The sequence below is a fragment of the Lysinibacillus sp. OL1 genome, from assembly GCF_004332175.1.
In the GTDB taxonomy this organism is placed as follows: domain Bacteria; phylum Bacillota; class Bacilli; order Bacillales_A; family Planococcaceae; genus Lysinibacillus; species Lysinibacillus capsici.
Genome location: NZ_SJDS01000004.1, coordinates 1 through 57,671 on the forward strand (window position 1 = coordinate 1; position 57,671 = coordinate 57,671).

General features: G+C 36.1%; 56 protein-coding genes, 1 other RNA gene and 1 riboswitch (1 of these 58 running past the window's edge). Of the genes, 34 read left to right on the top strand and 23 right to left on the bottom strand.

What is annotated here, in order from left to right; all coding sequences use genetic code 11:
- The 6 genes from EW028_RS25275 to EW028_RS09215 all read left to right on the top strand — a co-directional run.
- On the top strand, positions 1–1,339 hold a 1,339-nt coding region (locus tag EW028_RS25275; protein WP_193767352.1), incomplete at its 5' end, for a hypothetical protein.
- Entirely contained in the window at positions 1,339–1,560 is a 222-nt protein-coding gene (locus EW028_RS09195; protein ID WP_131520658.1) for an XkdW family protein, read from the top strand. The genes EW028_RS25275 and EW028_RS09195, both read left to right, overlap by 1 nt.
- On the top strand, positions 1,557–1,715 hold the full coding sequence (locus EW028_RS09200; protein ID WP_373565030.1) for an XkdX family protein: 159 nt from the start codon (positions 1,557–1,559) through the stop codon (positions 1,713–1,715). Before EW028_RS09195 ends, EW028_RS09200 begins: the two co-directional genes overlap by 4 nt.
- Before the next feature lie 88 nt (positions 1,716–1,803).
- A complete protein-coding gene (locus tag EW028_RS09205; protein WP_131520659.1) occupies positions 1,804–2,139 on the top strand; it encodes a hypothetical protein in 336 nt (111 codons plus the stop codon).
- A gap of 66 nt (positions 2,140–2,205) precedes the next feature.
- Entirely contained in the window at positions 2,206–2,610 is a 405-nt protein-coding gene (locus tag EW028_RS09210; RefSeq protein WP_131520660.1) for a phage holin family protein, read from the top strand.
- Positions 2,607–3,272 carry a M15 family metallopeptidase gene (locus EW028_RS09215; RefSeq protein ID WP_131520661.1) on the top strand — a complete coding sequence of 222 codons (666 nt, stop codon included), beginning with the start codon at positions 2,607–2,609 and terminating at the stop codon, positions 3,270–3,272. Before EW028_RS09210 ends, EW028_RS09215 begins: the two co-directional genes overlap by 4 nt.
- Before the next feature lie 248 nt (positions 3,273–3,520).
- Here the strand turns inward: EW028_RS09215 and EW028_RS09220 are convergent, their stop codons facing one another.
- Together EW028_RS09220 and EW028_RS09225 are read right to left on the bottom strand one after the other, a co-directional pair.
- The gene (locus tag EW028_RS09220) at positions 3,521–4,042 is read right to left on the bottom strand and encodes a PH domain-containing protein (protein ID WP_131520841.1); all 522 of its coding nucleotides are present in this window, start codon (positions 4,040–4,042) and stop codon (positions 3,521–3,523) included.
- Between the two features lie 97 nt (positions 4,043–4,139).
- Positions 4,140–4,349, bottom strand: a complete 210-nt coding sequence (locus tag EW028_RS09225) for a helix-turn-helix domain-containing protein (protein WP_099805726.1) — start codon at positions 4,347–4,349, stop codon at positions 4,140–4,142.
- Between the two features lie 174 nt (positions 4,350–4,523).
- Here EW028_RS09225 and EW028_RS09230 point away from each other — a divergent pair, with 174 nt between their 5' ends.
- Positions 4,524–5,414, top strand: a complete 891-nt coding sequence (locus EW028_RS09230) for a helix-turn-helix domain-containing protein (RefSeq protein ID WP_131520662.1) — start codon at positions 4,524–4,526, stop codon at positions 5,412–5,414.
- A 161-nt stretch (positions 5,415–5,575) separates the two neighbouring features.
- On the opposite strand, the gene ssrS is transcribed toward EW028_RS09230, so the two are convergent.
- A non-coding RNA gene (gene ssrS, locus EW028_RS09235) (6S RNA) lies at positions 5,576–5,768 on the bottom strand.
- A 247-nt stretch (positions 5,769–6,015) separates the two neighbouring features.
- On the opposite strand from ssrS, the gene EW028_RS09240 reads away from it, so the two are divergent.
- Positions 6,016–6,354: a zinc ribbon domain-containing protein YjdM gene (locus tag EW028_RS09240; RefSeq protein WP_048393229.1), complete on the top strand. Its 339-nt coding sequence runs from the start codon at positions 6,016–6,018 to the stop codon at positions 6,352–6,354.
- A gap of 53 nt (positions 6,355–6,407) precedes the next feature.
- Here EW028_RS09240 and EW028_RS09245 read toward each other — a convergent pair whose 3' ends face one another.
- Both EW028_RS09245 and EW028_RS09250 read right to left on the bottom strand, forming a co-directional pair.
- On the bottom strand, positions 6,408–6,920 hold the full coding sequence (locus EW028_RS09245; RefSeq protein WP_131520663.1) for a zf-HC2 domain-containing protein: 513 nt from the start codon (positions 6,918–6,920) through the stop codon (positions 6,408–6,410).
- Between the two features lie 103 nt (positions 6,921–7,023).
- Positions 7,024–7,662 (bottom strand): YfbR-like 5'-deoxynucleotidase, encoded by a 639-nt coding sequence (locus EW028_RS09250; protein ID WP_131520664.1) that lies wholly within the window; start codon positions 7,660–7,662, stop codon positions 7,024–7,026.
- 172 nt (positions 7,663–7,834) lie between these two features.
- Between EW028_RS09250 and EW028_RS09255 the strand changes: the two genes are divergently transcribed.
- Positions 7,835–8,275: a hypothetical protein gene (locus tag EW028_RS09255; protein ID WP_131520665.1), complete on the top strand. Its 441-nt coding sequence runs from the start codon at positions 7,835–7,837 to the stop codon at positions 8,273–8,275.
- A 363-nt stretch (positions 8,276–8,638) separates the two neighbouring features.
- Here the strand turns inward: EW028_RS09255 and EW028_RS09260 are convergent, their stop codons facing one another.
- From EW028_RS09260 to EW028_RS09280, 5 genes are all read right to left on the bottom strand, one after another.
- A complete protein-coding gene (locus EW028_RS09260) occupies positions 8,639–10,480 on the bottom strand; it encodes an FtsX-like permease family protein (protein WP_131520666.1) in 1,842 nt (613 codons plus the stop codon).
- Positions 10,470–11,231, bottom strand: a complete 762-nt coding sequence (locus EW028_RS09265; protein ID WP_131520667.1) for an ABC transporter ATP-binding protein — start codon at positions 11,229–11,231, stop codon at positions 10,470–10,472. Before EW028_RS09265 ends, EW028_RS09260 begins: the two co-directional genes overlap by 11 nt.
- 103 nt (positions 11,232–11,334) lie before the next feature.
- Positions 11,335–12,321, bottom strand: coding sequence for a sensor histidine kinase (locus EW028_RS09270; protein WP_131520668.1), 987 nt, complete (start codon positions 12,319–12,321; stop codon positions 11,335–11,337).
- The gene (locus tag EW028_RS09275; RefSeq protein ID WP_131520669.1) at positions 12,318–13,007 is read right to left on the bottom strand and encodes a response regulator transcription factor; all 690 of its coding nucleotides are present in this window, start codon (positions 13,005–13,007) and stop codon (positions 12,318–12,320) included. The genes EW028_RS09270 and EW028_RS09275 overlap by 4 nt, the downstream gene beginning before the upstream one ends.
- 120 nt (positions 13,008–13,127) lie before the next feature.
- Positions 13,128–16,019, bottom strand: a complete 2,892-nt coding sequence (locus EW028_RS09280; RefSeq protein WP_193767353.1) for a hybrid sensor histidine kinase/response regulator — start codon at positions 16,017–16,019, stop codon at positions 13,128–13,130.
- 427 nt (positions 16,020–16,446) lie between these two features.
- Here EW028_RS09280 and EW028_RS09285 point away from each other — a divergent pair, with 427 nt between their 5' ends.
- The gene (locus EW028_RS09285) at positions 16,447–17,463 is read left to right on the top strand and encodes a GGDEF domain-containing protein (RefSeq protein ID WP_131520671.1); all 1,017 of its coding nucleotides are present in this window, start codon (positions 16,447–16,449) and stop codon (positions 17,461–17,463) included.
- Positions 17,464–17,515: 52 nt separating this feature from the next.
- Here EW028_RS09285 and EW028_RS09290 read toward each other — a convergent pair whose 3' ends face one another.
- A complete protein-coding gene (locus EW028_RS09290; protein ID WP_131520672.1) occupies positions 17,516–18,676 on the bottom strand; it encodes a response regulator in 1,161 nt (386 codons plus the stop codon).
- 36 nt (positions 18,677–18,712) lie between these two features.
- Positions 18,713–18,898, bottom strand: a complete 186-nt coding sequence (locus EW028_RS09295) for a putative motility protein (protein WP_131520673.1) — start codon at positions 18,896–18,898, stop codon at positions 18,713–18,715.
- Between the two features lie 297 nt (positions 18,899–19,195).
- Between EW028_RS09295 and EW028_RS09300 the strand changes: the two genes are divergently transcribed.
- From EW028_RS09300 to nhaC, 8 genes are all read left to right on the top strand, one after another.
- On the top strand, positions 19,196–19,960 hold the full coding sequence (locus EW028_RS09300; RefSeq protein WP_048393249.1) for a 3D domain-containing protein: 765 nt from the start codon (positions 19,196–19,198) through the stop codon (positions 19,958–19,960).
- Positions 19,961–20,121: 161 nt separating this feature from the next.
- Positions 20,122–20,673 carry a superoxide dismutase family protein gene (locus EW028_RS09305; RefSeq protein ID WP_054549059.1) on the top strand — a complete coding sequence of 184 codons (552 nt, stop codon included), beginning with the start codon at positions 20,122–20,124 and terminating at the stop codon, positions 20,671–20,673.
- 291 nt (positions 20,674–20,964) lie between these two features.
- Complete coding sequence (locus tag EW028_RS09310; RefSeq protein ID WP_131520674.1) at positions 20,965–21,954, top strand: TAXI family TRAP transporter solute-binding subunit; 990 nt, start codon at positions 20,965–20,967, stop codon at positions 21,952–21,954.
- 124 nt (positions 21,955–22,078) lie between these two features.
- Positions 22,079–22,594, top strand: coding sequence for a DUF1850 domain-containing protein (locus EW028_RS09315; protein WP_131520675.1), 516 nt, complete (start codon positions 22,079–22,081; stop codon positions 22,592–22,594).
- The gene (locus EW028_RS09320) at positions 22,591–24,633 is read left to right on the top strand and encodes a TRAP transporter permease (RefSeq protein WP_115674293.1); all 2,043 of its coding nucleotides are present in this window, start codon (positions 22,591–22,593) and stop codon (positions 24,631–24,633) included. The genes EW028_RS09315 and EW028_RS09320 overlap by 4 nt, the downstream gene beginning before the upstream one ends.
- Positions 24,634–24,881: 248 nt before the next feature.
- On the top strand, positions 24,882–25,025 hold the full coding sequence (locus EW028_RS25280) for a hypothetical protein (protein ID WP_167444843.1): 144 nt from the start codon (positions 24,882–24,884) through the stop codon (positions 25,023–25,025).
- 204 nt (positions 25,026–25,229) lie between these two features.
- Positions 25,230–26,339 carry an amidohydrolase gene (locus tag EW028_RS09325; RefSeq protein ID WP_054549062.1) on the top strand — a complete coding sequence of 370 codons (1,110 nt, stop codon included), beginning with the start codon at positions 25,230–25,232 and terminating at the stop codon, positions 26,337–26,339.
- Between the two features lie 278 nt (positions 26,340–26,617).
- A complete protein-coding gene (gene nhaC / locus EW028_RS09330) occupies positions 26,618–28,066 on the top strand; it encodes a Na+/H+ antiporter NhaC (RefSeq protein WP_131520676.1) in 1,449 nt (482 codons plus the stop codon).
- A gap of 55 nt (positions 28,067–28,121) precedes the next feature.
- On the opposite strand, the gene EW028_RS09335 is transcribed toward nhaC, so the two are convergent.
- The gene (locus tag EW028_RS09335) at positions 28,122–29,363 is read right to left on the bottom strand and encodes a helix-turn-helix domain-containing protein (protein ID WP_131520677.1); all 1,242 of its coding nucleotides are present in this window, start codon (positions 29,361–29,363) and stop codon (positions 28,122–28,124) included.
- A gap of 80 nt (positions 29,364–29,443) precedes the next feature.
- Here EW028_RS09335 and EW028_RS09340 point away from each other — a divergent pair, with 80 nt between their 5' ends.
- Both EW028_RS09340 and EW028_RS09345 read left to right on the top strand, forming a co-directional pair.
- Entirely contained in the window at positions 29,444–30,556 is a 1,113-nt protein-coding gene (locus EW028_RS09340; protein ID WP_004229770.1) for a mandelate racemase/muconate lactonizing enzyme family protein, read from the top strand.
- Positions 30,557–30,567: 11 nt separating this feature from the next.
- Positions 30,568–31,251: a GNAT family N-acetyltransferase gene (locus tag EW028_RS09345; protein WP_131520678.1), complete on the top strand. Its 684-nt coding sequence runs from the start codon at positions 30,568–30,570 to the stop codon at positions 31,249–31,251.
- Positions 31,252–31,319: 68 nt separating this feature from the next.
- On the opposite strand, the gene EW028_RS09350 is transcribed toward EW028_RS09345, so the two are convergent.
- Complete coding sequence (locus EW028_RS09350; RefSeq protein ID WP_131520679.1) at positions 31,320–32,030, bottom strand: Fe-S oxidoreductase; 711 nt, start codon at positions 32,028–32,030, stop codon at positions 31,320–31,322.
- Between the two features lie 119 nt (positions 32,031–32,149).
- Between EW028_RS09350 and EW028_RS09355 the strand changes: the two genes are divergently transcribed.
- Positions 32,150–32,581 carry a DUF4395 domain-containing protein gene (locus tag EW028_RS09355; RefSeq protein WP_131520680.1) on the top strand — a complete coding sequence of 144 codons (432 nt, stop codon included), beginning with the start codon at positions 32,150–32,152 and terminating at the stop codon, positions 32,579–32,581.
- A 258-nt stretch (positions 32,582–32,839) separates the two neighbouring features.
- Here the strand turns inward: EW028_RS09355 and EW028_RS09360 are convergent, their stop codons facing one another.
- From EW028_RS09360 to EW028_RS09370, 3 genes are all read right to left on the bottom strand, one after another.
- The gene (locus tag EW028_RS09360) at positions 32,840–33,802 is read right to left on the bottom strand and encodes a DMT family transporter (RefSeq protein ID WP_131520681.1); all 963 of its coding nucleotides are present in this window, start codon (positions 33,800–33,802) and stop codon (positions 32,840–32,842) included.
- Positions 33,803–33,978: 176 nt separating this feature from the next.
- Entirely contained in the window at positions 33,979–35,208 is a 1,230-nt protein-coding gene (pepT, locus tag EW028_RS09365; RefSeq protein WP_131520682.1) for a peptidase T, read from the bottom strand.
- Between the two features lie 90 nt (positions 35,209–35,298).
- Positions 35,299–35,949: a lysoplasmalogenase gene (locus EW028_RS09370; RefSeq protein WP_131520683.1), complete on the bottom strand. Its 651-nt coding sequence runs from the start codon at positions 35,947–35,949 to the stop codon at positions 35,299–35,301.
- A 132-nt stretch (positions 35,950–36,081) separates the two neighbouring features.
- Between EW028_RS09370 and EW028_RS09375 the strand changes: the two genes are divergently transcribed.
- Positions 36,082–37,761: a tripartite tricarboxylate transporter TctB family protein gene (locus EW028_RS09375; RefSeq protein WP_112117199.1), complete on the top strand. Its 1,680-nt coding sequence runs from the start codon at positions 36,082–36,084 to the stop codon at positions 37,759–37,761.
- Between the two features lie 41 nt (positions 37,762–37,802).
- On the opposite strand, the gene EW028_RS09380 is transcribed toward EW028_RS09375, so the two are convergent.
- Both EW028_RS09380 and chrR read right to left on the bottom strand, forming a co-directional pair.
- Complete coding sequence (locus EW028_RS09380; RefSeq protein ID WP_054549068.1) at positions 37,803–38,228, bottom strand: hypothetical protein; 426 nt, start codon at positions 38,226–38,228, stop codon at positions 37,803–37,805.
- A 204-nt stretch (positions 38,229–38,432) separates the two neighbouring features.
- Entirely contained in the window at positions 38,433–39,164 is a 732-nt protein-coding gene (gene chrR / locus EW028_RS09385; RefSeq protein ID WP_048393273.1) for a class II chromate reductase ChrR, read from the bottom strand.
- Positions 39,165–39,531: 367 nt separating this feature from the next.
- Here chrR and scpC point away from each other — a divergent pair, with 367 nt between their 5' ends.
- Positions 39,532–41,055, top strand: coding sequence for a succinyl-CoA:acetate CoA-transferase ScpC (gene scpC, locus EW028_RS09390; RefSeq protein WP_131520684.1), 1,524 nt, complete (start codon positions 39,532–39,534; stop codon positions 41,053–41,055).
- A gap of 73 nt (positions 41,056–41,128) precedes the next feature.
- Here the strand turns inward: scpC and EW028_RS09395 are convergent, their stop codons facing one another.
- On the bottom strand, positions 41,129–42,610 hold the full coding sequence (locus EW028_RS09395) for a DASS family sodium-coupled anion symporter (RefSeq protein ID WP_131520685.1): 1,482 nt from the start codon (positions 42,608–42,610) through the stop codon (positions 41,129–41,131).
- Between the two features lie 195 nt (positions 42,611–42,805).
- The gene (locus EW028_RS09400; RefSeq protein ID WP_131520686.1) at positions 42,806–43,438 is read right to left on the bottom strand and encodes a glycerol-3-phosphate acyltransferase; all 633 of its coding nucleotides are present in this window, start codon (positions 43,436–43,438) and stop codon (positions 42,806–42,808) included.
- Between the two features lie 155 nt (positions 43,439–43,593).
- Positions 43,594–43,707, top strand: a riboswitch (SAM riboswitch).
- A gap of 116 nt (positions 43,708–43,823) precedes the next feature.
- Here EW028_RS09400 and EW028_RS09405 point away from each other — a divergent pair.
- The 3 genes from EW028_RS09405 to EW028_RS09415 all read left to right on the top strand — a co-directional run bounded on the left by EW028_RS09405 (position 43,824) and on the right by EW028_RS09415 (position 47,292).
- The gene (locus EW028_RS09405; RefSeq protein ID WP_131520687.1) at positions 43,824–45,125 is read left to right on the top strand and encodes an O-acetylhomoserine aminocarboxypropyltransferase/cysteine synthase family protein; all 1,302 of its coding nucleotides are present in this window, start codon (positions 43,824–43,826) and stop codon (positions 45,123–45,125) included.
- Between the two features lie 333 nt (positions 45,126–45,458).
- Positions 45,459–45,842 carry a hypothetical protein gene (locus EW028_RS09410; RefSeq protein ID WP_131520688.1) on the top strand — a complete coding sequence of 128 codons (384 nt, stop codon included), beginning with the start codon at positions 45,459–45,461 and terminating at the stop codon, positions 45,840–45,842.
- A gap of 463 nt (positions 45,843–46,305) precedes the next feature.
- Positions 46,306–47,292, top strand: a complete 987-nt coding sequence (locus EW028_RS09415; protein WP_066038433.1) for a homoserine dehydrogenase — start codon at positions 46,306–46,308, stop codon at positions 47,290–47,292.
- Between the two features lie 59 nt (positions 47,293–47,351).
- Here EW028_RS09415 and EW028_RS09420 read toward each other — a convergent pair whose 3' ends face one another.
- On the bottom strand, positions 47,352–47,582 hold the full coding sequence (locus EW028_RS09420; protein WP_131520689.1) for a MerR family transcriptional regulator: 231 nt from the start codon (positions 47,580–47,582) through the stop codon (positions 47,352–47,354).
- A gap of 155 nt (positions 47,583–47,737) precedes the next feature.
- On the opposite strand from EW028_RS09420, the gene EW028_RS09425 reads away from it, so the two are divergent.
- The 4 genes from EW028_RS09425 to EW028_RS09435 all read left to right on the top strand — a co-directional run bounded on the left by EW028_RS09425 (position 47,738) and on the right by EW028_RS09435 (position 51,730).
- Positions 47,738–48,601, top strand: coding sequence for a DMT family transporter (locus EW028_RS09425; RefSeq protein WP_131520690.1), 864 nt, complete (start codon positions 47,738–47,740; stop codon positions 48,599–48,601).
- A 76-nt stretch (positions 48,602–48,677) separates the two neighbouring features.
- A complete protein-coding gene (locus tag EW028_RS09430) occupies positions 48,678–49,370 on the top strand; it encodes a response regulator transcription factor (protein WP_004229740.1) in 693 nt (230 codons plus the stop codon).
- On the top strand, positions 49,348–49,503 hold the full coding sequence (locus EW028_RS25285) for a hypothetical protein (RefSeq protein ID WP_193767359.1): 156 nt from the start codon (positions 49,348–49,350) through the stop codon (positions 49,501–49,503). Before EW028_RS09430 ends, EW028_RS25285 begins: the two co-directional genes overlap by 23 nt.
- Positions 49,504–49,519: 16 nt before the next feature.
- Positions 49,520–51,730, top strand: a complete 2,211-nt coding sequence (locus EW028_RS09435; RefSeq protein ID WP_131520691.1) for a sensor histidine kinase — start codon at positions 49,520–49,522, stop codon at positions 51,728–51,730.
- Positions 51,731–51,766: 36 nt separating this feature from the next.
- Here the strand turns inward: EW028_RS09435 and EW028_RS09440 are convergent, their stop codons facing one another.
- A complete protein-coding gene (locus EW028_RS09440) occupies positions 51,767–52,915 on the bottom strand; it encodes an acyl-CoA dehydrogenase family protein (RefSeq protein WP_004229727.1) in 1,149 nt (382 codons plus the stop codon).
- 310 nt (positions 52,916–53,225) lie between these two features.
- On the opposite strand from EW028_RS09440, the gene EW028_RS09445 reads away from it, so the two are divergent.
- The 4 genes from EW028_RS09445 to EW028_RS09460 all read left to right on the top strand — a co-directional run.
- Entirely contained in the window at positions 53,226–54,305 is a 1,080-nt protein-coding gene (locus EW028_RS09445; protein WP_131520692.1) for a metallophosphoesterase, read from the top strand.
- A 104-nt stretch (positions 54,306–54,409) separates the two neighbouring features.
- Positions 54,410–55,246: an undecaprenyl-diphosphate phosphatase gene (locus EW028_RS09450; RefSeq protein ID WP_175400802.1), complete on the top strand. Its 837-nt coding sequence runs from the start codon at positions 54,410–54,412 to the stop codon at positions 55,244–55,246.
- Positions 55,247–55,540: 294 nt separating this feature from the next.
- On the top strand, positions 55,541–56,833 hold the full coding sequence (locus EW028_RS09455) for a globin-coupled sensor protein (RefSeq protein WP_131520693.1): 1,293 nt from the start codon (positions 55,541–55,543) through the stop codon (positions 56,831–56,833).
- Positions 56,834–57,049: 216 nt separating this feature from the next.
- On the top strand, positions 57,050–57,671 hold the 5' portion of the coding sequence (locus EW028_RS09460) for a 2-hydroxyacid dehydrogenase (protein ID WP_131520694.1). It continues 341 nt past the right edge of the window; 622 of the gene's 963 nt are visible here — the first part of the coding sequence; the start codon lies at positions 57,050–57,052; the stop codon falls past the right edge of the window.

Consider the following 57,671-nt stretch of genomic DNA (forward strand, 5'->3'; position numbering starts at 1 on the left):
AGTCACAGGGTTGGCTTATTGGCTAAATAATGGATACTTTGATTCTTTTGCCATACAGGATAAAGCTGCAATAAAAACAAAAGAATGGGGAACTGGTGGAGAAGGTAATGAAAATGGTACACTAGTGTCCGCAAAAATAGGGTTGCTATCTTTTAGCGAAAAAAATCGGTATATTGACCAGTTGAAAATATTGTCTCCCCCAACAAGTGAAATGTGGATGCGGACATACCACGGGGATGCCAGTAAAGTTTACACGGTTTTACCGACTGGAGGAGCGTATCTTGCACATGCAACTAATGATAAAAAAGCAGTGCATCCAACTCTTTATATTGATCCAGAAATTAGTATAAAAAATGGTGCGATTGTTCATAACAACGCACCAATAGCATCAATTACATCACCAAGCAACAACCAAATGCTTTATGAAAACGATACTTTAAATATCACTGGCGATTCCTACGATCCTGACAAAGATCAATCCGTAACAGTGTTTTATCAGATTAATAGTGAGCAACGAAAAGTCTTAGCGATCAATGCTAGTCTGACTCAAATTACATTATCAAAGCAGCTCACATTTAAAAACGGAAAAATTTACGATGGTGAAGTAGCTCTTACTGGTACACTGGCCGAAGGTGTAGCTCATACGTTGAAAGTTTGGGCAGTTGATAGTGAGAATGGCCAGTCTGCTACTATTGAACGTACATTTTACGTTGTACCTAACCGAGCACCATTACTTTCAGTAGATGCTATTATACCTTCAGGAGTTGTTGACGCTGATAAATTTAAGATCAGCGGTACGTCGTCTGATCCAGACGCAAACTCAAATGTTAAAGTAACAAGAAAAATCAATGGTGGAAATCCTGTTGAAATCTATAACGGACCAGGCGGTGCATGGGAGTTTGATGTATCGCTTGCTGAACTTGTAGTAGGTGAAAATACCATCGTTATTGAGGTAATAGACAACTATGGTGCTAAGACGAGCAAAACAATAAAAATAAAGAAGAATGAAGTGAAAACGCCTATTTTGCATGCTGTGGGGAGGTATAAAATTAAACCTCCTGCTGGATCTGCAAAGGGCGTTTTATTGTTCATCGAACGGGATGAAGAAATGGATCTTAAAGTTGAGTTATCCATGACATTAGCTGGTGAGCAAGAGCAGTATGAAACGCTAACAGCTGATAACACGGCTCCTATGCCTAATACGAATAGCATTGTGGAAGATACCTATTATTATGAGGCCACAGAGCCGAAAGACAATATCATTTTAAAACTGTCTACAACACGGCCAGATGCAACAGTAAATCATAAAATTCACTTAATATCGGGGGCGGTTGAGTAATGGCTTTAGAATATAAACAACGTGAATCTGATGGTTCTATGGGTCAGCCTGTAAAGGTTGGGACTGGATTGAGCATAGATGAACAAGTATCGTCACTTGGTGAGCAGTTGGCCCAGGAGAAGATTAAGGGTATCCAAAAGGATCTTCTTATAAATAGTCTCGGACAAACAGTTACGCAGTTAAAGCTAGAAGTAATGACATTGAGAGGGGGTGTTTCATGATGCAATTTTGGCAAATCGCTTTTATGTATAAATGGGTAACTGCAGCACAATTAAGATTAGCAGTTAAAACAGATGCAAATCCTTTTGGTGAAATCACACCAAAACAGTACAAAGAAATTACAGGACAAGATTTCGAGACGCAAGCAGAGGCTTAGCGTTATTTTTATTGTCATTTTTAGAAGGAGATCCTTTCCTTTCGTCGAATTAAAAGTATGTTAAAGATATAGATTTTAGGAGGATAAAATGAATACTATTGAGAATCAAGATTTGCCAGTTGCTGGTCAATTAAAACAAGTAATTACTGAAGTTGTATATCAAAATCAACTATTAGGAAGAAAGCCTATAGCTACAGATGCCCTGTATCAAAAAGTTAAGGAGTTTTTGAATCTAAGTGATGAGCAAATGGACCAACAATATCCATATGGTGGAGGTAAGGTTGCTGACAAAATACGTGCTGCGTACCATCAGTTAAAAATAGATGGAGTTATGAATGGTTCTAAGCATGGAGTACTTGAATTTACTGACTCTGCCTTTAAGAAATATGACGAGTTAAAAAAACTTGCAAACAAAAATAATTAATTAAACATAGGCCTTCCACAATCATCTGTGGAGGGCTTTTATATTGGGAAAAAGGGAAGTGTTCAGATGGAAAAATGGATTGCTGTAGTAAGTGGAACAATCGGCACAATCGTTTCATATTCAGTGGATGGTCTAGGAATGGCCGTTACCGTTCTGATAGGCTTTATGGCCATTGATTACCTAACAGGTATTATGAGTGGAGTCGTTAACCAAAACTTAAACAGTCGTATAGGCTTTAACGGCATCATACGAAAGATTTATTATTTAATGCTGGTCGGCTCAGTTTACTTATTGTCCGTTGTAATTCCTGGAATTGAGTACGCAGGGGATGGGGCAGCCATTGCATTTTGCGTCCTTGAATTCATTTCAATCACGGAAAACGGTACTAAAATGGGCTTACCAATGCCTGACTTTGTAAAAAATATTTTAGCAATCGTGAAGGATAAAACAGGAGAGGGTGAGGTTAAATGAGTACAAGTGTAACAACCACATGCCGAGATTTAAGCGAATTAACAGCAGCAGCACAAACAGCATGCCGATTACTCTTTCAAGAATGCTACAAGGCAGGCATAGACTTTGTTTTCATCACAGAGACATACCGTAGCCAAGCACGTCAAAACTACTTGTATGAGCAAGGTCGAACAAGACCTGGACAAGTAGTTACATGGACGCGTAATAGTAACCATACATCACGTAGAGCATGGGATATTGCCGTGGCACCACCAAGAAATTTATATGATATTTCTACTTTATCAAAGGTAGGGGCCATTGCTAAAAAACTAGGTATTGAATGGGGCGGTTACTGGCAGGCAGGAAATTATGATGCTCCACACTTTGAGATTCCTTCAAATTGGACTATGCCAAAAGAGTACAAGCTAGAAGGACAAGTAATCGTACCATCTAATAGCAAATTAAAAGTACAACTATTTGTTGAAGATAAACCAAAAGAAAAGGATGATGATGTTATGAAATTTACAAATCCAACAACTGAAAATGCAGTACGTGATTATATTAAACAATCAGTTGATAAAAAACTGGTCGATAAGTCATGGCTGGAGAAATTCGATAATGGCACTATGACAAGTGGTGATTTTGAAGGATTGAAGATTATCATTTCACAACGTAGTGCTTAACAGCAATGACCAGACGCTCATGTGAGTACCTGGTCATTTTTTATTTACCTACTCATTCGCAAACGCATTTGACATAAGTCATGTTCTAATTCATCCTTATAAGGCGAAGTCTCAGGATCGTAAACTTTACCACTTTTGCGTAGTCTCTCTAATCTTCGCTCTCTTGCTTCATCATACATTTCTCCGGCCTCAGGACAAAACTTCAAAAGTGCATAAAATAACATAATTATCACCTCGTTTTATAATCATTATATCCCTAACAACTGCTTTTTCTTCGCATCAAATTCATCCTGAGTGATTAATTCATCCTCTAATAGTTCCTTTAATTCGCGGATCTCGTCCGCCACATCATACATATCCTTTTCCACTTTGCCTACAGGAGCAGACGATGTTTTAGCCATTGCTTTAAGGTTCTCAATAGCAGCTTTAATTTCTAATGCAATATGCGCTGGCACATCGTCAATGATTGCCTTGTTTCCAGTGGATACGATTTCAATTGTTGAGTAAACAAGCTTATTAGAAATGTTGATACTACTAATAGATGCTAAAGGAATGCTTCTTTCATCGTTAGAAACAATGCCTTTGATTTCGTGTAAAATGATTCGGTTATCTGTTACATAAAGCTGTTTTGTACCTTTTACGGATGCACATACAGCGAGTAGAGTTTCACCTTGATCTGTGAGCCTATCATCGAACATTTGAATTTGTTTAGCCATTGCTTTCTTCTTACCAAAGCCAGCGAATTTTATTGTTTCTGCAATTGTATCCATGTCATGCACCCCTTACAGATATTTGTAATCTCATTTTATAGAAAATCCTGCCAATAGTACATATAAAAAAACAGACAACCAATTAGTTATCTGTAACTTAAAACTTGCGTCCATCCTCTAAAACGAAATGAGCCTCATATTTTGCATCTAATGCGTTTGCGATCTCCTCTAATTCATTTTCACTAAAATTATCTCTCTTTAGCTTATTAGAAATATTGGATTGGGAAGTACCTAGCTTTTCAGCCAGTTTAGCAGCTGTAACATCTCTTTCAACCATTAACAACTTAATTTTCTTTGCCATACTCATTTTTTACACCGCCTCAATAATTATTGTTACCACTATTATATCTTATAAATACACTGAAATAAAATATAAATTCACTTTTTAGTGTATTTATTATTTACATATACACTTGTATGAGATATATTATTATCAAAGAGTGTAATATTTACACTTTTAAGTGAAAGCGAGGTGAAAACGATGGCATTTGAATACTTAGCAACTTATAGAACATTTGAATCAGTAGCAGACATGGACACATCAGTTGAAGAACACATTGCGGCTCATTACTACGATTTAACTGAATCAGAACGTGCCATCGTTTTCAAACTTGCTAGTCATGCGTTGGAGCATCCAGGAGCCTGCCATTTGAAAGCTGCAACTATTGCTGCAGCATTGGAGATCAGCACAAAGACGGTTTATCGGAGCGCTAAAAAGTTAGAGGATTTAGGCATCATAGAAAAAGTACCAGGAACGAAATTAAACGGCATCAAAGGGGCTAGCATTTATCGCATTTTACCTTATGTCCCATCGAGCGTGTCCCAACGAGAAACAGCTCGGGCCATCAGTAGTGACGCGGTTTCTGAGACTTTTACAGAAAACCAATCATCTAAATCTTTTAATCATTTATCTTTTAAAACAAGCACTTTACAAGAAATATATAATAATGCTCACGCTGAAAAAGAGGCTCATAAGGAATACATGAACGAGTACCAAGTGATGCTATTTGATTTCATGAATAGCTTGCCATTAGCTGATAATTTGAAAGATGAATTGCACAAGGTTGTAATGGCTTCACAAGTAAATTCTGTGGATGAATTTATAAAAGCTAAGAATGTGCTATTTAAAATTGCTATGGACATTAAAGAGGGTATTCTGACGGTTACAAGTACATTAAGAGCCGTGTTTGTAGGGGCGTTTAATAAGGCTGTAGAGCGTTCAAGCATGAAGTTTAGTAAATCATCATCTATAGAAGAAACTCCTGATAAAGAACGTCCTGTGCCTTTCTATAATTGGCTAGAGGATAGAGATAGTCGTTCACAATCAATGGTGCATAATGAACCATCATTAGATAATTGGTTGGAATGGTAAATGAAAAGACCACCCATAATTGAGTGGTCTGCGCTATTATTTATCATTAATTATCGTGAATTTTAACACCAATTTAACACCAAGTGAGGTTTTTGCAATATTGTTAAAGGGTTATTGAACTTTCATAAGTAGCTCTAAACCCTTGGTACATCTAAGTTAGAGTAAAAGCCGCGTATGCCGTAGTTATTATAGAAAGTTTTAAACCACCACTCCTCAAAGTGGGTGTTCGCAGAAGTTTTCCTGCTTATCCTCATGCACCGTAGTGTGAGGCCCGTCATTCCAACTCCAATAATAAAACTCCCTTTTACAGCTTAAAGGTTAAAACTTAATATTATACGAACAATGCAGCCTTTATGGATATAATAAAGCATGATCGATAAACATGCAAGTAAGATGATAATGGCAAATTAGTCAATGGGCAAGTGTTCCAAATAGCGTTATAAACATCTTGCACTACCTTCAAAAAGATGCTGATGTTTCATATTTTTTTCACAAATGCGAACGAAAAATACGAACAACCTTTGCTAATTAAGGTTGACTATGTAAAGATAGGAGCATAAAGAGGATTTTCCTAGTAAAAATGTAAAAGGAGGAAGCAGAAATGGCAGCTTATCCAAATTGTCCAAAATGTCATTCAGAATATACATACGAGGATGGAGCAAACTATGTATGTCCAGAATGTGCGCATGAATGGAGCATGGACGCAACTGAACAGGAATCAGATGCACTTATTGTAAAAGATGCAAATGGTAATCTGTTAGCTGACGGCGATTCAGTTACTGTTATTAAGGATTTAAAGGTGAAGGGCAGTTCTTCCACTTTAAAAATTGGTACAAAGGTTAAAAGTATAAGACTAGTGGAAGGCGATCATAACATCGACTGTAAAATTGATGGCTTTGGTGCCATGAAATTAAAATCAGAATTTGTCAAAAAGGCCTAACAAACAAAAAAAGCACCTCAACTTTGGTAAAAAAGTTCAAGGTGCTTTTTTGTTTATTGAAAAATCCTACGTAATAGAATGGCAAAAGCTGCGCCAATTAAGGCGAAAATGGTATGTAAAAGTGCGATGTAGCCAGCTCCAATCGCAAGCGTTCCTATTTCTGTTAAAGAAAAGGTTGTAATATAGAGCTCATTATTAAGATTATTAATGATAGCCCAAACGAATACAGGCACAGAGCTTATGATAAAAACAATCCAGATGTTTTTATAGAAAAGGTAAGAAAGACAGCCGAAAAGAGCATATGAGATGACAAAGCCCTTTTGATTGCCGAGTAAGGACGAGTTAATAGCAAACATAAAGGATAATACAATAAATATGATATGAAAAAAGGATACTGTTCTTTTCATGGGTAAGTATGCGTTCTGAGTCGATGAATAGGCTACAAGCTGCTGACATTGCTGACAAGTTGTTAGATGCCGTTCGACAAATTCTATTGTTGATGGTTGAAGCAGTTGTTTTTTATAAAGAGGTATTAAATCTTCTATAATAGAGCATTCCTGTGACAATACTTTCCCTCCATTCAATCTCTCCTTATTATACGACTTTTTGTGGAAAATAAAAAAAGCCTTCCGTGAATTTTTCAATCGGAAAACTTGTACATGCACCCTATTAGTTTGATGTTAATACTTCATTTGTTAATGCTTGAATATCGATATGTGTTTTTTCCTTTACTGCATCCTTTAAAATTTCTGTGCGGAAATATTGGACGGTCGCTTCAAGCGGAATAGCCAAGAGTTTTGAAAGGGCTGATTGGTACATATAGACAAATTCTTTGTCAGTATTACCACGCTTTAATTCTGCGAAAGCCTCATAAAACTGATCGAGTTTATCCGCAAATTCAAGTAGCCGACCCTCTAAAGTATGATCCTTACCTTCTTTCATCCGTTCAAAGAAAGTAGCCTGAAATTCTTGTGGAATTTCATTGATAATAAATTTTTCCATCATCTTTTCTTCCACGTGTGCTAGCATTTGCTTTAACTCTGGGCTAGCATGTTTTACTGGTGTCTTAATGTCACCAATAAACACTTCCGCAAAGTCATGATTGATTGTCTTTTCATATAAAGACTTCCAATCAACTGTCGCACCGTGCATTTCTTCTAACGTTGCGAAAAACATGGCATATTGTGACACTTTCCAAGAATGGGCTGCCACATTGTGCTCTTCAAATTTGAAGCGACCAGGGCAACGAATAATACGCTCTAAATCATTAAGGCTTGTGAAAAATTGATGAATTCCTATAAAAATCACTCCTTTTTGTTCTATAAGTGCATGTTACTATAAACAATACCCTCTTTATACGGTTTTCAAACAATTTAACAATGATTCAAGCTATGTTTACAAAGGATTCACAATTGCTGATAAAGTCAATTCAGCTTGAATGCTATAATGAAGGGGACTGATGAAAAGGGGAGTACAGAGCATGTTTTCCATTTATACACTTCTTCTTTATATACATATTTTAAGTGCTATTCTTTCGATTGGGCCTTTGTTCGTTGTGCTAACCATTGTAAAAAAAATGCACACAGCTTCAATGGATGACATGCCACCATATATAGAAGCCTTTAAGGGGGCCATTACGCTCGTCAAACATTCAGGGCATGTACTAGTAGCTTCGGGTATTTTGTTAATGTGGCATGCGGGCTATCAATGGAATACCTCATGGATTGTATTAACTTTCCTCGTGATGTTTGCATCAATCGTATTTCTCGCAAGAGCGTTTAAACCGACGTTGCGTACTTTTAATACACCAGCATTTAATCAGCAACAATTTGTTTCACTTTTGCATCGTAAAACATGGATGTATATAGTATTATTGCTTATTATGCTATGGCTGATGGTAGCAAAGCCCGTTCTTTGGTAAAAAAGATAATGTCATCCGCAGAAAAAGGCTTTTTCACAAGGCGAGAGATTGGTTCCGCCAGTGTCCTTTCCAGAGGGCGTCCAATAAGCCGCTAAATCCCCTAGGAGTGACGCTGGCTCCTCTCAAAATCAACCATTCTGCAGAAGTGTCTTTTCCTTATCAGCAGTAACGATCAAATAATCCATTATTTGAATTGGGCGTTTATTTTCAATGTGGAGAAGTGATGGTTGATGACACTCCTCACTAAAATGAGTAGTTAACACCTTCACTTTATTTGGAAAACTTTGCTAAAAGGAAACATTTTCACCTTTCATATGTTTCAACACTATGAAAAAATCGCACCCCTTAAGGAGTGCGATTTTTTTAGCTTACTAAGCGTTTAAAATAACTTTTTCGAATTAATACATAGCTAATGAGGAAAAGCACAAAGAAACAACAAGAGCTAGCTATAGAAACTTGTAAAAATGCTGTAGAAACCATTGTTCGCATAGCTAAAAGTGTAATTAGCAAGAGTGTAATAGCTATGGTGAACGGTACAAAAATAAGAATTGCCAATTCTTTAGTGATAATGGTAGCTAATTCATTTCTAGAAAGTCCTAGCTTACGGATACCAATATACTTTTCCTTCTCTTGTTGTAAAGTTGTTTGTAAATAGAAGTACAATATACTCATGGCTGCACTTAAGAAAATGAGACTTAGCATGGAGCCGATAAAGAACATCACGCTCTTAACAAACATCTCTGTGTTATATAAATCAATTTTGGATGTTACATAACGTTCTCCAGGTAAAGAGGGTAAGTTACTTGTAATAGCTTTTGCCAAATCTGTATGGGCTGTCCAATCTTCCAGTTCATAAATATATGTTTTATAAACAGGGTAGTCAATAGTTTTGTAAATGTCATCAGGTACAATGAAATAACTTTGCTGGAAGCCAGTAGATAGCAGATTTTGCTCATGGGTGCTGGCTAGTTTGAAAGACTTTATATACAAATCGCTGGCATTATTTGTTGTAGGTGCTACATCACGACTGCCAGCGACGGCAATAAATTCATCTTTACTTAGCTTGTTGTCCTGATGCTGGATCAGGTTATAATCCGATAAAGACATATAGCCAATGCGTTGATCTTCATTTGATTTAAATTCAATAAAATACTTGTGAGCTTGAACCGTTGATAAAGTATTTTCAAGATAATCAAGATCAGTCTTTACCATATTGTCATCAGCTTTTGGATCAGCAATATATTGAAAGCTATATGGATAATTTTCTTCACTAGCCTTTTTTACATTGTAATAAGAGCTAAATAAAATACTTGTACATAGAAAGACACCGCTTAATAGGATAGTAATTAGAAACAGCATATTTGCATGTGATTTCATTTTTGCATTTAAATTGGATGCCAAAAGCATATTGGTTTTTTGAAGATAGGCAGGAGACTTTTCATATATTTTCAAAAACAAACGAAATCCTTGTGTAATAACTAAATAAATCGTACTAAGAATGCTAATAAAAAATAACAGATAATAAAGAACACTTAAAGTGTCTACAATGGAATGCTCGATTTTTAGTAAGTAAGATAAAGTGGCTGATATCAAAATACTTAGTATTAATAAGACATAATGAGGCTTAATAGATTTCTCGATAACTGTATCACTTTTTAAGAGTTGGATAGACGCTTCTTTATTAATGAACCTCGTAACGACTGTAGATATCACAACAAATAAAATCAGAAATAATCCTATGGTTATGCTGATTGCTTGAAGAGGTAGGTACATGCCAAATGTTTCTGCCTCTAAAATAACTCTTGCACCCATTAAGAAAAGAGGTGTAATAACAAGTCCGAGAACGATAGCTGCCAGAATAGCTAAAACGCCAATCAACAGATTTTCTCGGAAGACCAGCTTACGAATTTGCTTCATGGAAGCCCCAGTAATCATAAATATTCCTAAGGTCTTGGTCTTTTTACGTAAAAATGCTGTGATTGAATAGGTAATGTAGATAAAAGAGAATAAATAAACGAGCATACTAGCTAACATTAAAGAAATTCCAAGTGTAGAGTCTGGATCTAGGCTTTTCAGATTTGGATGAAAGACGATAACAGAAAAGAGAAAGAAAATTATAATAGAAAACATACTACTCAAGAAGTAAGAAACATACGTCCATTTGTCACGTAAGATATTTTGGATCACAATATGATTAAAGCTCATGCTGTCCACCACCTAGAAAAGCAAGCGTGTCCATAATTTCCTGATAAAATTGCTTGCGGTTGTTGCCTCGATGTATTTCGTTATATAATTTCCCATCTTTAATAAAAATAATGCGATTGGCAAAGCTTGCTACATAAGGATCATGTGTCACCATGAGAATAGCTGTATTAAGCTTTTGATTAATCGAGGAAAATAAGTTCATGACATCATTGACAGCCTTGGAATCCAAGTTTCCTGTAGGCTCGTCTGCTAACAATAAACTTGGCGCATGAATAACGGCACGAGCGATGGCTACTCGTTGTTTTTGTCCTCCTGAAATTTCATAAATACGTTTAGGCAACAGTTCCTCGATACCAAGAAATTGAGCGACATCCTTTAAACGCTGAAGCATTTTTGAAGCAGGTATGCTATCTAATGTTAATGGCAATAAAATATTTTCTTTCACTGTTAATGTATGCACAAGATTAAAATCCTGAAATACAAAGCCTAGTTCAGAGCGTCTAAATTTGGCGAGCTCCTCATCATTTAATGCGTAAGGATTATGATTGTTTATGAGGATATCGCCAGCGGTAGGACGATCAATCGTGGATACACTATTTAAAAATGTTGTTTTCCCACTACCTGAAGGTCCCATGACAGCTACAAATTCCTGTTGCTGTAGCTGAAAATCGATACCGTTTAACGCTTTATAGGTGATCTCACCGATGTATTCCTTGTGCAAATTGGTTACTTGTAGTATTGCGTTACCCAAATTAAAACAACTCCTTTATGCTCATTAGATAACTTTAGTATAGAAAAGGAGCGGCACATAACCTATTTCTCTTGATGACGTGAAGATGACAACTTTGTCATCTTCATTTTTTAAGACTGTTTGAAAAATTAATGGAAAAAGTAGTGACATGCTCAGAAGATTGTAAAGTGAAGGGGTGCTCTAGTGTAGTTAAAATCTTTTTCACTAAATATAAGCCTATACCTGTTGCTTCACCACTCGTTCGCCCCTTCAAACCTGTATAAAATAAATCAAAGACTCGTGCTATTTCATTAGAAGGGATCGTCTCACCAAGATTTTTTATGTGCAAAGCCGTGTTGTCATAATGGATATGAATGGTGCTTGCCATTTCACTATATTTAATGGCGTTATTTAATACTTGATAAAGTACAATTTTTAACCACTTTCGATCTGAATAAATGATTTGGTCTTCAGCGAACGTCAGCTTTGGAAAAACTTCTCTTATGATAAAGAAATCCTTCAAATCATTGATGACTTCTTGCACGAGTCCTTTTAAAATAATAGGTTCAATTTTTAAATCAGCTACTAAATGAGATGTGCGCTCATACGTTAATAACTGATTGAGGGTAAATGTCAATTTATTGCACTCTTTATTGATGGTATACCATTGCTGCAATTCATCAGTGGTCTTGTTGGGTGTAGCTTGAACGATTAATTGAATAACAGATAAAGGTGTCTTCATTTGATGTGCAAAATGTGATAGAACTAGTTGCTTCTCATGTGCTTGTTCTTCCAATCTTTGCTGTTGGGTTAAAAATAAATACTGTATTTGCCTTAGTTTTTCACTATAGTATTGCTCAATAGCTGCATGTGGTTCAAATAAATGAAGATCATCCTGCGTTTTGATATTTTTTTGTAAATGATGATAAAACTTTCTTCTTCGATAATAACGACCAAGTAGCCACAGAATAAATAGAAAGCTGACAAGAAAAATAAAGTAGGCATAGTGTGAGGATAGGTCATCTAATACATGAATTATCCAAGGTAATAGGAGGAAGCTTATGCAATAGAGAATAATGATACTAAGATGATCTCGAAAGAATAGCTTCATTCACTTTCCTCCACCAATTGATATCCAAGACCACGGATCGTTTTAATCTCAAGTTTAGAGTGTACGGCTTCCAATTTTCTACGTAATCGACCAATATTCACAGACAAAGTATTTTCCTCAACAAAGGTTTCATCATCCCAAATAGCACTTAAAAGCTTTTGACGCGGCACTACATTAGGGTAAGCTTCGAATAATAACTTACTAAGCTGCATTTCTTTTAGCGTTAACAGGCTCTCTTTGGCTTTTGTTTGAAGACGAACTGTATCTGGATTTAATGTAGTATTGGCTATAGTTATGGTTGTTGTCTCGGCTAAAGCATATTCACCATAGGTACGCCGAAGTAGTCCATTTACTTTTGCCATGAGGACATCCAATGAAAAGGGCTTTGTGATAAAATCATCGGCACCATTTTCAATTCCATATACTTGATCAATATCATTTACTCTGGCAGAGACAATGATGATGGGACATGTTGAGAGTTGACGGATTTTCCGTGACCAAAAATAGCCATCGTAAGTCGGGAGATTGATATCCATAATGACCAGGTGTGGTTGTATAGTATTAAATTCTTCAATAATGTGTGGAAATTGTTGTACAGTAAAGCATTCAAACTGATATTTAGCTAAATGCTCGACAATCAGTGAAGCTATATTTGCATCGTCTTCTATTATGTATATTTTGTACATACCTATCGATCCTTCCTTTATTCTATATGTATACTGTACCCTCATTTCGAAAAATCTATATGTAATTGGAAACTTGAGAAAAGAGTCACTACAAAAATGGCGTTGTAATGACTCCGGTTTTTAATCTTTAGGTATATGGAAAGTAACATTTGTACCTTGGTTTATAGTACTTTGAATTTGTAATTGTTGGCCATAAATTCTTTTAAGTCGTAGATTTGTATTTCTTATCCCTATACCAGAGCTTGTCCCTTTGTAATCTTCTTGCAATTCCTTTAATAGAGTGGGGCTAATTCCCACACCATCATCTATTACGCTAATGGATACATAAGTTGTGAAATCTTTAATAAGAATACAAACAGTACCGCCTTCTTCTTTCTTTAATATACCGTGCCGAATGGCATTTTCAACTAACGTTTGTAAAGAAATTGGAGGAATTTCAATTTGTATCGTTTCATCAATATCCCATTCAATCTGAATTAATTCTCCAAATCGCTGCTGTTTAATGTAAAGATACGAACGAACTAAATCGAGCTCATGCTGTAGTGGTACTACTCTTTGAAGATTTCTGACATCGAAGCTGGCATGTAAATATTCACCAAAGTAATGCATTAAATCGATCATTCTATCTGTATCAATAGTACTAAGTGAGGCAATGGTATTAAGTGTATTAAATAAGAAGTGTGGTTGGATTTGAGATTGCAGCCAAGCACTTTCTAAATGTAGACGTTGTTGAATACTATATTTTAAATCAATTAAAGCTCGACTTCTTACTTTTAGCTCTAATGCATTAATAGGTTTTGTTACATAATCATTAGCACCATAGGCAAAGCCTGTATAAACATCTTCAGGGTGCTTTCTTATCGTCAATAATAAGATAGGTAATTCCAGCAATGAGTATTGTTTTCGTATTTTTTGAATTACAGCATAGCCTGAAATATACGGAAGCATTGCATCAACAATTACTAAATCCCATGATTCTTGCTGAATCAGAGCTAGAGCTTTCTCACTGGTTGTAACAGTAGTAATTTCGTATTCAGAGATCGAAAATATACTTTTCATCGTTGCTAAATTCATAGGGTCATCATCAATCATTAAGATCCTGAAATGCTTATCTGACACCATGGATAACTCTTGTTCATTTGTGGATAGCTGAGTTTTAGCTTGTGCATTAAAGGTTGCGTATTCCTTATTTTGTCTACCTTCATCTGCAAGAGGTAATGTAAAATAAACATTCGATCCTTTGTTAGGAATAGATTGTATATTTAATGTACCTCCATGTAATTCAATCAGTTTTTTTGAAATAAGTAGGCCAATACCAATGCCTTCATCATATTCTTGGCCCTGTTCATAGGGCGAATACAAAAGACTTTGTACAAAATTGTCCATGCCTTGTCCAGTATCACGAATGTGGATAATAGCCATATGCTGTTCTTCACGAGCAATAATTTCTATAGAGCCTTCACCTGTATACTTTAGGGCATTATGCAAAATGTTAAATAGGATTTGAATAAGGCGATTTTCGTCGGCTAATACATTTGGGAAACTTGGAGGTACTAAAGATACCATATGTATTTGTTTACCATTTGCAATAAAGCGGAGGATATCGAAAACTCCATAAACAGCACCTTGAAGATTTACACTTTGTGTATGGAGATGTAAATCTCCTTCTTTTAAACGAGTAAAATCCAGTATGTTGTTTAACGTAAAGGACATACTTCTACCTATATCGATAAGGTGTTTAAGATTTTTTTCATCTTCAGTAACAAGTTTGTTATGTGGGTTGTCATAAATGGATTGACCTAGGGTAATCATCCTATTCATTGGACTCCAAAGTTTTTCTGCATTACTTGTAAGGAATTCATCTTTTAAAGCATCCTCGTGTTGTAGTTTAGTCACTAATTTTTGAATTTGCTGAGAGTTCTCATGAAAACGTTTGAACCAATAGCTAGAAAAACCAAGCATGATAAATAAATAATCGAATGGATAAACAGGAATATCGAATACGTAAACAGATTTAATGAAACCCCATATAATACCATTTGTGGTGCCGATAGCTGTTAGTGCAATAAAAGCAGAGCTCCTTTTTTGGTTTTCTAAATACTCTCTAAGAGCCAGTACCACTACGTAAAGAAAGGATACTAGATAAAGTACGAAGAAAATATTCTTCGTAGGTATCAGCCATGTCATTGGTAAAACAATCGTGAGTATTGCATTTAAAACATAACAAGCAAAAATCCATTGAAAGGTTTTAGTGTTGTGATATTTGACTAAGAGGACTCTCATAAACTGAACAAAGAAAAAGGAGGCTCCTAGAAAAATAATAGAAGAAAGCTTATAGGACCATACATAATTCAGATGCAACCAATCTAGTAGGGAGCGATCAAACGTAATTAATTCATCTGCTAAAGGCAAAAGAAAGCCAAATGTGAAAAGTAAAACAATAGATTTTCGATAGATGAACAAATATACAAGTATGCTAAAAAGAGAGAATATGATTAGCATAACTACAATAGTTGAAAGAGATAGCCCTACAATTAATTGATGATGCGTCATCGCTGACGCAGTGCCAAATAAAATCCTTTTATTAATAATAGGACTTGTGAGTGTATCAAAATTAGATACATGAAGTATGAGATTAATTTCAGACTGTGTATTAGTAAAATAAACAGTATAAGGTGCAGCTTGACCTTCATGGTCTTCTGCATTATCTGCTACTTTGCCTGATTTTCCTACTAGCTTTCCATTTATATATAAGGTTGATGCAGTTGAAATAGCAGGTATACGAATGGCATATCGATCATTATCTAAAGTGTTTGGTAGCAGAATTTTTAACTGATAAGTGCCATAGGGTTGAGTCGTTGGCTCATTTTTTAACGCAGGAATATTTTGGGTATTATAGGTATTGCTATGACTCTCTTTGTTACCCCCCTTATTTTCAAAATTCACAAATTGTCCAGGATAATAGATCCATCCTCCATCCAAGGAAATAACTTCTTTTTCCGATGTAGCCAAATTGTTTATGTGGACCACACCATCTTTGGCACTAGGTTGATGTGTAGAGGGGAGGAAATAGTTTAACCATAATAACCTTAGAAAAGTAAGGACTATAAAAATGGCAATTATAATAAGTAGATGTTGGGTAGAAGCTTTTCTCAACACAGCAATTTTTCCCTCCTAATGAATCTCTATCTACCATGCCACGAAATTGGAAAAAAGGAAATATAATGGATAATAAAAGAATGATTTAAGCCTATAAGAATAGACCAATTTGGAGTTAGTAGTACTATCGATTTTTTCCTTTTAAATTGAAGGAGGAAAAAATTATTAGTGTTTAAGTTTTCTTTAAGAGGTTTGACGTATGATGATTGAATAAGTATATCAAAATTTAAACATAGATAAGATTAACGAAAAAACATCTCAATGGGAGAAATGATCTATTGTGGGTAAATTCAAGTTAAAGTTATCGTTTCTTATTATTAGTATGACAACTATTGTTGTCCTCATGACATCTAGTATTAGTATTTGGAGTAGCTATCGTAATTTCAATGAAATTTTGAAGGAACATAAAACAAATATACAAGAAACTTATGTAATGGAAGTCTCGACAATTACGGAAAGCTATTTACAAGATGCTAAGACAGATGACCATTCATTAAAGCTGTATACGCAACAAATGGTTGATACTTTACTTGATGAAAGAATAGTGTCCTTCAATTTGTTTTTTAAAAAAGTCCTAGGCCCAATCATAATAGTTATAGCGACTATAATGGGATTTGCTATTTGGTTTGCTATTAAAATTACACAGCCTCTCAAAGAGCTATCGAAAAGAATTGAAGTAGATGAAGGAGCACAAGGGATTGAGGAAATTGCTGATTGGTATGATGAGGTGAAATTATTAAAAAAGAATATTCAAAATATGATGATCTGTTCGGAAAGTAAAATCCATGACTTAACAGAGCAGTTGAACTTAGATTCATTAACAGGGATTCTTAATCGCAGAAGAATGGATCAAATTTTACACAAATTAATTATTGATAAGGTTCCTCATGCCATTATCTTAATAGATCTAGATGATTTTAAAAGTATAAATGATACATATGGTCATACTGTAGGAGATGAAGTTTTAAAAGCCTTTGCGATTACTATGCAGAGCAGAGTTGGGGAACAGGGGTTATGCTTTAGATTTGGCGGCGAAGAATTTATGGTCATCTTACCTTCGATGAATATAGAGGATGCAGTCCAATTAGCGGAAAGTCTCCGAATTAAACAAGCTTTACAAGAAACTGTGTGTGGAAGACCTGTGACAATGTCTGCTGGAATTACGGCTTTTACACCAAATGTCCAAAGTCCCAATCAATTGATAGAAATTGCAGATCATGCTTTGTATAAGGCTAAAAAATCTGGAAGAAACTGTTTATGTGTTGTAAGTAATATGAGACAAATGATTGTTAAATAATTAAACTATATAAGCATGCTAGCACTGGACGCTAGCATGTTTTTTCATGTCCTTAGGGGTAAACGCTTGTTTCATGCTCTTTTTCATGTGCATGTAAGACGTTTTGAAAAAGTTCTGTGGTTTCCTGAGATGGTGACACATTTAATTCTGTTAATAGAAGGCTATTAAAAGAATGGTATATTTTTATAGCTTCTGCACGATTTCCAATTTCAGTATAATGTTGGATTAATTGTTGCACGATTTTGTCGGAATACGGATTAAACTCTAAAGCAAATAACAATGAACGCTCTCTGTTTTTAAGGTTCTTATTTTTAGAGTAATAAAGTATCAATTCATCAAGTAGTTGACTAAATTGTTTATTCATCAAATTTGCTTTACTAGTAGTCCATGCATAGTCCATTGTTGCCATAAATTCATCATGGTAATTTTGGATGAGTTCCTCAGCTTTTTCAATATTTAATCGTCCTGTTTCAGCTTTGGTATTTAAGATATCCTCCAAATCAAAGGCATCACATTGAAAATCGTTTAGTTTCAAAATATAGCAGCCATTTGCATATTCAATGACATCCGTGTAGCCATAAAATGAAAGTGTTGTACGTAAGTAGGAGACAGTAGTATGCAATTGTACTCTGGCTTTTTTTACATCCGTATCACTCCAAAGTGAATCTAAAATGTTATCACGAGGTACGGGCATATGAAGCTGTAAAAATAGAAAGGCAAACAATTCTTTGCTTTTAATTGTTCTCCAATGAATTACTTTATCATCAAAAGAAACGACAAACTCTCCAAAGCATCTGATTTGAAGCATAGGCTTTTGATGCGTTCGAGTTTTCTCCGATGATAGATTTTTTTGGAATAGCTTTTGTATTCTGTTAATGGTTATCTCTAAACGAGATTTTGAAACTGGCTTTAATAAATAATCAAGTGATTGTACATCAAATGCCTGAACAGCATAGTCTCGATAGGCAGTTACAAAAATGATACAGATATTTTTATCCCATGTTTTTAACAGTTGTGCTACTTCTAATCCGCTCATACCTGGCATTTCAACGTCTAAAAATGCTACTTGAAAGTCTAAGGTAGGTCCTTCTTTCAATACATCCTTTGCAGTAGTAAAAGTTCGAATGACCTCTATGTTATCAAATTCATTTAAATGTTTTTTCATACTAACCAGAGCTAATGGCTCATCGTCCACGATAATTACCCGAATCACATAAGGAACCTCCTTTCGATAAATATGGCTGTATGATCAGATTGAGATATCTATTATGGATCCTTTATATGGGTGAGTAGGAGCTGTTCGTTGCTGAGGTAGTTCATTCAGTAATTCAATTGCAGTAGTTGTGTTTAAATTAAGAGCATTTTGCATGACACTCATCTGTACTGTTTGTTGGAGTTCCATCAGCTGGGATGACATAAGTGAATTAACTTCCATTTTTATTCCCTCCTTTTCTTTTTTTTATCGGCTAAATATAGCAAATATCTAATATAAAAAAGTCCTAAACAGACCTACTAAATTATAGTTTATAAGCAATAAATTGATTAAATTACTAAAAAATTAATTGAAATTGTATATTTTTCCGTTTTTATAGTAATAATTCCTAATATCAGGCAGCTAGTCCTGAGTTATTAATTTGCAAACTTATGGTTGCTTACATAATAGAGCTTTTAACTCTAGTGTGCTAGCAACAGATTTGCAACAAATAATAAAATGATGGAGGTATTACTAAACATGAAGAAAAGAGCATTAGCTTTAGCGGTAGTATTGACATTTGGTGTGAGTCTCTATGCTAGTCCTTCCTTTGCTAAGGACAAATCGCCAGGCAATATACTATGGGCACTCCCGCAAATTTATAATTTAACAGTAGGTGAGTTCCAGCAATTAAATGAAAAGGATTCATTATGGTTTTACCCAGAGCAAGACTTAGTGAAAGACACGTCAAAAGCAGAAGAACCATTGGGGGATGAATATGTCATCAAAGGTGGGGATACTTTATTTTCAATAGCTCGTATTAATAATGTAACTGTAGATGATTTGAAGAAATGGAATCACCTTGCGTCAGATTTGATTTTAGCTGGTGAATCGATAGCTATTAAAGCTTCAGCTGCAAAACCAAAACCAAAAACTTCCGAGGGGATTGCAACAGCTACTAAGCCTGCTGCACCAGCCAAAACAAAACCAGCAAGTGCTCCAGCAACTGTCTCAGGTAAAACATTAACAATGCGTGCTACTGCCTATACAGCCTATTGTGAAGGCTGTTCAGGAATTACAGCAAATGGAACAGATATAAGGTCTAATCCTAATTTAAAGGTAATCGCTGTAGATCCACGGGTTATTCCACTCGGTACGAAGGTTTGGGTGGAAGGTTATGGCGAAGCAATTGCTGCTGATACAGGGGGAGCTATTAAAGGAAATAAAATCGATGTATTTATTCCTACTGAAGGACAAGCACTTCAGTGGGGTGTCAAAACAGTAACGGTAAAAATCTTAAATTAATTATGGAAGGGGTTTCTCGACCTTTGAGAAATCCCTTTTATTTTGGTTGAGTTTCCTATTCAAGCTCAAATGAAATAGGAGCCATTATAGAATCGTAAATGATTAATTGTGCATAAGTACTGAAGAAATTGGAAATCATCAGAAAGAGAGGAGGTATTTTTATGAAAAAAATAAGCTTAATGAGTCTTTCTTTACTAATTTTTGTTGCGGGTTGCAGTTTTTTTGATAAGAAAGAGGAGAAAGTAGCTGTCAATGCATCTACCCCTTTAACAGCTACTGCAAAAGTAATTGGTGCAAATAATGAAAGCTATGGCAATGCATATCTTCAAGAGGAAGATAATGGGGTTATGATGACGCTCGCATTAACAGGCTTACCACCAGGCACACATGGTATCCATATTCATGAAGTAGGCAAGTGTGAACCACCTAAATTTGAATCAGCTGGTGCCCACTTTAATCCAACAAACAAGGAACATGGTAAATTAAATCCTAATGGTTATCATTTAGGGGACTTACCAAATTTGGAAATTGGTGAAGATGGCAATGTGGATCTTAATTTTTTAGCTGAGGGGTTAACTTTACAAAAAGATCAACCAAATTCGCTATTAGATAGTGATGGAAGTGCTATTGTCATTCATGAATCAGCGGATGATTATAAAACAGATCCTGCTGGTAATTCAGGAGCTAGAATAGCCTGTGGAGCCATTCAATAGAATAAAATGCATGACTGTATCTGTTTATTTCAGATGCAGTTTTTTTATATTCTATTCATTATTTATACAGTTAGAATGTTTAGTTTATTTTTTTTAGAAAAGTAAATTAGGAGTTTATTTCAAATATAAAAGGGGTAATTAAATAAAGCTATAGTAATGTAAATTAATGGATTTAAAGTGGTTTTGTATAATTATAAAAGTCTGAATTTACTATAAACTAATTGACATTATTATACTAAGTTTGATAATTTTAAATAGATTCTTAAAAATAACCAAAGGGGGAAGGTTACTATGAGGAAGAAACAATTTAATTTATTAATGCTATTAAGTATCCTTGCGCTTATGATTTTAGCTGCATGTGGATCAGATAGTGGAAGTGGTTCGAAGGACACTGGAGATGACTCCGAATCAACTGAAAAACCTAAGTTTTTAAGTTTACTAACAGGTGGCACACAAGGTACTTACTATGCTCTTGGAGGTACATTCGCTGATTTAATAACTACTGATACAGGCATTAAAACAACTGCTGAAGTATCTCAGGCATCTGCTGCCAATATGACTGCTTTACAAGAAGGAAAAGGTGAAATTGCATTTGTTCAAACAGATATTGCTTATTATGCTACTGAAGGTAAGCTGATGTTTGATGGCAATAAAATTGATACAATTTCAGCTTTAGGTGCGCTTTATCCAGAAACAGTTCAACTCGTTACAACTGAAGCTTCGGGTATTAAAACGTATGCAGATTTAAAAGGTAAAAAAGTATCAGTGGGTGCTCCAGGCTCGGGTACTTACGCAAATGCTGAACAATTACTTGAAATCAATGGCTTAACGATGGATGATATCAAGGCACAAAACCTTGATTTTGGTGAATCAACAGATGGTCTTCAATCAGGTCAAATTGATGCAGCATTTATTACAGCAGGTACGCCAACAGCTGCTGTTGAAGCATTAAATGCTACAACGAAAGTGAATATTATCGGTTTAGATGCGGGTAAAGCAGATGAAATAATTGCTAAATACCCTTACTATGCAAAAGACACAGTAAAAGCTGGTACTTATGGTATTGCAAACGATGTGGAGACAATTTCAGTTCTAGCTATGCTAGCGGTGAAAAAGGATCTTCCGGAAGATGTTGTTTATTCAATGACAAAAGCTATTTATGATAACACGGGTAAAATTTCCCATCCAAAAGGGGAATTCATAAAAGCAGAAACAGGTTTAGATGGTATTAGTATTGACGTTCATCCAGGTGCACAAAAATACTTTAATGAAAAGAAATAGTGTGAATAGTGCTTGAAACTTTCTAAAAAATACGAAGGGGCTCGTTGCATAAAGCTTCGAGTCTCTTTCTTACTGTAGGATATAGGTTTAGGCGAATAGCTTTTAAAGTGGGGGAATAGGTCGAATGCAACAGAGAAAATTCATCATAACAGTTCTTTTAAGTATCTGTATATGTATTGTCATATTTCTTCCTCTTCAAAAGGTGTTCACCTTTACAGAGACGCGTATAGCCCATCCTAAAGTGCACTACATACCCATTTCAGTTGAGCAAACCTTTCAAATAAGATACACCCACTCCATACATAAGTCAGATGTATTGGAATCCTATCAATATATAAAAGGTAATCGTATTGAAATGCTTGAAATGGAATATGAAGATTTAGCTATTGGCATGCCAAGCTATGCAGAGGAACATCAAACACTTATTCAACGGAACGGTAAATATGTTCTCCAATTTAACAATAGTGCCATACTTGATAATTTTACGATCTATATAGGTGATTTAGATTTAGATTTGGTATTCAATTATGCAGATGAAGAATATGATTTAAAAAAAGATTTACAGAGGGGTAAATCCTATTTATTTGAAATTAAGCGATTGTCACTTTACGAACAGTGGAAAGGAGTAAGGATGAAATGACAACACAGGAAAAATCAAGGAAAGAAGAAAAAGTAGAAGAATTTGAGCAAATCTCTGCTGAAGAGCAACAAGCCATACTTGAAAAATATGATATAGAATCCAATGTAAGAACAATCTCAGGTGTAATGAAGCATGTTATTTTCTTTGGCCTTTTAGCATTTTCGCTATTCCAACTTTACACAGCTATTTTTGGGCAATTTCCTGCTCAAATTCAACGTACCATCCACTTAGGCTTTGGTTTAACATTAATTTTCTTATTATTCCCAGCAAGAAAAAAAGCACCCAAGCATAAAATAGCCTGGTTCGATTATATTTTAGCATTACTAGCTATTGCAGTAGGTTCATATTGGTCTATGAACTATACAGAACTTGTGAATCGCAATGGCTCCATTACGCAGGTAGACTTTATTGTTGGGCTAATAGCTGTTGTACTAGTACTTGAGGCTGCTCGACGTGCTGTAGGGTTGCCTATTACAATTATTGCAATCGCTTTCTTGATTTACGCTTACTATGGCCCGTATTTCCCGGCATTTATGGCACATAGAGGACAGGATTTGGAGAGTATCGTCAACCTCATGTACTTTACAACTGATGGGATATTCGGCACACCAATTAGTGTATCAGCCACATTTATTTTTGTATTTTTACTATTCGGGGCATTTCTTGTGAAAACAGGAGTTGGCCAGTATTTTAACGATCTAGCAGTTGCACTAGCTGGAAAATTAATTGGCGGTCCTGCGAAGGTAGCTGTATTCTCAAGTGCACTTCAAGGTACAATTTCTGGAAGCTCTGTAGCTAACGTAGTAACGTCCGGCTCTTATACAATTCCAATGATGAAAAAACTAGGCTATCGAAAAGAGTTTGCTGGTGCAGTGGAAGCAGCTGCATCGACAGGTGGTCAACTTATGCCACCGATTATGGGTGCTGCTGCCTTCCTAATGGTTGAATTTATTGGTCGAGGAATTACGTATTGGGATATAGCAAAAGCGGCAGCTATCCCTGCTCTTTTATATTTTACAGGTATTTGGATTATGACACATTTCGAAGCAAAAAGAGTTGGTCTAAAAGGTCTGCGAGACGATCAAATGCCAAATCGTCAAGAGGTATTTAAGAAGATTTACCTTCTCTTACCGATTGTGGCGATTATCATATTAATGCTAACAGGTACACCAGTTATGCATGCGGCATTATATGGAATTATTATATCAATTGGTGTGGCTATGTTTAATAAAGAAACGCGTCTTAAACCAAAAGATGTGATTGATGCATTGGTGGAAGGTGCTCGAACTGCATTAGGTGTAGTTGCAGCTACTGCTTGTGCTGGGATTATTGTGGGTGTCGTTGTAAAAACAGGATTAGGTTTAAGTTTAGCAAATAGCTTAGTAGCTTTAGCTGGTGGTAGTATTATTTTGACACTTATTTTTGTTATGATAGCTTCGCTTATTCTTGGAATGGGTGCACCAACAACAGCAAACTATGTGATAACATCGACAATTGCTGCACCAGCAATTGTGGCTTTATTATCTCCAAATACACCACAAGAATTAGTGCCAGTAGTTGTATTACTATCTGCTCATTTCTTTGTGTTCTATTTCGGTATTATTGCTGATATTACACCACCTGTAGCACTGGCGGCGTTTGCGGCATCAGGTATTTCTGGTGGTGACCCTATCAAAACGGGTGTGAATTCAGCAAAACTTGCGATTGCGGCATTTATTATACCGTATATGATTGTTTTCTCTCCAGCATTATTAATGATTGATACAACCATTCCGCAAATTATTTGGGTAGTATTCACTGCTATCACTGGAATGGTGGCAATTGGTGCTGGTGTGATCGGCTACTGGTATCGTAAACTTTTCTGGTATGAAAGAATTATTATGATTGCTGCGGGGCTATTACTTATCTATCCTGAAAAATTCTCGGATTGGACTGGTTTAGGAATATTTATTGTGATGTTTGTGATCCAATTTTTGTCCCATAAAAAAGGAAATCATCACGATAATACGAAGGACAAAATGGGAGCTTCAGTATCTTAAATACTTGACTTGCATATAAATCTGCTCAATTAATAACTGGCTAAATATTAGTACAGATGTTAATGAGCAGCTTTTTGTTTTTTAAAGGTAAAATTTTTTAGTAATCATAAGAATCAATGGTATTTTTAATCTGATTTTGAGATAGGTTTTATAGTTATAATGCATAATGTATATAATTTATTGCAATTTACTAAAAATCTATTGTATAATCCTTTTATCAGAAAATTCAATTAATAAGGAGTGGTACAATGGGGAAGTTGTTAAATTCAAAGTTTGAAACGTATTTAATGGATCAAGAATTCGATTTACGTGAAGAAGAAGAGAAAAATGAGGAGCAAATGGTGAATATTCAGTATGAAGAGTATCCAGAAGGGTTTTTTACAAGTTTATAATGAAAATTTGATGGGCTATGTTGAAAGTATACTAACTTTTAGCATAGCCCATTGTATATTATACCTCTATTGATAAATGGCTTTTCCAGTGCATATGAATGTAATATAGGATTAAAATAAGTGTATTAGGTCTGAAGACATATGTACTTTTGTGAAAAAGATTCATGTATAATGGGAAACAAAAATGCGTATAGAGGTGTAGTTATGTCGAAAGCTTTAACAGTAGAAGAAACGATTTATCAATGGTTTGATCATTTTCATCAATATCCCGAAGTAAGTTGGAAAGAGTTTGAGACTACTAAAAAAATTGCTTCCATACTGGATGAATTGCATGTTAGTTATCGTTTATTAGGTGATATACCAGGATTAATAGCTGAAATTGGGACTGGTAATGAAATTGTTGCAGTACGTGCTGATATTGATGCCTTATGGCAGGAAGTTGATGGGAAGTGGCAAGCAAATCATTCGTGTGGACATGATGCGAATATCTCCATGGTTCTTGGTGCATTATTACTACTGAAAGATCGCACCTTACAACATCGTATTCGTTTCATCTTCCAACCTGCTGAAGAACTAGGAAATGGCGCATGTGCAACGTTTGATAGAGGCGCGGTTGATGGAGTATCACATTTATTTGGTGTTCATTTAAGACCAATAGAAGAATTACCACTTGGCAAAGTTTCGCCTGCGATTCATCATGGCGCTGCTTATTTTTTAGAGGGATCTATTCAAGGAATAGATGCACATGGTGCTAGACCACATCAAGGTAAAAATGCCATTGATGTTATTATGGCCGTGCAACAAATGCTACACAGCATTCATTTATCACCATTTGAACCACATTCGGCTAAGTTAACAAAAATCATTGCGGATGGTGGTAGTACCAATATTATTCCAGGTAATGCTAGTTTCTCAATGGATGTTCGCGCACAGCATAATCAACAACTTGAATTGCTGCGCAGTAAAATTGAATCTGGCCTGAAATCAATACAGCAACAATTTGAAATTGATATGAGTTGGAAGTGGATAGATTTCACACCAGGTGCTGAAGTTTCCCCAACTGCTGCGAACATGGCAAAGAATGCCATCATTGAGGCTTTGGGAGAAGGGCATTTAGCAGATGAAATAACTACACCAGGTAGTGATGATTTCCATTTCTATACAGTTAAAAAGCCGGAATTAAAAGCGGCAATGATTGGAATTGGTGCGAATTTAACACCAGGATTACACCACCCTAAAATGACATTTGATCGCAGTGCCTTAATTGATGCTGCGAAAGTACTTGCATGTGTATTAGAAAAAAAGCCTGAATAAAAAAATATTAAAAGCTATATGAGAAAATGTAACTTTTTTTTCATATAGCTTTTTTGCATGAACATTTTTAATGATGCATGGATATTCAAGGGTTTGCATTGTTTTTTATTGCTACTTGAAAGCGTTTTATTACGCTAAAATAAAGGGATTTGCTAGGGAAGCATAAATTTTTTGCGTTGACTTTTAATTTTTTGAATATTAAGCTAAAAAACGTAAAAAATTATTTGCGTCTTGAAAAAACCGAAAAGGGATTTGGTGCAAAAAAAGGGGATGGAAAAATGAAAAAGGATATTAATGCGGGCTGGGCACTACTAACTTTTGCAATTATGATTATTACTATGTTGATTACAGTAGTTGTTTTAGAGCAAAGTCCTCACGTACCTCTTCTTGTTGGCACAACTGTAGCAGCAATTGTTGCCAAAATGCATGGATATAAATGGGCAGAAATTGAAGAGATGATGTATAAAGGGATACGTCTGGCATTACCTGCCATTGTTATAATTATTTTAGTAGGTTTGACAATTGGGGCATGGATTGGCGGCGGTGTCGTAGCAACAATGATTTTCTACGGTCTAAAGTTAATTTCTCCAGCGTGGTTCCTTGTGACAATCATGTTGTTATGTTCAATTGTGTCATTAGCTATTGGTAGTTCATGGTCTACAATGGCTACAATTGGTGTCGCGGGTATGGGTATTGGTTTAAGTATGGGTATTCCAGCGGCTATGATTGCTGGTGCTGTTATTTCGGGTTCATACTTTGGAGATAAGATGTCACCATTATCAGATACAACAAATCTAGCAGCAGGATTAACAGGGACTAATTTATTTGATCATATAAAGCATATGCTTTATACAACAATTCCAGCTTTGATTATTTCTCTTGTTGTTTTTGGATTTTTGGGTAGAAAATTTGCAGAAGTTTCAATGCAATCTGAGGAAATTTTAACAACTTTAAAAGTGATGGAAGAAAGCTTTGTTATTTCTCCTTTATTATTACTAGTTCCAGTGGGAGTTATTGTATTAGTAGCTAAGAAAGTACCAGCAATTCCAGCTTTAATTATAGGAATTGTTTCAGGTTTCTTACTACAGATTTTTGTACAAGGTGGTTCAGCTGCAAGTGCTGTACAAGCATTACAGGCAGGCTTTGAAATCTCAACAGGTAATCACATGGTGGATGATTTATTTAACCGTGGTGGTCTAGACTCGATGATGAATACGGTTTCAATGACGATTGTAGCGATGACATTTGGTGGTATTTTAGAGTATTCAGGAATGTTAAAGGCATTGATGAATGTAATTGTGAAGTTTGCTAAATCTACAGGAAGTCTTATTGCTTCAACGATTGCAGCTTGTGTAACAACCAACGCAACATGTTCTGAGCAATATATCTCAATTGTTGTTCCTTCACGTATGTTCGCGGGTGTCTATCAACAACGTGGTTTACATTCTAAAAACCTCTCTCGTGCATTAGAGGATGGGGGAACCTTAACATCTGTTTTCTTCCCTTGGAATACTTGTGGTGTGTTTATTTTAGCAACTTTAGGTGTAAGTGCAATGGAGTATGCACCATATGCAATTCTTAACTTCGCTGTACCAATTATTTCTATTATTTATGGATATATTGGATTTGCTATTGTTAAATTAACGCCAGAAGAAATAGCAGAAGCTGAGAAGCGTAAAAAGGCGATAGAAGCAGAAAATGCGGATAATATGGTAATGGCTGACTAAAATAAAAATTCTCGTAGATCCACGTGTATCTACGAGAATTCTTTTATAGAGCAGTTTAGTAAGTTGCAAAATTCAATTGGTAAATTTTGCGAGGACGTCCTTGCTGATGGGTCATTTCTTCACCAACAATATTTACATAACCATTATCAACTAATTTTTTGATAATACGCTCTGTGGTACGTCGTGTTACTTGGAGGTATTCAGAAAGATTTTGAGATGTAAATTGAGCTGACTGTCGTTCGTTACTGAAATTGATTATTTTAGAAATATTTAATGGACTTAAACTTGTAAGCTTAGCCATTTGCAAAACATAAGGATCATCGGTTTTTAAAGAAATTTTACCTTCTGTATTAGGGAAAGGCCCTAATAAGTTTTTATGTTCATCAAGAATATAAATCTCAAAAGGTTTAGTAAATGTTAAAGCATGCTGAGCATTTTGTGTGGCCTCCAAAATGGAATAGCCATAGCCAAATGCTAGCTTAAATGGTTGTTCAACTTGCTGTATGAGCTGCTCTAAGTTTTCCTTTTCTAGAGCATTTTGAAGATGTCCAGCAGTTGTGTATAGCTCAAAGGAATGCGTTGAAATTTGCTTAAAAGTTGAAAAGGTAGCTTTCGCAATTTGACTTAAAACAGTTGATTCAATGGCAGAATTTTTAGGGATTTCTAAGAGACCCACTACAGCCTTGAAAGCTTCTGACTTGGTTAATAGTGATTTTGATTTTGTTTCTTCAAGGCATTGAATAATAGATTTGGTAGCATCTAACATACGCATTGACGGTATTTGTAGTGCTTGTAATTCATCAAATACACTATGAATACTGGTAATGACAAAATCAATACTTTTTGAATTCCACAGGGCGATATGGCGTTTTAAAATATTCTCAGTTGGTTCAGTAATCGAAATATGCTGAACATGTGGCTTTTGACCATGAAATTCTATTTCTGCTAAAACATTATCAACGAATGCAGGGTTCATTACATCAATGGATATCCTGTCGATAGCTACAGCATGTTTGGCTACTAATGATAATAATGTTGTAGAAATGGTTGTTTCATCTTGCTTAATATAATTCCAAGGTATTGGAACTTCTGAAAGTAATGATTGAGTGTGTAGATAAGGTAACGTTCCTCCGAATAATATTGCATCACACGGTTTTATTTGCTTCATTAAGGTAGGTGCTTCAGAAGGGTGGCTGTAAAGATAAAATTCTAATTGAATATCGGTTATGTTTTGTGCGATACTAATAATACGTTTCATAAATGCTTTTGAACATATAATCGCTATTTTGGTAGACATGGACATCACTCCTTTTCTATTTTTTTAAACATTTAGCGACGTATTAGCGACAACTTTAACGACAGAGGAGACTGATTACGATGAAAATTAAACAAGTAGAAATTTTTGCTATACATTTACCGCTAATTGATCCATTCATTATTAGTTATGCTACATATGATACAATGCCTTCCATTATTTTAAAAGTAACTACCGATACAGGTGTGGTAGGGTATGGTGAAGCTGTTCCTGATGAACATGTAACAGGTGAATCATGGGAAAGTACATATGCTGTGCTAAAACATCAGCTTGTCCCAGCAATTATTGGGGAAAGTCCAATGGCCTTTGAAAAGCTTCACGATAAAATGAATAAAGTTGTGAAAGATGTACCAGCAGCAAAAGCAGCGATCGACATTGCTTGCTTCGATATTGCTGGGAAAGCCTTAGGGGTGCCAGTATACCAACTTTTAGGTGGACGTTATCATGAAAAATTCCCAATCACACATGTACTAAGTATTGGAACACCTGAAGCAATGGCAGAAGAGGCAGCTAATCGAGTAGAAATGGGCTATCGCTCTTTTAAAATGAAGGTAGGTACAGAGGTACTTCGTGATGTAGCCCGTATTAAAGCGGTACGAGAACGAGTAGGCGAAGACATTGCTATTCGAGTGGATGTAAATCAAGGTTGGGGTAATGCAGCCACTACATTACAGGGTTTACGTGCTATGAAAGATTTAAATATCGATTGGCTAGAGCAACCTGTCGATAGCGAAGACATTGATGGAATGGTAGAAATTAAATCAAAGTCTGATGTGACATTAATGATTGATGAAGGACTACGAGGCGTACGTGAAATGCGTGAAATTATAGCCAAGCGTGCAGCAGATAAAGTAAATATTAAATTAATGAAGTGTGGAGGCATCTATCCTGCTATGAAGCTTGCTGTTATGGCGGAAATGGCAGGAATTGAATGTCAAGTTGGTTCCATGGTAGAGTCGTCAGTTGGTTCTGCTGCAGGCTTCCATGTAGCATTTTCTAAGAAGATTATGACGAGTGTAGAACTAACGGGTCCATTAAAATTCTCAAAGGATGTTGGGAACTTACATTATGATGTACCATTTATTTGCTTAAATGAAAAACCAGGATTAGGTGTAGATGTAGATGAAGCTGTCATCCAGGAATTATGTAAGTTTTCAACTGTTGTCACAGCCTAAGGAGGCGTAATATGGAAATTATCTATGACGGTATGCTTGGTGAGACACCATTTTTTGTTATAAAATTAACGCTCCAACATTTACAACAAATTGAAGAGCTACAAGTTGAGGTTTATGAAGCCTTAGCAGATCAAAGTATCCTCCAACCCTTAAGCACAGAGGAATTTGAGTATATTTTAAATGGTCATGGAATGATGATAGGTGCTTATGTAGGGGAAGCGTTGATTGCCTTTCGTGCACTGTTAAATCCTCCTATTGATGATGAGCATCTTGGGTATGATTGTGGAATTGCAGAAAACGAATTTCAACGTGTTTTATATCAGGAAATATCGAATGTCTCACCAAAATATCGAGGTTACGGATTACAGAGAACATTAGCTACAGTAGTGATGGAAAATATCGATTTAGAAAAATACGATTATGTTTGCTCCACTGTAAAGCCATATAATATTCCGAGCTTAAAGGATAAATTCTCGCAAGACCTCGTTATTAAAGGATTGAAAATTAAATATGTAGATAAGCTTCGTTATATTTTTTATAAAGACCTAAGACAAGCAATGTCACCGAACTTTACTGAAAAGCAAGTGATATCGATGGGAGACACAACTGGGCAACAGCAACTTTTAAAACAAGGTTTCCTTGGCACGTCTATGTTTGAAGAAAACAACGATTGGTTTGTAGTATACGAAAAATAAAGCACAAAGCCTTACCTTACACATAAGATTGTGGAGGGTAAGGCTTTTTTATTTTTTAAACGGCTCTATTATTTTTTCATTGGGCAAAAACCACAAGCCATTAAACCTGGGATATCTTTTGAAAAACAGCATGATTTTCTTACAGGAACGTTGACTAAATTAGTCGGACTCAGACCACCTGTATATTGTGCCCACCAAGATTTATTGGAGAAGCGAGCCCATGTTTTTGGGTTCTCTAAAGCCTCAATATCCTCCATGGCTTGATCGGCTAGGCCAGGGTTCGATAATAATATATGATAATGCCATAGCAAATAGCCAAAGAAATTTTCCCAAATGGTAAGAGGGGAGATGGAGGTTACTTTACGAAGCTGCTGGACAATGACGTGTCCATCGTAAAGAATTTTTTCAATAACAGCTTGGCGTTCATCTTCATCAACGTAGCGCCAATCATTTGGATTGGCAAACATGGCAACAGTAAAGCTATTAAATTCTTTTGCAGCATCAAAACGCAATTCAAGTGGCTTACCATCCCATACTTCGTCATAAGCGGCAAGCATATATAATTGCATAGCAAAAAACATACCATAGCGGCGTGCAAAGTGAGAAATAGCTGCTGTTTCTGTTGCCGCATCTGTTATACCCATCATAAGGTTTAAAAAATCAGGATGATAAAAGTCTTTATGTATATCAGCTAAAGTAAATAAAGTCCGCTTAGGTTCAGTTGTATAAATACTGTACGAATTTAATTGTTGAACTTGATCCATTGTTAAAGCTGGCATAGTTATCCTCTTTTCCTTTGAACATCTGTTAACTTCATTATAAAGTAATCATTTTTGCTTCACAAATGGAATATCATGTAGTAAAATACATTAAACATATAAGAAAGGTGGGTTTTTTGATGTCGCACCTTCATACAATTCCAAGACCACTAGTTAGACTGAACCAGTGGACTATTCTTTTGAGTGTCATTTTATCATGGATAACAGGAATTACCTGGATATTAGTAATTCCACTAGCTGCAAATTTACTAGGTATTTTATGCAACTATAACCCGATACTTCGTGTAGGGAAGCTCTTTTTAACAAAGGCTCCATCTACATATATACCAGAGGATGCTCAGCAGCAAAAATTTAATTCAAGTATTGCTAGCCTTTGTTTATCAGCTGGTTTATTAGGTTATCTGTTACATTGGCAGGTTGTTGGTCATATCTTTACTGGCCTGGTTGCAATTGCATCATCCATTGCAATAGCAGGCTTTTGTATAGGCTGTTTTTTACATTTTCAGTTGAAGCAATGGCAGTACCGACGCTCATTAAAAAAATCTTTTTGAAAAGGTAAAAAAATTATAAGATTATGATTGACATTTTAATTGATAATGATTATCATTATCGTATAAAGATTATTCCTCGTCTACAATACAGTGTAGAGAGGATGAACTTTAGCTACTTTTCTCCAGAAGTTTGCTAGTTCATGATTACGCTCCTAAAACCCCCCTCATTTTTTGGGAACGTGAAAATCTCAGACGACTTATTCTAAATTTAGAATAGAGTCGTCTTTTTTTGTAAAAAACAGCCCATAAAATGGACTGCTAGGAAGTTGTGTTTTGTTGCACAGCATTCTTTTTCCCGATAATCATTGTATAGTAACTATGTAATAGCATACCAACAATGATGACTCCGAGACCTGCAAGTGCAAGAGGGCTAGGGAAGGCAATTCCTAATAGTAATACCTCACCTATAATAACAAAAAGAATTTCTGTTGACTGAGTTGCTTCCACAGCGGCTAGCTTGCCTTGATGGTCTCTTACGCGATCCGTTGCTATGAAAAATAAAACTGTTGCTATAACGCCTGAGCTAATTCCAACAAGCAATGATTGAAACATTTGACTTGCTGAGGGAAGTCCTACTGTAAGAATGGCATAAATAGCCATGATAATCCATGCTGGCATCGAAGCAATGGTCATTCCTAACACCCGCTGAAAAGTATCGATTCGGCCCCCGCAAACTTCCATCATTTTACGATTGCCGAGGGGGTAAGCAAAAGCTGCAACGATGACAGGTAAAATACCAAGCATTAAACTTCTAAGCGATACTGATTGTGCATGAGGTATTTGTATAAGCAAAATACCTACTAAAATGACACATGAAATAAGCAAGGATATGAAAGGTATTTTTTGTCGCACTGTTTTACCAGCAATGATCGATACAAAAAGAGGAGCTAATAATACACCAGCAACGATTGTAAACTGCCATGTACCTGAAACCAACCAACCTGGACCAAAAGCAGCAGCAAATGTTAATGGCGCGTAAAATAAAACAAATCCAACAAAGCTCCAAAGTAGCCATGCTATAGGCTGTGCTTTTATTTCACCAGAAAGCTGTGAAAAGCCCTTACGATAAAAGACAATGATAAGCAAGAAAGGGAGCATAAAAAAATAGCGTAATGATGCACTCCATAGCCAACTACCACCTTGCATTTCCATGGCGTGATTTAAAATAAATGTCACGGCAAAGAAAAGGGAAGCTAAAATACCTAATGCAATTTCTTTCATAAACATCACCTCAATTTGAGTTTATAACCTCAAACCCTTTATGTAATTTGAAAATTCAGTAATTATGGCTGAAAAAATTACGAAGAGAGGAAAAACCCCTCTTCGTAGCTATGAAAATTTTTCATGATTTCTTAGGTAAATGCGTATAGAAATAAGTTCATTCAAAATTAAAACTATTATTTTGCTTGCTGTTCAAAAAGCTGAACGATTTCTATGATAACTTGAGTTGCTTTTTCCATTGTTTCAGCGGATACATATTCGAATTTACCATGCATGTTTTCGCCACCAGCGAAAATATTTGGTGTTGGTAGGCCCATATAGGATAATTGTGAGCCATCTGTACCACCACGAATTGGCAGGGTATTCGGTGTAATATCTAATTTTTCCATTGCAGTACGTGCAATGTCAACAATTTCTTTTACAGGCTCAATTTTTTCACCCATATTGTAGTATTGATCTTCAATGGTAATGCTCAGTGCATGCTCACCAAATTGTGCTTGAATTTTAGCTGCAGCATCACGCATTAATTGTTTTTTCTCTTCAAACTTTTGGCGATCATGGTCGCGCACGATATAAGATAGCTCAGTATGCTCAAGAGCCCCTTTAAAGCTCATTAAATGAATGAAACCTTCATAACCTTCTGTCTTTTCAGGAACTGCGTCAGCAGGCATTTCATTTTGGAAGGCAATGGCCATTGTAATAGCATTCACCATTTTATTTTTTGCTGAACCAGGATGGACGCTAGTGCCTTTTGTAATTACTTTAACGCCAGCGGCATTGAAGCTCTCGAATTGTAGTTCGCCAAGTGGTCCGCCATCCATCGTATAGGCATAGTCTGCGCCGAAAGTAGCTACATCAAATTTATGTGGCCCACGACCAATTTCTTCATCTGGCGTGAAGGCTACACGAATTTTACCATGCTTGATAGTAGGATTTTTAATGAGGTACTCCATTGCCGTCATAATTTCAGCAATCCCTGCCTTATCGTCAGCGCCTAATAATGTAGTACCATCTGTTGTGATAAGTGTTTGGCCTACATAGTTTTTAAGCTCTGGGAAGTCAGTCGGAGACATAACCAAGTTTTCGTTTAGCTGAATATCTCCACCATCATAATTATCTACACGCTGTGGCTTCACATTTGTACCTGTATAGTCAGTAGCGGTATCAACATGGGCTAAAAAGCCGATAGTTGGTACTTCTTTATCTGTATTAGCTTCTAATGAGGCAAATAAATAGCCATTTTCATCTAATGTAATGTCTGTTAAACCAATTTCAGCAAGTTCGTCTTTTAAAACATGTAATAGGTCAAATTGTTTTTGTGTAGAAGGAGTTGTTTCGCTTGTGAAGTCTGATTGTGTATCAATTTTTGCATAGCGTATTAATCGCTCAATTACTTGTTCTTTCATAAGTATGGCCTCCTAATGTGTATATGTTAAAATTCTTTGTGCATTCACAAAGCCGATTCCAGACGTAATTATGCCTTGACATAATTGATATTATTGTAACACTTTACTTCGGATTTCGGAATATTGAAGGATACTTAAAGCAATAAGTAATTGGGCGCTATAATAAGTCAGCATGATAATTTCATGAGAAAATGCTAGTGGCATGACAAATTTGTTAATAGCTAAATAAGAATCAGATGCAATAAATAATATTGCACCAATTGTTGCCAGTGTAGATCCAGTTTTAATAGCTGTCCATCCCATTGTGAGTATCACAGAAATGTAGGCGATTACGGCAATACCAAGTATGGTTTCACCTGTTTTAAAGACAGATCCCGCAATCCATATAGCCATACTTGTTCCATAGAGTAATAAAAGTATCTTTGCCCAAGTTGGTACATGCCGCTCATTTGCAGTAGAGAAAGCAAAAATATAAAAGATATGCCCGATAAGAAAGCTAGTTAGACCGATTAAAAACCACTGCAATGTATAGTCTCCAATCATGCAGAATACAAGCCCAGCAATAATCAAAAGTTGGTATTTTTTAATATGTAATGGCTTCTGAATCGCAGCTAAAATAATGATGAGCAACATAGGAATCACTTTAAAGATGAGTTTTAAACTTTCAGCAATATGGGAAAAGAGAAAAATATAATAAAGACCCAATAAAATAATGACACTGATTAATAATTTTTTTAACAAATTTTTCAGCTCCTTTCCTTTTGAAATTCAATATTTATGGTAGAATTCCTTTCTGTACAACGTATGTATGAAACTTTTTTAGTATGTAACCGTAAAGTAAGTAGTGAGAAAGAAGAAGAGAGGATGAACCAAATGACTAAGCTACTGATAGCTTCTGCAGTCATTGCATTGATCGCAAGTGTGCTAGTGACACCGCTTATTACGAAGAAGCGAGAAGATGGACAATCGAAAAAGGTAATAGGATACTTTTTTATTGGAGTCTTTGTACTAGGGTTTTTAGCCACAGGGATTACGTTATATGTAACAAAAATTGATGTAAATTGGCTTGTTTTTTGGCCTGCTATTATTTTATTAACGTTAGTGGGTGCTCTGCTAGCAAGTGGTATCGAACGGAAAATAAAAGGTGTTTTATTTTTAGCAAGTCTAGGGGTAGCTGTGTATGTTTTATCAGCACCTTTATGGAATGCTAATGAAAAATTTAAGTCATCCGAAATGAAGGAAGAAGTTGAAATAAAACCATTCGATGAGACACAAACACCTGCAAGTGTACCACCGAAATTTGCTCGTAATAAAATGAAAAAGGCTTTCGGACAAGTGCCAAATACGAGCTACTATGAATTAGGACGCTTACAAATTCAAAAGGTGAAGGGCGAATATGTTTATATTGCACCAGTTGAATTTTCTGGATTCTTTAAATGGATGAACGGTGGTACAACACCTGGTTACTTCATAATGAGTGCTACAGATTCTGCGGATAATCCTAAATTTATTAAAGAGGAAATGAAATATGTGCCTTCTGCATATTTAAATGCTAATTTAGAACGTCATATTCGTTTACAACATCCATTCCTAATTTTTTACGGTGACGTACAGCTGGAAGTAGATGATGAAGGAAAGCCATACTATATTCGCTCATATGGGGAATTTATTTCTGCGCGTAATGGCTTTGATGTAAAAGGAATTGTCTTGGTTGATGCGCTGACGGGGAAATCAGAGGTCATTAAACTGGATCAAATACCTGAATTTATTGATGGTGCTGTATCACCAGAGACAGTAAGTTTACAAAACAGTTATTTCGGTAATTATGTACATGGTTTTTGGAATAGTATGTTTGGTAAAAAGGATGTAAAGATTCCTTCTGATGAAGGAACAGAATCGAATGTTAGCCCGATTTTCGATGAGAAGGGTGATATGTATTACTTTACAGATTTTACAAGTCCTAAAGAAGGTGTAGATTCAATGTTAGGCTATTCACTAACTAACGCACGAACAGGGGATGCAACATACTATACAGGGAATCAAGACTCAAGTTATATGGATTCACAAGGTAATTTACAAATAATAGAGAAGAAATTTATTGAGAAAAAGTGGAGTGGCGAAATGCCAGTGTTGTATAACTTTTATGGAGAAGCGAGCTGGCTGACAGCGGTGCTAGATTCCAATGGTTTCTTACAAAACTATTTTATTGTTTCTGCAGCCAATCCTGAAATTTCCGTTTACGCTACTACTCCTAAGGAGGCATTGAAATTATATAAAACAGCCTTAAGTCGAGGAGGAAATACTGTAGATGGTAGCTCAAGTGCTGAGGAAAAACAAATAAGTGGTAAGGTATTACGGGTATATAAAGAACGTCTAGGCGATTTTACAACTGTATCTTTCTTATTAAACAATGGTGAAAATTATTTAGTGAGTGCCGAAACAGAACCTTTAGCAATTTATTTACAGGAGGGTGATGAGGTAATACTCACTTATGGAGATACAGGAGAGCAGTTCCTACCAGTTCGCTCTCTTATAATTAGAGGACTACAATAAAAGAACAAAAGACGATCTTGTTATTACGAAGATCGTCTTTTTTATGTAGCTTGCCCTTGAACATAGGTAAGCATCTTTTCTCTATGGTTCATAAATAGTCTTTTTGCATGATCATTTAGTGTAAAGATTTCTTGTATATACCCCTGTAACAATTTATCTTCATATTCAAAAGCATGGCTTTGAGTGTTTTCTAAAATATAGGATAATAAAAGAGCATGCAAGACAACTACTTCTAAATTCTGTGTATTCGTAACGAATTTTAAATTGAGTATAGTAGTGTGAGAAACGAACTGATTGACATAATCAATGGGTTTTTTATATACATTCAAATCAATATGTGGCTCCAGTCTTTTTCTTAATTGGGTGCATTCATTATTTAAGTCTTCAATTTTTAAGAATAAACCTCTTACACTTCTCTTATGCTGTTGTTCTAAGGTGCGAGCAAGATGTTTATTGATATTGGACATTGATTCTATAACTCCTTTCTTTAATAGGTATCATTTATTAATATGAATGGAATAGCTGGAAAAGGAAAGAGTCTTTTCGTTTAATTTAAGGTTAGATTTATAGAAGTAATTGTGGCAATATCCCTAGATTGAATATATATAGGCAATATTTTTATGTAAAAAATGGAATTATTATCATACGATAGTAACTCCATTTTCATTAATTTATTTCCAATTAAACCCTTTAGTTGCTAAAAACTCTTTGATATGCGGACGTCGTTGTTCAATTAAAAAATCAGCCATCTGTTTTGTCCAGTTATCAATTTTTCTGTTAGACGAACGGCTGTTATAATATATTTCCATTTCCTCGTTGTAGGCTGGTAAAAGTTCTTCATATTTTTCAACATTGTATTCATTTTCATGTAATACAGCAGATACAGGTAAACGAGGTTTTACCTCATTGCGACGTGCAGGAACGCCGATTGTTAGCCCGAATAATGGGAAAACGTGATCAGGCAGATTAAATAATTCACTGATTTCAGAAGGTTTATTGCGTACACCTCCAATATAGCAAATGCCATAACCCATTGATTCAGCCGCAATAACAAAATTCTGTGCAAACAATGATACATCTGCTACCCCAACAAGGACATTTTCAGCAGAATCAGCTACAATATCCACTCCCTCTAGTTTCCCAGCCATTTGAAGTCGCTTGAAATCTACGCAAAAAACAAATGCCCCACCTGAAGTTTCATATTGACGTGGATTACCAGAGAGTAAGCCTAATTTTTCCTTTTTATCTGCATCTGTTACCCATATTACACTATAGGCTTGCACAAAATGTGATGTTGCAGCCATTTGTGCTGTTCCAATTAAATCTTCAATGATTTCTTTTGAAATCGGTTCTCCATCATAGATGCGTACCGAGGAATGGCTACGTAATAGTTCTTTAACCATTAAAAACTCTCTCCTTTGTGTCTGTTCTATACCTTGAGCATAGCATGCTTTTCTAGCAAAATCGAATAATGAGGAACAAAAAGTTATTTATAAATAATTTATAAATGTCGAAATTATCTCGTAAAGTAAAATATTCCATTTGATATAGATTAAATATTCTAAATAGTATAAAATTATAGAAGCGACTGTTTATTTGGTTGTGCTACCAAAAATTACATGATCTTTATTCACAAATGTTTAGACAGCATTAGCTATTAGGTGATGAGATCCTCCTGGAATAAAGATACACTCTCTGACGGATGTCACAGATTTACTGGAACCAAATATGCAAGTTGAACAAAAATAAAGTGGAATGGAGGAATAGGGAATGGAAGAAAAGTTAGCGAAAAAGCTTCGTCATGAACAATTACGAAGCAAGGTTGTAACAGCAGAAGAAGCAGCTTCTTGGATTAAGGATGGCATGGTATTAGGGATGAGCGGATTCACACGTGCTGGCGATGTTAAGGTTGTACCTCTTGCACTTGTAGAAAAAGCAAAAAAAGAGGATTTTCAAGTAGATGTCTTTACAGGTGCATCACTTGGACCTGAAGTAGACCAATATTTAGCGGAAGCAGGGGTCATTCGTAAGCGCGGTCCTTTCCAAGCAGATTCTGGTATTCGTAATAAAATCAATAGTGGTGATATCACATTTGTCGATGCCCATCTTTCCCATAATGCTGAGCTTGTTCGTCAAGGTATTATTGGACCAATTGATTTTGCGATCATTGAAGCTGCTGCTATTACAGAAGAAGGCTTATTAATTCCTACAACATCAGTTGGTAACTCTCCTATTTTTGTGCAAGAAGCAGACCAAGTCATCATTGAATTAAACGTAGCACAGCTTGATGCATTAGAAGGTATACATGATATTTATGTACCTGCACAACAAGGAAAACGTGATCCAATTCCTTTACAGAATGTTTCTGATCGTCTTGGTATAATTGGAATTCCACTAGATTTAGATAAAGTAAAAGGCATCGTCATTTCGGATATATTAGATGCGCCATCAACAATTGTCCCTGCGGATGAAGAGACAGATGTTATGGCTAATCACTTATTAAATTTCCTACGTGAAGAGATTAAAGTAGGTCGCTTAACTACAAGTTTGCGACCAATTCAATCTGGTGTAGGTTCAGTAGCAAATGCTGTATTGCTAGGCTTTAAAGACTCTGAGTTTGAGAACTTAGAAGTTTATTCTGAAGTTCTCCAGGATGCAGTATTTGAATTAATGGATGCAGGGAAAGTGAATTTTGCATCTGCAACTTCTATTACCCTTTCTGAGCAAGTAGGAAACCGTGTTTATGGGAATTTTGAAAAATATGCTGATAAATTAGTGCTGCGCCCTCAAGAAATTTCAAATCAGCCTGAAATTATTCGTCGACTCGGATTAATTTCAGTGAATACGGCATTGGAATTAGATATTTACGGCAATGTGAATTCCACACACGTTTCTGGTACAAAGATGATGAATGGTATCGGAGGGTCTGGTGACTTTGCTCGTAATGCACGTTTAGGAATTTTCGTGACAAAGTCTTATGCTAAGGGTGGAGATATTTCGAGTATTGTCCCAATGGTCTCACATGTGGATCATACGGAGCATGATGTTGATGTCATTGTAACTGAACAGGGCGTAGCAGATTTACGAGGACTTGCTCCAAAAGAACGAGTGGGACTTATCATTGATAATTGTGCACATCCTGATTACAAGGAGCAACTGTGGCAGTACTTTAATGATGCCAATGAGGCAACGGGTGGACATCACACTCCACATGACCTAGAAAAAGCACTATCATGGCACGTTAATTATGCGAAAAACGGTACGATGAAGGACCCTGCTTTTACGAAACAATAGTATTAAATTAAAAGCCTTGAAGGACAGATAGTCTGTTTCTTCAAGGCTTTTACGTTTTAATTTAATGAAAGTCTTATAATAATCCAATCCATTTCCAATAAGTTGCAGAGAACAAAAGTATGAGAAGGAAACCGATAATGGTTAATGGAATCCCAGATTTCAAGAAATCCTTTGTTGTAAAGGAACCTGTACCATAGGCAAGCATGTTTTGTGGTGCACTAATTGGTAATAGGAAGCCAAAGCTTATGACGAATTGTTGCACAATAACAAAACCAACTTGATCAACATTAGCTGTTAATGTGGAGGCTAAAACGATAAACACAGGTATAAGTGCTGAGGCTAAGCTAGTTGCGCTTGCAAAGCCTAAATGAATCAAAATGTTAAATAAAGTTACGAGTGCAATGGTTGCTAGTAAAGGCATAGTATCTAGCCCAAGTGAACCGAAAACTTTATCTGATAACCATGCAGCACCTTGCGTATTCAGTAAAATGGTTCCTAACATAATACCTACCGCAAAGACGATAATTGTCCCCCATGGAATATGGGGCTCAACTTCCTTCCATGAATACACACCGATTTTGGGCATTAATAGAATAGCGATAGCAATAATTGTGACTGTTGTCGTATCGAATGGATGTAGCTTTCCTTCAGTTGCCCAGAAAAATAGTAAAACTACGGATGTAATGATTAAACGAATTTCAGGAGCCTTTAATGGGCCCAGCTCTGCAAGCTGTTTTTTGATGACCTCTTTACCACCTTCGATATTGCTAGTCTCAGGTTTAATTAAAGCAATCATAATGAAAAATAAAAAGATAGACATAATAATTGAGAAGGGGGCGGCATAAAGTAGCCAAGCACCCCATGAAATATCCACGTTAAATTGCTCTTGGATAAAGTTTAAGGCCACCATATTTTGAGCTGCTGCAGTCTTAATACCGATATTCCAAATGGAAACGGCTTGTACCGAAGTAATAACTAACAAGGCAGCAAGCCGACTATCACGTGGTAAACCAAACGCTGCAACCATTCCAAGCAATATCGGTACTACCGCGCCAGCTCGTGCTGTAGCAGAGGGTACAAAAAATGCGAGGACGATAGAGACTAAAATAGCGCCAAATACGATAGCTTTTGTTTTCGTTCCCACCAGTGAAAGAATCCAAAGAGCAAGTCGTTTATGTAGATTAGTAATTTGCATTGCTGCCGCTAGAAAAAGAGCTGCTGCTACTAAAGCAACGGCAGAATTACTAAAGCCACTTAAAGATAATTTTAATGCGCTAGCTGTTCCTAGCTCTGTAGTTGGATCATCCATTGACGGAGCGAGTCCTAGTAATACAGTTACTAGTGCAATGATCATGGCCGAGCTTACAGGATATGAAACGGCCTCTGTAACCCAAAGGATGACTGCAAAAGCTAAAATGGCTAAAGCTCGTTGTCCAGCTATAGGTAAATCACCATTATTAGGTAAAAAGGTAATAATGATAAGTAACGCGAATGCCAAGCCAATCCATAGTGGCTTTAAATTAAGTTTTGTAGCTGCTTGCTTTGGTGAAGACATATTTCCTCATCCTTTCTACGATAAAAATGACGATTATTATCCATAACATCGGCCTGTATAATGTTTTATTAAGATAAGAATATATGTATTTTATTGTAGATAAAAATCTATGTGAAAATGGTGTTTTTTACAGCAATATGAGTAGATAAAGAGAAAATACATGGTCACAAAAAATACAAAAATATCCATAAAATATTATTTCTTTTTCTTAAAGGCAGAAGTTACTTTAGGCTCTGTGCCATTGACTAATCGTTTAATATTTTCAAGATGCAGGATGATGGCTATGCCAAAAAGAAAAAGAGCTATAATGGTTGGACCAATGCCAGGAATCCATAAATAAGTTGCTGTACAAAACACGAGATAAAATTCTAGCACACCAACAATTAAATAATTTGTTGCAAAGGATAAAATAACAAATAAAATAAGTGCAAATAAACCAATCTTCCAATCAACGGCAAGTAAAATACCAATGATGGAGGCCGTTCCTTTCCCGCCGTTGAAGCCCATGTAGAATGGGAAATTATGACCTAAAATAACCCCAGCAGCCATAATATAAGTAAGCAGCCAAATCTGTTCTTCTGTTAAATGAATGGCGTCCGCTAGATAAAAATGTGCACCTATAATAGCCACAACGCCTTTCCCTATATCGATGAGGGCTACTAAAACGCCATATTTCCAGCCGAGGGAAAGAGTAGCATTAGAGGCACCAGCATTACCGTGGCCAGCCTTTTTTAAATCAACCCCCGATAAAAATTGGGCTACTTTAGAGCCGTGAATACAGCCTATTAAATAGCCAATCATAAGAAAAATGATCACGGCTTTTACCATAAAAATACTCCTCTCAAAATTTTTTCTAAAATAGTGTATGCGTTCATATTACGTATAAGAGCAGACAGAAGTTTCGGAAAAAATAAAATTTACATGTTGACAGAAAAAAACTCTATGTTTATACTGTGTAACAACGATGGAAATTGAATCTCATACTCTTATCAAGAGCGGCGGAGGGATAGGCCCTATGATGCCCGGCAACCAGTAAGCAATGAGCTTACTAAGGTGCTAATTCCTACAGATTCTTACTTGGATCTGGCAGATAAGGGGAGGAAAACTTGCAACCGCAACCCTCTTCTTAGCTGAAGAGGGTTTTTGTTTTCTACAGAAAAATCCTCCTCATCTCCGGTACCATCGTAAAAAAATAACCATTTGGAGGTACACAATGACAAATTTTAAACCAGAAACATTGCTGTTGCATGGTGGTCAAGAGCCAGACCCAGTGACGGGTTCTCGCACAGTTCCAGTCTATCGCTCAACTGCTTTTGTATTTAAAGACACTGCTCATGCGCAACGTCTTTTTGCCTTAGAGGAAGCAGGGAACATTTACACACGAATTACCAATCCAACAGTTGATGTGTTTGAAAAACGTGTGGCTTTATTGGAAGGTGGAACAGCAGCAGTAGCACTTTCATCTGGTGCAGCAGCTATCGCATTTTCCATTTTAAATCTAGCTGGAGCTGGTGATGAGATAGTAGCAGCTAGTTCTTTATATGGTGGTACGTATAATTTATTTGCTAACACATTACCAAACTATGGTATTAAAACGATTTTTGTAGATGAAACAAACCCAGAGAATTTTAATGCGGCGATTACTGATAAAACAAAAGCTGTCTTTGCAGAGGTTTATGGTAATCCAAGCTTAAAGGTTTTAGATATTGAAGCAGTAGCTAAAATTGCACATGATAATGGTCTACCATTAATTATTGACAGCACGTTCGCTTCTCCTTACGGTTCTACACCTATTGAATACGGTGCAGATGTTGTGGTTCATTCAGCAACTAAATGGATAGGAGGTCATGGCACAACTTTAGGGGGCGTTGTTGTAGACGCTGGTAAGTTTGATTGGACTAGCGGTCGATTCCCTGGTTTTACTGAACCAGATGCCTCTTACCATGGTCTACGTTATGGAATTGATACAGCTTCTGCTGCCTTTGCTACAAAGCTACGTGTACAATTATTACGTGATTTTGGTCCAACATTAAGTGCTGATGCTGCCTTTAATTTATTGCAAGGGTTAGAAACGCTTCATCTGCGTATCCCTAAACACAATGAAAATGCATTGGCAGTGGCTGAGTATTTACAAAACCACCCATCTGTGGAGTATGTAAATTATAATGGCCTAGAAGATTTTCCGACACATGGGTTAGCAAAAAAATATTTAAGAAATGGCTTCGGTTCAGTGCTTACATTTGGCATAAAGGGTGGACGAGAAGCTGGGCGAAAGCTTATTGATAGCGTGAAATTATTCTCACATGTAGCAAATGTAGGTGATGCAAAGTCATTAATTATTCATCCAGCTTCCACTACTCATCAGCAACTATCAGCAGACGAATTAGTTCAAGCTGGTGTAACCGAGTCGCTCATTCGCTTATCCATCGGTTTAGAGGCAGTAGAGGATATTATTGCTGATTTAGATCAAGCCATTACACAGGCAACAACAGCTGAACAAACAGTAGAAGCTTAAAATTTAAAACAAATGGTAGAATGTTGTGGCGTTTACGTATTTTCTCATTCGATTAGCCTCATTTGGTAATGCGTTAAACGCTGCTACATCAACCTATTACTGCACCCGTTAATTATCAGAACCTTATAAAAAATAATACCAAGTAATTATATATGTATTGTTGACTTATTTAAATCCATGTTCTATACTAGGAAATAAGTTAATGGTACGAAAATTCTTTTTAAAAAAGGTAAATGTTTTCATAAGTGCTCCCCCACTTTTGAATATATAGAAGGGTAGTTGCCTAGCCAGTGACTACTCTTCCCAAAAACTGATGATAAAGGAGTGTTTAAAATGGGTAACATCTATAGTGCGCAAAACATTGTATCCTATCTAATATATGAGCTAAATGAAGGGCATGTATTTGTCAACAATAAATCCATTCAACACCTTCTTACATCAGTCGAAAGAAAATGGCAGGAAGTTTTTGGTCATACAGCATTTCAAGAACATGTTTTTACAGAAGAAAACTTTACTGTTAAGGAAGTATTTGAGACTTATGAACAGTACGGTGTGAGCCATATCTCACTTCCTGCGACAGAGTTTTACTTGAAGTATGGTACATTTCAATTAGTGGAACGTACGTATGCAATACCAAATTTTACAGAAGAAGAGATTAGTCTTGTTCAACAAGCTTTAGCACAATATCGTTATCAATTGCTTTCAAAAGCAAGTTAAAACCCCCTCATATTTTTAAGCTCATTCTCTGCTGCTACAGGGAATGAGTTTTTTCTTTAAAAGGATTGTTATGAGTGTCTGAGCATACATATATATAATAGAAGAAAGACATTCATATATTGAAATGTAAATAGTCAATATTTGTTCAAATCTTATAGATTGATTAATAAAACGTATAATAAAGGGAATGAAACCGATTTCTTTTGCACATCTAGAGAAAACAAATGTCCTTCCTAGAAAGATTTTTCTTGTGCAAAGTGTGTATTTGCGTTACAATTTTCTTTAAGTTAAATTTTGAATTATTTGAATTTGTATGTGTCCTAACACATATAGAAATAGCGAAACTCATACAAAGAGAGTTGTTGGCTAAAGGCTGCGGTGGGTGTCAAATTGTTATGACACAACCCCATAGAGAGTTAGCTTTAATGAAACTGCGGAATGTAAGTTGGAGGGAATAATAAGAATGGCAACTATAAAGGCAGCGATTTTAGGATTTGGAACGGTAGGTCAGGGGATTTACCATATTTTAAATGAAAAACGAGAAGAGCTAAAAAATAAATTAGGTATTGAATTAGAGGTAGCGAAGATTTTAGTGACAGATGCTAGTCGTGAACGTGTCCCAGGCACAGCACATTTAATGACAACAAGTATGGATGAAGTCTTAGCAGAGCCAGGTATGCAGGTTGTGTTTGAAGCAATTGTGAACGAAGAACCTGCATACAGTTATTTAAAGCGAGCGGTGGAACATAAGTGTCATGTTATTACTGCCAATAAAGTGATGTTTGCCAAACGAGGTTTGGAGTTGCAGGATCTTGCAAAAGCTAATGGCGTTTTTGTAGGCTATGAGGCTACTACTGCTGGTGGCGTACCTGTTATAAAAACAATGAAAAATATCTTACTTGTAAATGATGTAAGTCGTATTCAAGGTGTCTTAAACGGCACATGTAATTATATTTTAACAAAAATGCGTGCACAGGGCTGGTCGTTCGAAACAGCTTTAAAAGAGGCACAAGGCTTAGGTTATGCCGAAGCAGATCCATATAATGATATATCTGGACAGGATGCATTTAAAAAATTAATGATATTAAGTGCCTTAGCTTTTGGTGAGCAGCCTGACTGGTCAGATGTAGAGGTAATTGGGATCGATAGTATCTCTGCAGAACAAGTTCATGAAGCATGTGAAAAGGGTCTACGTTACCGCCATGTAGCTGAAGTGGAAAAACTAGCTGACGGTAAGATTATTGCAAAAGTAGGCCCTCAACTAGTTGATAAAGAGCATCCACTTTATCCAGTCGATGATGTGTTCAATGCGGTGGCATTAGAGACTAACTATATTGGTACATTAACATTAATCGGTCCTGGAGCAGGAATGTATCCAACAGCGAGTGTCATGGTAGAAGATTATGCTGAAATCATTGGGAAAAGAGCAGGATTTGTTGTGACAATCTAATAAAAGCTTTAAAAAAGGCCCGCCATTCAACAATGTTCAATTGTATGAATGGTGGGCTTTTAGTCTTCATCTTTGACGTCTATGTCCTCTGGAATAGGGGTAGCACGCCAAATTTCAATTTCCTCTTTTATACGTTCCAATTGTTTAAAATAAGTGCTGAATTGTCCACTATTGATTAAAATTTGTTGGCCATCGTAAACAGAACGGATGCGTCCTTCGTAAACTAGACGCATTACTTGATCCTCAGGCATACCAAGATCAATAGCTGTCTCTTCAATTGATTTGTACATACGATTCGCTCCTTCTACTGTTTTTATTATAACGTCCAATCATGAGAAAACATACTATTGGAATTAAAAGAAAAGTAAAAATGATAATTGTTTGATTTTGGATAAATATGTATGATTAGTATGGATAAAGATGTGGAGTGGGGATGAGTTGATAAATGTTAAATTCATTGTTTGTATTACTAGCAGCTATTCTATGGGGAATGACAGGTACTGCCCAAACCTATTTGGATCAAGGGGTATCTCCAATAGCAGTGGCCATGATTCGTTCTGCAATTGGTGGCAGTTTATTATTAGCTATTACGATTATAATGAGGAAAATTAATTTTTTAAGGTGGTCATGGAAATGGACAATTTTAGCTGCGGCTAGTATTGCACTTTTCCAAGGTCTTTTCTTCTCATCCATTCGTCTAACAGGTATAGCCATTGGAACTGTTGCTACTATTGGTAGTGCACCAGTGTTTTCTGGTGTTTTGGAGTGGCTAGTATGGAAAACACGTCCCACAGCGGTATGGGGACTTGCGACATTAATGGCCATTGTCGGATGTCTTTTATTGTTTATGAATAATGGAGAGGAGTCTGTTCACGTTGGCGGATTCACATTAGCGCTTTGTGCAGGTTTATCCTTTGCATTTTACACAAACATAAGTAAAAAATTAATGGCACAAGAAGAGGCATTACCCGCAGTTGCTATGACTTTCTCCATTTGCGCTTTGTTTTTACTGCCGTTTTCATTACAAGGTGGATTTTCCTGGTTAGTAAATGTACACAACTTATGGACAATGTTATTTATGGGGATTATGTGTACAAGCGTAGCGTATTTCCTGTTTTTAAGTGGACTACAAAAAATTAGTTCATCCTCAGCTGTAACACTTTCATTAGCAGAACCATTGACTGCTGCAATTCTTGGTGTGTTTTTAATTGGAGAACACTTAAGTATAGTTTCCTGGCTTGGAGTAGCGATGCTTTTAGGTGGCATTGTTGTTTTAACATTGGGTGGGAGAAAAAAGCTAAAACCTTAAGAAATTCTTCATTTTTATAATAGCTGGTTTTTAAGATTTAGAAGATACACTTATATTTGAGAGCGAGGTGTATATCATGACGAAATTAACAGTTCTTGTTACAGATGACGATCAAGATATTCGTGATGGTATTGAAATCTATTTAAAAAATGAAGGCTATCATGTCATTAAAGCAGCAGATGGCTTAGACGCATTAAAAAAGCTAGAGAACAATGAAGTACATTTAATCATTTTAGATATCATGATGCCAAATATGGATGGAATTACAGCAACCTTTAAAATTAGAGAAGAGCGCAATATTCCCATTATCATGCTAAGTGCTAAGGCGGAGGATGGCGATAAGATTCATGGATTATCAGTTGGAGCAGATGATTATGTGACAAAGCCATTCCATCCATTAGAGCTATTGGCACGTGTAAAATCTCAGCTGCGCCGTTATGTTCAGCTAGGAACGTATAGTGAGGGAGCTACAAAGGTGGAAATAGACGGACTTGTACTTGATGAAGAGGCAAAAGAGGTTGTACTAGAAGGAGAACCAGTTCGACTAACCCCGATAGAATATAAAATTACAGAACTATTAATGAAAAATGCAGGGCGTGTGTTTTCGATTCGTGAAATTTATGAACGTGTTTGGAATGAGGAAGCTTATAATGCTGAAAATATTGTAGCTGTTCACATTCGGAAAATACGTGAAAAAATTGAAGCTGATCCGAAAAATCCGCGCTATCTAAAGGTGGTATGGGGCGTTGGTTATAAAATGGAAAAATAAACTAGAGAAGTATATGACAATTGCAGGGTTTGTTGCAGGCGTTGTTGGACTCATTTATTTTGGTGTTTATGCCTACCAAATTGTCAATTCTCGCTCCTCAGAGGTTTTACAATTGTTAGAAAGAATTTTTTAGAGGAGTGTAAAAAGGGATGGTAAAAAAATGGAAATCTCTTCTCGTATTAATGTGTTTAATTTGGACAATTTTCGGTGTCTTTACTTTTTATAATGTGGGCTATCAGTATATTGGTAAATCATATTTTGATTCGGAAAATTTCCAACATGAAATCGATAATTTCACGGCAGAACTAGGACCGTTAGTAATTAATGTACCAAATGCAGAGGAATTGAAAAATAAAATTGAGATTACTCAAACTGAAATAGAAGATCATCGTAATTATTATGGTACATTAGGACAGCAAATCGATAATATTAAGGCACAATACGAACAACGTATTCAGGAAGCTATAGATGCCAATGCAACAGAATTAAAGACAAAGCTAGTGTCTGAACGTGATAATAAAATTAAAGATATTACAGCAAATTTTGAAGATGATGAGCATGTAAGAAAAAAGATTCTTGCTGAAAAGGAAGCCCTCATTGATAAATATATTAAAGCCGCAAAAGGTGATTCCAAAAACTTTGGAAAAAACTACGACTATTGGTCTTATGAGTTGACCAATACAGAAACTGGTAAAACGTACCGTGCAGGTGATGTTACCGAAAGTAGTGCCTATAAAATTAAGTATACTGATCGAAAACCGCTATATGCATGGAATATCAGTGAGAATTTAAGAGATATTTTTTACAATACCGAAACATACGTGAATGTAGATGATCTTTACGAAACAGCTGAATATACAGGTGTAATAGCTATTTCAAAAAAAGCAGCTATGTCAGAAGATGTTATACGGGGAGGATATCAACAATTTCAACAGTTTCAACGCAATCAATATACTCATTACTTTATTTGGCTCACAAGTATTTTAATGGCCGTCTTTGTATGGAGGGGGCGTAAAGACTTATTACAGATAGTTACGAGTATGAAGGAAAAAGATCTTTTAACAAAGTATAAAATCGATGTACAAATTATTCTTTTGTTAATAACGAGCCTTATGTATTTCATTTCAGCCCAGGTTGTTTTTGAATCTATTGAATATAATTCTGTTTATAATTATAATTATGTCCGTTTTATACTCGATATTGGCTTTAAAATAGTTGTTTTAATGGTAATTGGTAGTGCTTTCTTCGTGCAATTAATTTGGTTGTATACAAGAGTAAATACTTTGAATAAGCTAGAGGAAAATGTGAAATCGAGCTATTTATGGTCACTTGGGGATTCGTTGACTGACTTATTTATTAATCGTTCGATCGCATTACATTCAATTGTAATGCTAGCCGCAGCCTTCTTTGGAGGTGGTAGCCTTGTTGCTACCATGATAGGAGGCGGAGCTTTTCCAGTCCTTGTACTTGGCATTTGTATGTTTATAGGATTTCCTGCTATGATTGTTTTCCTATCAAGAATGGGTTATTTAAACCGTATTATGAAAGATACGAAGGACATGGCTGAAGGACGTTTAAATCGTGATGTAAAGGTAAAAGGTAAATCTCCGCTTGCAGGTCATGCAGAAAACCTCAATCATTTACGAGAAGGTGTGCGTACGTCCATGCATGAGCAGGCGAAAAGTGAGCGGTTAAAAACAGAGCTGATTACAAATGTGAGTCATGATTTACGTACTCCTTTAACCTCTATAATTACGTATACCGATTTACTGAAGAAGCCAAATATTACAGAGGAAGAACGGAAACAATACATCCATATACTGGATAAAAAGTCTGAACGTTTAAAAGTGCTGATTGAAGACCTTTTTGAAGTATCGAAAATGGCTAGTGGTAATATTGAACTTCACCGCAGTCGAGTAGATTTAACACAGCTTATCCAACAAGCTGTAGGGGAGCATAAAGAGGATTTAACACAGTCACAACTAGATTTACGAATGACCATGCCTCATGATCCAATCTTTGCATATGTGGATGGTCAAAAATGGTGGAGACTTATTGATAATTTAATTGTCAATGTGTTGAAGTATGCGCTAGAGGGAACGCGTGTTTATGTGACATTTAAGCGTACGGCAGATGGCGATGCTGAATTTACGGTGAAAAATGTAGCAAAGTATGAAATTAGTGAAGATGCTGAGGAGTTATTTGAACGCTTTAAACGTGCAGATGCCTCACGTCATACAGAGGGCTCAGGGCTTGGATTAGCCATTGCACAATCCATTGTCGATTTACATGGAGCAAGAATGAGCATTGATGTAGATGGCGATTTATTTAAAGTAATCGTTCGAATTCCAGCAGTTTAATGGTAAAAGGGCGGCAAACTTCTGCCGCCTTTTTTATTATAGGCCTAAATTTTTGGCGATAATAACCTTCATGACTTCATTAGTACCCGCATAGATCGACATAACAGGTATATCTCTATATCTTCTAGCAATCTTATATTCCTCCATATAGCCATAGCCACCATGCAATTGCATACATTGCGTAGCAAGGTCACGTGCATTTTCGGTAATCCAGTATTTTGCCATAGAAACTTTTGTCACAACATCATTGCCTGCAATATGCTCTTCAATCAATGATTCCAAAAATGATTTACCAAGCTCGATTTTAGTAGCCATTTCAGCTATTTTAAATTGTGTATTTTGGAAGTCACCAATTGTTTTGCCAAAAGCCTGACGTGATTTCACATAGTCTAGTGTTAGCGTAAGCATATCCTCAGCGGCTGTTTGTGCGGCAATCGCTACTGCTAATCGCTCTTGCTGCAGTTTTTCCATCATATAATGAAAGCCCTTGCCTTCTTCGCCAAGTAGGTTTTGAACAGGTACTCGACAATCTTCAAAATAGAGTTCAGCTGTATCTTGGGCATGCATACCAACTTTTTCGAGCTGTCTTCCTTTTGTAAAGCCAGGTGTGCCTTCTTCAATAACAAGTAGGCTAATACCACGATGTTTTTTCTCAGCCTGAGGATTTGTTTTTACTGCGACAACTGCTAAGTTTGTATGGATGCCATTTGTTATAAAGGTTTTTTGACCATTTACAATATAATGGTCCCCATCACGAATGGCTGACGTTTTGATATTTGCCAAGTCTGATCCTGTACCTGGTTCCGTCATTGCAATAGCTGTTATATAGTCGCCTGTAACACATTTTGGCAGCCAACGAGATTTTTGTTCGTGTGTACCATATGCTTCGATATACGGGACAACAATATCATTATGCAGGCCAACCCCGATAAGACTTGAGCCTATACGTTCAAGTTCTTCTTGTATGATGACGCCAAAGCTGAAATCCAAGCCTAGTCCACCATATTGTTCTTCTACTTGTGGACAAAGATAACCCATATCACCAAGCTTACGCCAAAAAGAAAGCGGAATAAGATGATCCTTTTCCCACTGTGCATAATGCGGTTCAGCTTCTTCAGCTAAAAACTTACGAAAGGTTTTGCGAAATAGCTCATGCTCTGTTGTTTCAAATTTATATCGTGTCATTTGAAATAGCACCCCTTTTTCTTCGTAAATACGCGAATTTGCTCGTTCACCTACTATTTTTACTGGAAGAAATGAGAAAATAAAAGTGGCGTTTAGTATGTAAATGACGAAAATGTCATCTATATACAGTGAAATGTCATGTAAAACGAGAGTAACGAATGAAATGAAAAGGTAAACTTAAATTTGTCATAGAATAAATGGACAAGTTCCCACTTTCTCTAGAAGATTATTCAAGTGCTATAAGCAATATGATTGATAAGTATAATGGTATAATCAATTAAATTATAGAAAGAAAGTAGAGGACTTGGTTATGCCAAAAGTAATCGGCGCTGTTCTTTTAATTAGTATTTATAGTGCTTTGACTTTCTATTTAGGGTGGGGAGTAAAGCAGTGGCTTGTAGCAATGGGGTGGTTTCGTTTTCCAGTATTATTTTGGATATTGCTGTATATTGTTGCTTTTAGTATTATAATCGGAAGATTACACGAGTCATTACGAGTGTTTTCTGTAATCAGTAATTATTGGATGTTTATCTTTGAATATGGCTTATTTCTATGTTTAGTTGCACAATTCATTATTTGGCTTACGCCTTTTAAAAATGTGCAAATAATAGGTAGTATAGCAGTAGCAATCCTATTCTTGTTAAGTATCATTGGCTCCTATTTAGCCTACTCTCCAGTCGTTCGTCATTTAGAAATAAATGTTGATAAACAAGATAGTGAGTTAAACACACTAAGAGCTGTTGTAGCATCTGATTTTCACTTAGGTGTTTTATCACATAAACGACATTTACAACGTTTTGTAAGTTTAGCTAATGAAGCACAACCAGATATCGTGTTGTTAGCTGGGGATATTGTGGACGATGACCCTAAATGGTTTGTTCAAGAGGGTATGGCAGATGTCATGAAGCAATTAACATCTACATATGGAACATATGGTATAGTAGGTAACCATGAATATTATGGCAAAAAAATTCCTGAATTTATTAAGGAAATGGAAAATGCCAATGTGAAAATGCTCCTAGATGAAACAATTTTTATAGAAGATGCGTTTATATTAACAGGGCAAGAGGACAGAACGAATAAAGAAAGAAAACCACTTGAGGTACTAAAGCCTTCTGCTAATTTACCATGGCTTGTAATGAATCATACACCTGACGACTTGATCACGCCTTCTGAAATGGGCGTTGATTTACATATGTCTGGTCATACACACAAGGGACAACTGTGGCCGAATCAATTTATAACAGCTCGTGTATTTGAACTGGATTATGGTTATAAGTTGAAGGAACAGATGCATACACTTGTTTCATCAGGCTATGGCTTCTGGGGCCCACCGATGCGAATTGGCAGTAGATCAGAGCTTTGGGTAGTAGATATAACATTTAAATAGTATGTGATAATCTAACAATCGGCTTCTTAGGTGAAATGGCAGTAGTATATAAAAACGTAGTATTTTATAATAAGTGGGTATTTGATTAAAAAAGGTAAGGTGACATGGTGGAAATTATAGAGTTATTAAAAGCATTAATATTAGGCTTTGTCGAGGGTATGACAGAATTTGCACCAGTATCTTCTACGGGGCATATGATTATCGTGGATGATATGTGGTTAAAGACTGAGGAGTTTTTAGGGAAATATCCTGCCAACACATTTAAAATTGTTGTACAACTTGGTTCCATATTAGCGGTTATTGTAGTTATGTGGAAACGTATGTTAAGCTTAGTTGGTTTATATAAAATTGAAGGTCAAGCTAAGTCCATAAATGGCCGCTTTAACTTATTGCATGTTATTGTTGGTATGCTACCAGCAGTTGTCTTAGGTTTTGCATTCAAGGATTTTATTGACGACCATCTTTTTAAAGTAGAGCATGTTGTTTATGCACTCGTGGCAGGAGCAATTCTCATGATTGCTGCAGATAAGTTGGCACCGAGAAAACCAAAAGTAGATTCTTTAGATAAGATTTCTTATGGTTTAGCATTTAAGGTAGGACTTGTACAATGCCTATCTCTATGGCCAGGTTTTTCTCGTTCAGGTGCAACGATTTCAGGTGGGGTACTATTTGGTATGAGTCACCGTGTTGCAGCCGATTTTACATTCATTATGGCTGTGCCAATCATGGCAGGAGCTAGCCTCGTATCCGTTTTGAAAAACTGGGATACTTTATCAATGGACTATTTTGGCTTTTATGCTGTAGGATTTATTAGTTCGTTCGTCTTTGCATTACTGTCCATTAAGTTTTTCTTAGCGCTTATTTCAAAGGTAAAATTAATGCCTTTTGCCATTTATCGTTTAGTTTTAGCCGCAGTTCTTTGCGTTATCATTTTCATGTAAACAATAAGTCACGCTTCTTCTTCAAGAAGCAGTGGCTTTTTTTGCGTTAAAATTATTGAATCATCCATCCGTTTTTTCAATAAAGTGAGAAATAATGAGTATAAAGAATCATGTTGCGGCATAAATTAATAGCAAATTATAATAATATTAGACAACATTTACCTACATATTGTTCATTTAGATGTTTTGAGATTATAATTGATACATAAAGTGTCTAATTATTTGTTGTTTTTTTATAAAAAGTAGGAATATAGACTTAGTAAGGTATATGATTAAATATATGAGGTGGAGAAAATGTTTCAACTTATCAATAGATCTAAGAAAAGTACAATTGAAATAAGCAATGAAACAACAATCGGTATTTTTATAGAAGATCCAGACCGTTTACTACAATTAAATCTTGTAGGGTTAAGTGTGCATGATCTTCAGCTGATTAATAGTTTAAAACCATATGTAGAAAGAAATGTAGTAGAAGTGGTAGTGGCATTTTATCATGCAATAGAAAGTGTTCCTACCTTACAAAAGGTCATTCAATCACATAGCTCCAGCGAACGTTTACGTCAGACATTACGTCATCATATTATTGAAATGTTTGAGGGGCGAATAGATGAAGCCTTTTTAGAGAAGCGAAGACGTGTGGCAAAAATGCATGTAAAGATTAATTTATATCCGAAATGGTATTTAGCTGCATTTCAAATACTTGAGAAATCACTTCGCAAAATAGTCTATGAACTACGATTACCAAAGGGCGAAGAAGAGAAGTTTTGTGATGCTATCAGTAAAATATGTAATTTTGAACAACAAATCGTTTTAGAAGAATATGATAGCTATGCAAGTATACTAATTGAAACACAACGCAATAATGTTAGGGACCATGTAAAGGATGTTATAGGCGGAATTTCTACACAATTAGAGGTTCAATCACAAACTACGACTGAAACAGTAACAGAACTTGTATATAGCGCAAAGCGTGTCAACGTTTCTTTGAAGGAAAGTATGTATGAAGCAGAATCAATGCAAAAAGTGTCTAGTGAAGGCTATACTAAAATAATATCTATTAATGAGCAAACAGGGAAGATTCATCATAAGACCGTAGAAATGGCAAATATGGTGGAGCAATTAGATGCATCCTCTTCGAAAATAAATGCCGTTGTAGAAATTGTGAAAAGTATTTCTGGGCAAACAAATTTACTTGCGTTAAACTCTGCAATTGAGGCGGCACGTGCTGGTGAGCATGGTAAAGGCTTTGCAGTTGTTGCAAACGAAGTACGCAAACTTGCGGATCAAACGAAAAGTTCTGTTGAACAGATTGCTGAGTTAATCATGACGTCAAATGGTATCACAACACAAGTTGTACAAGCTATTCAGGACATACAGGAGCTTGTAAATAGTAGTATCGAACGTAATGCTGAATCTCTAAAAGCTTTTGATGCGATTTCTGGCTCTGTAGAAAATTCGATCTCAAATTTCCAAAAAGTCGATAATCAAGTATCTGAATTAGCTACTATTATTGAATCGATTGGTGAATCTTCGGAAGAATTAGCGGGGGTGGCTAATCGCTTAAATACAACAATAAGAGAGTTTTAAAAGAAACATAGCTATGCATACTATCTATGCATAGTTTTTTAGTATGTGAATTAGGATAAAAGGTCTTATTTTATGGATAAATCAACTAATAGGCTGATGAATTAGCTAATAACAAATTTTATAGAAAGAGGAAGATTACAAAACCCCTAGAAAATGCTTGTTTTAAGTGTTACGCTATAGGCGAATTAGGGAATTGAGTAGAGGGGTGTTTGGAGCATGAAAAAGAAATTATTTATAACACGTAAGTTTCCTACACATATTGTTGAACTGCTACAGGAGTTTTATGAAATCTCACAATGGGATGAGGAAGAAATTGTGATTCCACGTGAAAAATTGCTCACAGCTGTCGCTGACTGTGAGGTACTGTGGGTAACGATAGCTGACCAAGTAGATGAAGAATTACTTTCGCATGCCCCCAACTTAAAATTAGTGACGAATTTAGCAGTTGGATATAATAATATCGATGTGAAGGCTTTAAAAAAACGAGGCATTATGGCGACAAATACGCCTGGAGTTCTAACTAATACAACTGCGGATTTAGTATTTGGCTTACTGCTTGCAACTGCTCGTAGAATTCCAGAAAGTGAAAGATATTTACGTGAGGGCAAATGGAAAAGCTGGTATCCAATGCAACTGGTTGGCAAGGATGTTTCAGGAGCCACAATTGGCATTATTGGCATGGGAAGAATTGGCCAAGCTGTTGCTAGAAGAGCAAAAGGGTTTGATATGAAAATTTTGTATAATAATCGCAGACGTCGTCATGAAGCAGAAGAAATGTATGGCTTTCAGTATGTTTCGCTGGAGGATCTACTAAAGCAATCTGATTTTGTTGTGATTA

Bases quoted from the DNA above. Each gene is read 5' to 3' on its own strand.
- EW028_RS09195 (WP_131520658.1), top strand. From the start codon at position 1,339: ATGGCTTTAGAATATAAACAACGTGAATCTGATGGTTCTATGGGTCAG.
- EW028_RS09200 (WP_373565030.1), top strand. From the start codon at position 1,557: ATGATGCAATTTTGGCAAATCGCTTTTATGTATAAATGGGTAACTGCA.
- EW028_RS09205 (WP_131520659.1), top strand. From the start codon at position 1,804: ATGAATACTATTGAGAATCAAGATTTGCCAGTTGCTGGTCAATTAAAA.
- EW028_RS09210 (WP_131520660.1), top strand. From the start codon at position 2,206: ATGGAAAAATGGATTGCTGTAGTAAGTGGAACAATCGGCACAATCGTT.
- EW028_RS09215 (WP_131520661.1), top strand. From the start codon at position 2,607: ATGAGTACAAGTGTAACAACCACATGCCGAGATTTAAGCGAATTAACA.
- EW028_RS09220 (WP_131520841.1), bottom strand. From the start codon at position 4,042: ATGGATACAATTGCAGAAACAATAAAATTCGCTGGCTTTGGTAAGAAG.
- EW028_RS09225 (WP_099805726.1), bottom strand. From the start codon at position 4,349: ATGAGTATGGCAAAGAAAATTAAGTTGTTAATGGTTGAAAGAGATGTT.
- EW028_RS09230 (WP_131520662.1), top strand. From the start codon at position 4,524: ATGGCATTTGAATACTTAGCAACTTATAGAACATTTGAATCAGTAGCA.
- EW028_RS09240 (WP_048393229.1), top strand. From the start codon at position 6,016: ATGGCAGCTTATCCAAATTGTCCAAAATGTCATTCAGAATATACATAC.
- EW028_RS09255 (WP_131520665.1), top strand. From the start codon at position 7,835: ATGTTTTCCATTTATACACTTCTTCTTTATATACATATTTTAAGTGCT.
- EW028_RS09260 (WP_131520666.1), bottom strand. From the start codon at position 10,480: ATGAGCTTTAATCATATTGTGATCCAAAATATCTTACGTGACAAATGG.
- EW028_RS09270 (WP_131520668.1), bottom strand. From the start codon at position 12,321: ATGAAGCTATTCTTTCGAGATCATCTTAGTATCATTATTCTCTATTGC.
- EW028_RS09275 (WP_131520669.1), bottom strand. From the start codon at position 13,007: ATGTACAAAATATACATAATAGAAGACGATGCAAATATAGCTTCACTG.
- EW028_RS09295 (WP_131520673.1), bottom strand. From the start codon at position 18,898: ATGGAAGTTAATTCACTTATGTCATCCCAGCTGATGGAACTCCAACAA.
- EW028_RS09300 (WP_048393249.1), top strand. From the start codon at position 19,196: ATGAAGAAAAGAGCATTAGCTTTAGCGGTAGTATTGACATTTGGTGTG.
- EW028_RS09305 (WP_054549059.1), top strand. From the start codon at position 20,122: ATGAAAAAAATAAGCTTAATGAGTCTTTCTTTACTAATTTTTGTTGCG.
- EW028_RS09310 (WP_131520674.1), top strand. From the start codon at position 20,965: ATGAGGAAGAAACAATTTAATTTATTAATGCTATTAAGTATCCTTGCG.
- EW028_RS09315 (WP_131520675.1), top strand. From the start codon at position 22,079: ATGCAACAGAGAAAATTCATCATAACAGTTCTTTTAAGTATCTGTATA.
- EW028_RS09320 (WP_115674293.1), top strand. From the start codon at position 22,591: ATGACAACACAGGAAAAATCAAGGAAAGAAGAAAAAGTAGAAGAATTT.
- EW028_RS25280 (WP_167444843.1), top strand. From the start codon at position 24,882: ATGGGGAAGTTGTTAAATTCAAAGTTTGAAACGTATTTAATGGATCAA.
- EW028_RS09325 (WP_054549062.1), top strand. From the start codon at position 25,230: ATGTCGAAAGCTTTAACAGTAGAAGAAACGATTTATCAATGGTTTGAT.
- nhaC (WP_131520676.1), top strand. From the start codon at position 26,618: ATGAAAAAGGATATTAATGCGGGCTGGGCACTACTAACTTTTGCAATT.
- EW028_RS09335 (WP_131520677.1), bottom strand. From the start codon at position 29,363: ATGTCTACCAAAATAGCGATTATATGTTCAAAAGCATTTATGAAACGT.
- EW028_RS09340 (WP_004229770.1), top strand. From the start codon at position 29,444: ATGAAAATTAAACAAGTAGAAATTTTTGCTATACATTTACCGCTAATT.
- EW028_RS09345 (WP_131520678.1), top strand. From the start codon at position 30,568: ATGGAAATTATCTATGACGGTATGCTTGGTGAGACACCATTTTTTGTT.
- EW028_RS09350 (WP_131520679.1), bottom strand. From the start codon at position 32,030: ATGCCAGCTTTAACAATGGATCAAGTTCAACAATTAAATTCGTACAGT.
- EW028_RS09355 (WP_131520680.1), top strand. From the start codon at position 32,150: ATGTCGCACCTTCATACAATTCCAAGACCACTAGTTAGACTGAACCAG.
- EW028_RS09360 (WP_131520681.1), bottom strand. From the start codon at position 33,802: ATGAAAGAAATTGCATTAGGTATTTTAGCTTCCCTTTTCTTTGCCGTG.
- pepT (WP_131520682.1), bottom strand. From the start codon at position 35,208: ATGAAAGAACAAGTAATTGAGCGATTAATACGCTATGCAAAAATTGAT.
- EW028_RS09375 (WP_112117199.1), top strand. From the start codon at position 36,082: ATGACTAAGCTACTGATAGCTTCTGCAGTCATTGCATTGATCGCAAGT.
- EW028_RS09380 (WP_054549068.1), bottom strand. From the start codon at position 38,228: ATGTCCAATATCAATAAACATCTTGCTCGCACCTTAGAACAACAGCAT.
- chrR (WP_048393273.1), bottom strand. From the start codon at position 39,164: ATGGTTAAAGAACTATTACGTAGCCATTCCTCGGTACGCATCTATGAT.
- scpC (WP_131520684.1), top strand. From the start codon at position 39,532: ATGGAAGAAAAGTTAGCGAAAAAGCTTCGTCATGAACAATTACGAAGC.
- EW028_RS09395 (WP_131520685.1), bottom strand. From the start codon at position 42,610: ATGTCTTCACCAAAGCAAGCAGCTACAAAACTTAATTTAAAGCCACTA.
- EW028_RS09400 (WP_131520686.1), bottom strand. From the start codon at position 43,438: ATGGTAAAAGCCGTGATCATTTTTCTTATGATTGGCTATTTAATAGGC.
- EW028_RS09405 (WP_131520687.1), top strand. From the start codon at position 43,824: ATGACAAATTTTAAACCAGAAACATTGCTGTTGCATGGTGGTCAAGAG.
- EW028_RS09410 (WP_131520688.1), top strand. From the start codon at position 45,459: ATGGGTAACATCTATAGTGCGCAAAACATTGTATCCTATCTAATATAT.
- EW028_RS09415 (WP_066038433.1), top strand. From the start codon at position 46,306: ATGGCAACTATAAAGGCAGCGATTTTAGGATTTGGAACGGTAGGTCAG.
- EW028_RS09420 (WP_131520689.1), bottom strand. From the start codon at position 47,582: ATGTACAAATCAATTGAAGAGACAGCTATTGATCTTGGTATGCCTGAG.
- EW028_RS09425 (WP_131520690.1), top strand. From the start codon at position 47,738: ATGTTAAATTCATTGTTTGTATTACTAGCAGCTATTCTATGGGGAATG.
- EW028_RS09430 (WP_004229740.1), top strand. From the start codon at position 48,678: ATGACGAAATTAACAGTTCTTGTTACAGATGACGATCAAGATATTCGT.
- EW028_RS09435 (WP_131520691.1), top strand. From the start codon at position 49,520: ATGGTAAAAAAATGGAAATCTCTTCTCGTATTAATGTGTTTAATTTGG.
- EW028_RS09440 (WP_004229727.1), bottom strand. From the start codon at position 52,915: ATGACACGATATAAATTTGAAACAACAGAGCATGAGCTATTTCGCAAA.
- EW028_RS09445 (WP_131520692.1), top strand. From the start codon at position 53,226: ATGCCAAAAGTAATCGGCGCTGTTCTTTTAATTAGTATTTATAGTGCT.
- EW028_RS09450 (WP_175400802.1), top strand. From the start codon at position 54,410: ATGGTGGAAATTATAGAGTTATTAAAAGCATTAATATTAGGCTTTGTC.
- EW028_RS09455 (WP_131520693.1), top strand. From the start codon at position 55,541: ATGTTTCAACTTATCAATAGATCTAAGAAAAGTACAATTGAAATAAGC.